This is a genomic window from Myxococcus sp. SDU36 (assembly GCF_030168875.1).
Classification (GTDB): Bacteria; Myxococcota; Myxococcia; order Myxococcales; family Myxococcaceae; genus Myxococcus; species Myxococcus vastator.
The window spans coordinates 3792275-3849945 of sequence record NZ_CP077414.1 but is presented as its reverse complement, the minus strand read 5'-3'; the positions used below and the strand labels follow the sequence as shown (position 1 = coordinate 3849945).

Annotated in this window: 40 protein-coding genes and 2 pseudogenes (1 of these 42 cut by a window edge); 19 read left to right on the top strand and 23 right to left on the bottom strand. The window is 69.4% G+C overall.

What is annotated here, in order from left to right; translation table 11 throughout:
- From KGD87_RS15025 to KGD87_RS15010, 4 genes are all read right to left on the bottom strand, one after another.
- Positions 1-155, bottom strand: the 5' end (the start) of a protein-coding gene (locus KGD87_RS15025) for a 50S ribosomal protein L25/general stress protein Ctc (RefSeq protein WP_284668104.1). 511 nt of this gene lie to the left of the window's left edge; the window shows 155 of its 666 coding nt (coding positions 1-155); the start codon lies at positions 153-155; the stop codon falls past the left edge of the window.
- Between the two features lie 173 nt (positions 156-328).
- Positions 329-1279, bottom strand: coding sequence for a ribose-phosphate pyrophosphokinase (locus tag KGD87_RS15020; RefSeq protein WP_284668103.1), 951 nt, complete (start codon positions 1277-1279; stop codon positions 329-331).
- 47 nt (positions 1280-1326) lie between these two features.
- Entirely contained in the window at positions 1327-1626 is a 300-nt protein-coding gene (gene spoVG / locus KGD87_RS15015) for a septation regulator SpoVG (protein WP_163784678.1), read from the bottom strand.
- A gap of 134 nt (positions 1627-1760) precedes the next feature.
- Positions 1761-2141, bottom strand: coding sequence for a DUF5658 family protein (locus tag KGD87_RS15010; RefSeq protein ID WP_284668101.1), 381 nt, complete (start codon positions 2139-2141; stop codon positions 1761-1763).
- Between the two features lie 194 nt (positions 2142-2335).
- Here KGD87_RS15010 and KGD87_RS15005 point away from each other — a divergent pair, with 194 nt between their 5' ends.
- The 3 genes from KGD87_RS15005 to hpt are packed head-to-tail and all read left to right on the top strand — an operon-like array spanning position 2336 to position 4310.
- The gene (locus KGD87_RS15005) at positions 2336-2935 is read left to right on the top strand and encodes a thymidine kinase (protein WP_163784680.1); all 600 of its coding nucleotides are present in this window, start codon (positions 2336-2338) and stop codon (positions 2933-2935) included.
- 15 nt (positions 2936-2950) lie between these two features.
- Positions 2951-3766 carry a uracil phosphoribosyltransferase gene (locus KGD87_RS15000; RefSeq protein WP_002634163.1) on the top strand — a complete coding sequence of 272 codons (816 nt, stop codon included), beginning with the start codon at positions 2951-2953 and terminating at the stop codon, positions 3764-3766.
- Between the two features lie 10 nt (positions 3767-3776).
- Complete coding sequence (hpt, locus tag KGD87_RS14995) at positions 3777-4310, top strand: hypoxanthine phosphoribosyltransferase (RefSeq protein ID WP_163784681.1); 534 nt, start codon at positions 3777-3779, stop codon at positions 4308-4310.
- Between the two features lie 62 nt (positions 4311-4372).
- Here the strand turns inward: hpt and KGD87_RS14990 are convergent, their stop codons facing one another.
- Positions 4373-4642, bottom strand: a complete 270-nt coding sequence (locus KGD87_RS14990; protein WP_284668100.1) for a hypothetical protein — start codon at positions 4640-4642, stop codon at positions 4373-4375.
- A 234-nt stretch (positions 4643-4876) separates the two neighbouring features.
- Here KGD87_RS14990 and aqpZ point away from each other — a divergent pair, with 234 nt between their 5' ends.
- Together aqpZ and KGD87_RS14980 are read left to right on the top strand one after the other, a co-directional pair.
- Entirely contained in the window at positions 4877-5713 is an 837-nt protein-coding gene (aqpZ, locus tag KGD87_RS14985) for an aquaporin Z (protein WP_284668099.1), read from the top strand.
- A gap of 84 nt (positions 5714-5797) precedes the next feature.
- Positions 5798-6433: a LysE family translocator gene (locus KGD87_RS14980; RefSeq protein ID WP_284668098.1), complete on the top strand. Its 636-nt coding sequence runs from the start codon at positions 5798-5800 to the stop codon at positions 6431-6433.
- 3 nt (positions 6434-6436) lie between these two features.
- Here KGD87_RS14980 and KGD87_RS14975 read toward each other — a convergent pair whose 3' ends face one another.
- Complete coding sequence (locus KGD87_RS14975) at positions 6437-7087, bottom strand: hypothetical protein (protein ID WP_284668097.1); 651 nt, start codon at positions 7085-7087, stop codon at positions 6437-6439.
- Positions 7088-7199: 112 nt separating this feature from the next.
- Here KGD87_RS14975 and KGD87_RS14970 point away from each other — a divergent pair, with 112 nt between their 5' ends.
- Positions 7200-8162: a hypothetical protein gene (locus KGD87_RS14970; RefSeq protein WP_284668096.1), complete on the top strand. Its 963-nt coding sequence runs from the start codon at positions 7200-7202 to the stop codon at positions 8160-8162.
- On the opposite strand, the gene KGD87_RS14965 is transcribed toward KGD87_RS14970, so the two are convergent.
- The 9 genes and pseudogenes from KGD87_RS14965 to KGD87_RS14925 all read right to left on the bottom strand — a co-directional run bounded on the left by KGD87_RS14965 (position 8144) and on the right by KGD87_RS14925 (position 20214).
- Complete coding sequence (locus tag KGD87_RS14965) at positions 8144-8395, bottom strand: hypothetical protein (RefSeq protein ID WP_284668095.1); 252 nt, start codon at positions 8393-8395, stop codon at positions 8144-8146. The two genes, KGD87_RS14970 and KGD87_RS14965, sit on opposite strands and share 19 nt — an antisense overlap.
- The gene (locus KGD87_RS14960) at positions 8392-9729 is read right to left on the bottom strand and encodes an RNA-directed DNA polymerase (protein ID WP_284668094.1); all 1338 of its coding nucleotides are present in this window, start codon (positions 9727-9729) and stop codon (positions 8392-8394) included. Before KGD87_RS14960 ends, KGD87_RS14965 begins: the two co-directional genes overlap by 4 nt.
- A gap of 257 nt (positions 9730-9986) precedes the next feature.
- Positions 9987-11487, bottom strand: a pseudogene (gene tnpC / locus KGD87_RS14955) (IS66 family transposase).
- A gap of 237 nt (positions 11488-11724) precedes the next feature.
- Positions 11725-12681, bottom strand: a complete 957-nt coding sequence (locus tag KGD87_RS14950; RefSeq protein ID WP_284668093.1) for a hypothetical protein — start codon at positions 12679-12681, stop codon at positions 11725-11727.
- A 352-nt stretch (positions 12682-13033) separates the two neighbouring features.
- Positions 13034-13543 (bottom strand): annotated as a pseudogene (locus KGD87_RS14945) (transposase); the annotation flags it as partial.
- A gap of 107 nt (positions 13544-13650) precedes the next feature.
- A complete protein-coding gene (gene tnpC, locus KGD87_RS14940; protein WP_284664471.1) occupies positions 13651-15153 on the bottom strand; it encodes an IS66 family transposase in 1503 nt (500 codons plus the stop codon).
- A 179-nt stretch (positions 15154-15332) separates the two neighbouring features.
- Positions 15333-16343 (bottom strand): ribonucleotide-diphosphate reductase subunit beta, encoded by a 1011-nt coding sequence (locus KGD87_RS14935; RefSeq protein WP_284668092.1) that lies wholly within the window; start codon positions 16341-16343, stop codon positions 15333-15335.
- Positions 16344-16419: 76 nt separating this feature from the next.
- Entirely contained in the window at positions 16420-18936 is a 2517-nt protein-coding gene (locus KGD87_RS14930; protein ID WP_284668091.1) for a ribonucleoside-diphosphate reductase subunit alpha, read from the bottom strand.
- A gap of 438 nt (positions 18937-19374) precedes the next feature.
- Positions 19375-20214 carry an IF-2 protein gene (locus KGD87_RS14925; RefSeq protein ID WP_284668090.1) on the bottom strand — a complete coding sequence of 280 codons (840 nt, stop codon included), beginning with the start codon at positions 20212-20214 and terminating at the stop codon, positions 19375-19377.
- 104 nt (positions 20215-20318) lie between these two features.
- Between KGD87_RS14925 and KGD87_RS14920 the strand changes: the two genes are divergently transcribed.
- From KGD87_RS14920 to KGD87_RS14905, 4 genes are read left to right on the top strand one after another with little or no spacing between them, the layout of a single operon-like run.
- Positions 20319-26366: a methyltransferase domain-containing protein gene (locus KGD87_RS14920; protein ID WP_284668089.1), complete on the top strand. Its 6048-nt coding sequence runs from the start codon at positions 20319-20321 to the stop codon at positions 26364-26366.
- Positions 26367-26390: 24 nt separating this feature from the next.
- The gene (gene dapF, locus KGD87_RS14915) at positions 26391-27242 is read left to right on the top strand and encodes a diaminopimelate epimerase (RefSeq protein WP_284668088.1); all 852 of its coding nucleotides are present in this window, start codon (positions 26391-26393) and stop codon (positions 27240-27242) included.
- A gap of 38 nt (positions 27243-27280) precedes the next feature.
- Positions 27281-29131, top strand: a complete 1851-nt coding sequence (locus KGD87_RS14910; RefSeq protein ID WP_284668087.1) for a GGDEF domain-containing response regulator — start codon at positions 27281-27283, stop codon at positions 29129-29131.
- Positions 29132-29150: 19 nt separating this feature from the next.
- On the top strand, positions 29151-30650 hold the full coding sequence (locus KGD87_RS14905; RefSeq protein WP_284668086.1) for a DUF4388 domain-containing protein: 1500 nt from the start codon (positions 29151-29153) through the stop codon (positions 30648-30650).
- Between the two features lie 25 nt (positions 30651-30675).
- Here KGD87_RS14905 and KGD87_RS14900 read toward each other — a convergent pair whose 3' ends face one another.
- Positions 30676-31068, bottom strand: coding sequence for a DUF3592 domain-containing protein (locus KGD87_RS14900; RefSeq protein WP_284668084.1), 393 nt, complete (start codon positions 31066-31068; stop codon positions 30676-30678).
- Positions 31069-31568: 500 nt separating this feature from the next.
- The gene (locus KGD87_RS14895; protein ID WP_284668083.1) at positions 31569-32342 is read right to left on the bottom strand and encodes an alpha/beta hydrolase; all 774 of its coding nucleotides are present in this window, start codon (positions 32340-32342) and stop codon (positions 31569-31571) included.
- Positions 32343-32510: 168 nt separating this feature from the next.
- Between KGD87_RS14895 and KGD87_RS14890 the strand changes: the two genes are divergently transcribed.
- Both KGD87_RS14890 and KGD87_RS14885 read left to right on the top strand, forming a co-directional pair.
- The gene (locus tag KGD87_RS14890; RefSeq protein ID WP_284668082.1) at positions 32511-34124 is read left to right on the top strand and encodes a sigma 54-interacting transcriptional regulator; all 1614 of its coding nucleotides are present in this window, start codon (positions 32511-32513) and stop codon (positions 34122-34124) included.
- Between the two features lie 184 nt (positions 34125-34308).
- Positions 34309-34656, top strand: a complete 348-nt coding sequence (locus KGD87_RS14885) for a hypothetical protein (RefSeq protein WP_284668081.1) — start codon at positions 34309-34311, stop codon at positions 34654-34656.
- Between the two features lie 13 nt (positions 34657-34669).
- On the opposite strand, the gene KGD87_RS14880 is transcribed toward KGD87_RS14885, so the two are convergent.
- The 3 genes from KGD87_RS14880 to KGD87_RS14870 all read right to left on the bottom strand — a co-directional run bounded on the left by KGD87_RS14880 (position 34670) and on the right by KGD87_RS14870 (position 44415).
- Positions 34670-38341 (bottom strand): serine/threonine-protein kinase, encoded by a 3672-nt coding sequence (locus tag KGD87_RS14880; RefSeq protein WP_284668080.1) that lies wholly within the window; start codon positions 38339-38341, stop codon positions 34670-34672.
- 120 nt (positions 38342-38461) lie between these two features.
- Positions 38462-42553, bottom strand: coding sequence for a DUF4215 domain-containing protein (locus KGD87_RS14875; protein WP_284668079.1), 4092 nt, complete (start codon positions 42551-42553; stop codon positions 38462-38464).
- A 20-nt stretch (positions 42554-42573) separates the two neighbouring features.
- Positions 42574-44415, bottom strand: a complete 1842-nt coding sequence (locus tag KGD87_RS14870; RefSeq protein ID WP_284668078.1) for an OmpA family protein — start codon at positions 44413-44415, stop codon at positions 42574-42576.
- Between the two features lie 357 nt (positions 44416-44772).
- Here KGD87_RS14870 and KGD87_RS14865 point away from each other — a divergent pair, with 357 nt between their 5' ends.
- The 6 genes from KGD87_RS14865 (at position 44773) to omp85 (ending at position 52988) form a co-directional block, all read left to right on the top strand.
- Positions 44773-46908 (top strand): sigma-54-dependent Fis family transcriptional regulator, encoded by a 2136-nt coding sequence (locus KGD87_RS14865; protein ID WP_284668077.1) that lies wholly within the window; start codon positions 44773-44775, stop codon positions 46906-46908.
- 176 nt (positions 46909-47084) lie between these two features.
- Positions 47085-48605 (top strand): aldehyde dehydrogenase, encoded by a 1521-nt coding sequence (adh, locus tag KGD87_RS14860; RefSeq protein ID WP_284668076.1) that lies wholly within the window; start codon positions 47085-47087, stop codon positions 48603-48605.
- Positions 48605-49042 carry a DUF779 domain-containing protein gene (locus KGD87_RS14855; RefSeq protein ID WP_284668075.1) on the top strand — a complete coding sequence of 146 codons (438 nt, stop codon included), beginning with the start codon at positions 48605-48607 and terminating at the stop codon, positions 49040-49042. The genes adh and KGD87_RS14855 overlap by 1 nt, the downstream gene beginning before the upstream one ends.
- A gap of 164 nt (positions 49043-49206) precedes the next feature.
- Positions 49207-50523 (top strand): pyridoxal phosphate-dependent decarboxylase family protein, encoded by a 1317-nt coding sequence (locus KGD87_RS14850; protein WP_284668074.1) that lies wholly within the window; start codon positions 49207-49209, stop codon positions 50521-50523.
- Positions 50520-51650, top strand: a complete 1131-nt coding sequence (locus KGD87_RS14845) for a DUF819 family protein (protein WP_284668073.1) — start codon at positions 50520-50522, stop codon at positions 51648-51650. The genes KGD87_RS14850 and KGD87_RS14845 overlap by 4 nt, the downstream gene beginning before the upstream one ends.
- Before the next feature lie 18 nt (positions 51651-51668).
- Positions 51669-52988 (top strand): Omp85 family outer membrane protein, encoded by a 1320-nt coding sequence (gene omp85 / locus KGD87_RS14840; protein ID WP_284668072.1) that lies wholly within the window; start codon positions 51669-51671, stop codon positions 52986-52988.
- A gap of 3 nt (positions 52989-52991) precedes the next feature.
- Here omp85 and KGD87_RS14835 read toward each other — a convergent pair whose 3' ends face one another.
- On the bottom strand, positions 52992-53336 hold the full coding sequence (locus KGD87_RS14835) for a hypothetical protein (RefSeq protein ID WP_163786591.1): 345 nt from the start codon (positions 53334-53336) through the stop codon (positions 52992-52994).
- A gap of 40 nt (positions 53337-53376) precedes the next feature.
- Between KGD87_RS14835 and KGD87_RS14830 the strand changes: the two genes are divergently transcribed.
- On the top strand, positions 53377-54702 hold the full coding sequence (locus KGD87_RS14830; protein WP_350102249.1) for a tetratricopeptide repeat protein: 1326 nt from the start codon (positions 53377-53379) through the stop codon (positions 54700-54702).
- On the opposite strand, the gene KGD87_RS14825 is transcribed toward KGD87_RS14830, so the two are convergent.
- Complete coding sequence (locus tag KGD87_RS14825; protein WP_284668070.1) at positions 54683-56014, bottom strand: M16 family metallopeptidase; 1332 nt, start codon at positions 56012-56014, stop codon at positions 54683-54685. The two genes, KGD87_RS14830 and KGD87_RS14825, sit on opposite strands and share 20 nt — an antisense overlap.
- The gene (locus KGD87_RS14820; RefSeq protein ID WP_284668069.1) at positions 56011-57552 is read right to left on the bottom strand and encodes a sensor histidine kinase; all 1542 of its coding nucleotides are present in this window, start codon (positions 57550-57552) and stop codon (positions 56011-56013) included. The genes KGD87_RS14825 and KGD87_RS14820 overlap by 4 nt, the downstream gene beginning before the upstream one ends.
- Positions 57553-57671: the final 119 nt, after the last annotated feature.

Genomic DNA, 57671 nt, shown 5'->3' with positions numbered 1-57671 from the left:
ACCGCCTTGGGGTCCACGGAGATGTGGACCGGCTTCTCCAGGTGCTTGCCGTAGACGACGGCCGGAATCAGCCCCTGGGCGCGCAGGCGGCGGGCAAAGCCCTTGCCGGAACCTTCACGCGGCTTGGCCTCGAGGGTGCTCGTATTGGCGGACATGGAATCCTCACGAATGGGACTGCGGGTGCCACCGGCCGCCCTGGCGCCCTCGGCATCCCACCCCAGCGGCGGGCCCCGAAGACGGCGCCTGTGGAGGCCGCCGATGGAAGGGCGTGCACATGCCAGCCGGACGGCCTGGAGTCAAGCCGCCCGGCGGACGGGCTCGCGCCGGCTCAGACGAACAGCGAGCTGAGCGAGTCGGCGCGGTGGATGCGGGCAATGGCCTCGCCGAAGAGGCGGTCGGTGGTGAGCAGGCGGATCTTCGAGCAGGCCAGCGCCGCCGGAGACAGCGGCACGGTGTCCGTGAAGACGACCTCCTCCAGCACCGAGTCCTGGATGCGCTGGATGGCCGGGCCGGAGAGGATGGGGTGGACGGCGTAGGCCACCACGCGCCGTGCGCCCTTGGCCTTCAGCGCCGCGGCGGCCTGGGCCAGCGTGCCGGCGGTGTCCACCATGTCGTCCACCAGCACCGCGTCCTTGCCGTTCACGTCGCCGATGAGGTTCATCACCTCCGACGCGTTGGGGCGGGGGCGGCGCTTGTCGATGATGGCCAGGCCCGTGTTCAGCCGCTTGGAGTACGCGCGGGCGCGCTCCACGCCGCCGGCGTCCGGGGAGACGATGACCAGCTCCTGCGACTCCGGGAAGCGCTTGCGCAGGTCCTCCAGGAACACCGGCGAGCCGTAGAGGTGGTCCGAGGGGATGTTGAAGAAGCCCTGGATCTGCCCGGCGTGCATGTCCATGGACACCACGCGCTGGGCGCCCGCGGACTCCAGCAGGTCCGCGACGAGCTTCGCGGTGATGGGCGTGCGCGGGGCCACCTTCCGGTCCTGGCGGGCATACCCGTAGTACGGGATGACGGCGGTGATGGAGCCGGCGCTGGCCCGCTTGAGCGCGTCGCACATGATGAGCAGCTCCATCAGGTGGTCGTTCGCCGGCGGGCAGGTCGACTGGAGGACGAAGATATCGTGGCCGCGGACGTTCTCGCCGATCTCGACGTGAATCTCCCCGTCCGAGAACCGGCCGACCTCCGCCTTGCCCAGAGGGCGCTTGAGGTACTCACAGATGCGATGCGCCAGGCCGGGATTCGAGTTCCCGGCGAACACCTTGAAGTCACGCGGCTGCATGGTGGGGCCGCTGACTAGCCTGGACGCGGACGGAAGGAAAGAAGTCGTTAGTCCAGGTCCGCTGGTGCCGCGACGAGCATCCCGGCTTGCGCCTGATGAAGGTGTCGCTCGTACTCTATCAAGATGACGCGTTCCATTTGACTCCGCGTATCCGCGTTGAGCGGGTGGGCAATGTCCTTGTACGTCCCATCCTTCCGCTTCTTGGCTGGCATCGCGATGAAGAGCCCGGTCGAGCCGTGAATGACCTTCAAATCGCGAATGACGAAGCAGTGATCCAAGGTGATGGTGACGTACGCCTTGAGCTTGTCCTCTTCGACCGGAAACACCCGGACGTCGGTGATGTTCATGGTCCCCCCCCGAACCCGAAAGGTCGGAGCTGAAGGGAAGCCTGGGACATACTGGGTGTCAAATGCAAGCGCGGGCGCGAGAGAGATTCGCGCCACTGTTCAATGCCCCCACAGTCGGCCGCTGCGAGTGGAGCCTAGTTCAGCATTTGCGGCCAGTGAATGACCAGGTGGGTCAGGAACGCGAGGTGGTACACCACGATGACGGCATACACGGCCGCGCCCAGCCGGATGGCGATGCGGCTGGCGTTGAGGTGCCGGTGGATGCACAGGAGCCACAGGCCCACGTTCACGATGACCAGCTTGGCGAACATGAAGAAGAGCGGGGACTGCTCATAAGCCACCCGCATGATGGGGTTGAGCTCCTCGGCCACCCCCAGCTGGAGGAAGAAGAGCGTGAAGAGCCCATCCAGCAGGTTCAGCATCAACAGCGCCACGGACGCCGGTGACAGGTAGAAAGAAGCCCTGCTGCCCCACGCCCCGCCCTGCATCTGTCCAATCGTCGCCGCCACGCCCATCCCCCTTCGCCAGTCCGTGGCCAGTGCTCTTCAAGAGCCTTGCCAACGCCCGCGAGGCCCGGTGACGGGCAGGCGAGGAAGCGGGCGACAGCGGGGTCCGATTCGGCTATGGGACGGGCATGGCGGGAAGTTGACTCCCCTGGGGTCGTGGCAGACTATCCGCGCCCCTTCCGCCCCCGGCCCGTGAGCGTTCCTTGCATCAATTCCCCAAAGATATCGGGTGGATAGAGGTCATCTGCGGTTCGATGTTCTCCGGCAAGACGGAGGAGCTGATCCGCCGCGTCCAGCGCGCCGTCTACGGCAAGCAGCGGGTGCAGGTCTTCAAGCCGCGCATCGACAACCGCTACGACGAATCCGCGGTGGTGAGCCACTCGCAGCTCAAGGTGACGTCCACCGCCATCGAGCGGGCTGAAGAGATTTTTTACAGGCTGGCCCCCGACACCCAGGTGGTGGGCATCGACGAGGTGCAGTTCTTTGGTTCAGAAGTCGTCGCCGTGGTGGAGGCGCTGGCCAACAAGGGCCTGCGCGTCATCTGCGCGGGGCTGGACCAGGACTACCAGGGGCGCCCCTTCGAACCGATGCCCCAGCTGATGGCGGTGTCGGAGTACGTGACGAAGGAGCTGGCCATCTGCGTGGTGTGTGGGAATCCGGCCAACCGCTCCCAGCGCATCGTGTCCAGTGGTGAGCGGGTGGTGGTGGGCGCGGCGGGCGCGTACGAGCCGCGCTGCCGCAAGTGTCACGTGGCGGAGCCCGCGGAGGGCACGCCGCCGCAGACGCTGGAGCTGTTCGACTGAGCGGGAGCTGAACGGATGCGCGACACCCTGTACTCCAATGTTCCCTTCAAGCTGAACGAGATGACCCACCACTATGGGCCTCACGTCCACCTGGTGGGAAATCCCTTTCTCCTGACCCAGCTGGCCACGCTGTGTTCGAAGGGCGTCATCCAGCCGCAGATCAACCGCCTGGTGGAGACGCTGTACGTCGACCTGGTGAAGACGGTGCTCAACGCGGAGTTCCCGCGGAAGAATGTCAGCCTGCCCACGCGGATGATCGACTCCACCCCGCAGGGCCTCTACCAGGGGGAGGTCATCGACCCGCAGGTGCGGGTGGTGACGGTGAACATCGCCCGGGCGGGCACGCTGCCGTCGCAGGTGACGTACGACTTGATGAACGCCACGCTGGACCCGACGGTGGTGCGCCAGGACCACATCATCATGAGCCGGATGATTGACGCCGCGGAGGCGGTGGTGGGCTCGGAGATTGGCGGCGCGAAGATTGGCGGCGACGTGGACGACGCCTTCGTGCTCTTCCCGGACCCCATGGGGGCCACGGGGGGGAGCCTGTCCACGGCGATTTCGCTCTACAAGAAGAAGGTGCCCGGGACGCCCCGGCGCATCATCACCCTGAACCTCATCGTCACGCCGGAGTACCTGCGGAAGATGACCACGGACCATCCGGACGTCATCATCTACGCGCTCCGGTTGGACCGGGGCCTGTCCCCGCCGGAGGTGTTCGGCACCGAGCCGGGCGCGCTCTGGGAGAAGGAGCGGGGCCTGGATGACCGGCAGTACATCGTCCCTGGCGGCGGCGGCTTCGGGGAGATCATGAACAACGCGTACGTTTAGCGGAGGAATCTTGGCGTTCTACGAGCAGGAAGTCGGTGTCCTGATTTCCGAGGACAAGTTGCAGGCGCGCGTGCGCGAGCTCGCGGCGGAGATTACGCGCGACTACGCGGGCAAGGACCTGACGCTCATCTGCGTGCTGAAGGGCTCGGCGTTCTTCGCCATCGACCTGGCGAAGCACATCGACCTGCCGGTGAAGTTCGAGTTCCTGGGCGTGTCCAGCTACCAGGGAGGCACGGAGTCCACGGGCGAGGTGCGCATCACCACCGATGTCAGCAAGCCGATGGCCGGCAAGCACCTGCTCATCATCGAGGACATCATCGACACCGGGCTCACCATGCAGTTCCTGCTGGAGAACCTGCGCGCCCGGCACCCCGCGTCCCTGAAGGTGTGCTCGCTCTTGGAGAAGCCCGCGCGCGCCCGGACGCAGGTGGACATCGACTACAAGGGCTTCGTCATCGAGGACCTCTTCGTCGTCGGCTACGGGCTCGACTTCGGCGAGGTGTACCGGAACCTCCCCTTCATCGGGGTGATGAAGAACAAGTAGTCCCGGCCGGGTGCTGGCGCCGCGCCTACTGTGCGCGGCGCCGCACCGGCTGGCGCGCGCCGTCACATGAGCGGGCAGAGGTCGGCGAAGTCGCAGCGCACCTCGATGGCGTCGCAGTAGAGCGAGCACGTCGTGTACATCCCGCACGACTGCGTGCCCGAGGGACACCGGATGAAGCTGCCGTTGGGGCACATGTACTTGAGCGTGGTGCAGTTGTTCAGCTCGGTCTCCTGCTGACCCAGGTCGGCTTCAACCTCCGGCGCATCCACCGGACCACAGCCAACCGCGGACAGCAGCGTCGTCACAGCGAGCAGCAGCGTTGCAGCCTTCATGACAAGTCCTTTCGAGGTGGGGGGACGGCCCATCCAGGCTGTCGTCCCCCAGCCTGAAAGTCAAAGCGGGAATGTCTGTGTATGTCAGGGGAGGCGGAGGGCCTTGGGCCGCGCACGGGGGCCGCTCAGCGGCCGTGACGCGGTGCTTCGCGTTGTCGTCTCCCGGTCCATGCACAGCGTGCCTGGAAGAATGCGCTGAGGCGTGGCGTCTGGGCGCGCGAAACGAGGCGGACCATGGATGCAACCACGGACAGGGCCGCGCTGGCTCGGGCGGGCAAGCACCACCAGCACGAAGCCGTCCGGAAGTACGTTGCCGAGTTCATCGGGACGTTCGTCCTGGTGCTGGGCGGCGTCGGGGCGGCCGTGCTGGCGGGGGACCACATCGGCTTCCAGGGTGTGGCGCTCGCCTTTGGCCTGTCGCTGCTGGCCATGGTGTACGTGATTGGGCCCATCTCCGGCTGCCATGTGAATCCGGCGGTGACGCTGGGCCTCTTGCTGACGGGGAAGATGGAGGGCAAGGACGCGGCCGGCTACGTGGTGGCGCAGTGCGCGGGGGCCATCGTCGCGGCGGGCGTGGTGCTGCTGATTGCCCGGGGCATGCCCGGGGGCTACTCGGTGGCGACGCAGGGGCTGGCGACCAATGGCTATGGCGCCGCCTCGCCGGATGGCTTTGGCATGGGGTCGGCCTTCCTCACCGAGGTGGTGCTCACCTTCCTGCTCGTCTTTACGGTGCTGGGGGCCACGGATGCGCGCGCGCCGGTGGGCTTCGCGGGGCTGGCCATTGGCCTGGTGCTGACGCTCATCCACCTGGTGGGGATTCCGGTGACGAACACGTCCGTGAATCCGGCGCGCAGCCTGGGGCCGGCGGTGTTCGCGGGGAGCGTGCCCCTGGGGCAGCTGTGGCTGTTCATCGTGGCGCCGCTCCTGGGAGGCGCCACCGCGGCGGCGGTGTACCGCACGGTGTTCCGTCCGTCCGTGCCCATCAGTGCGGAGGAGGCCGAGCGGGCCCTGCGGCGCGAGCGTGAGTCGCGCATCGCGGACCAGCAGGCCGGAACGCGCGCCCCCGTCTGATGCTGGGCGTCGCTTTTCGCGGGGGGCTCCGGCGGGTACGGTGACCGGGACCAGGGGCCTGTCGAGCCCCCCACTGGAGCCGCCATGTTCTTCGACGCGACGCGCCTCACGGCCTACTTCCTGGCGGTGCTCGCGCTCATCCTGACGCCTGGGCCGGACACGATGTACGTGCTGGCTCGGAGCATGGGGCAGGGGCGCAAGGCGGGCATCGTCTCCGCGCTGGGCATCTTCGTCGGGTGCCTGTTCCACATCGCCGCGGCGGCGTTCGGGTTGTCGGCGTTGCTCGCGACGTCGGCGCTGGCCTTCTCCGTGGTGAAGTGGGGCGGTGCGGCCTACCTCGTGTGGATGGGCGTGCAGATGCTGCGCTCCCAGGACGACGCTCCCGAGGAGGTGCGGGCGCTCCCGGCCCTGGGGCTGCGGCGCATCTTCCGCGACGGCGTCGTCACCAACGTGCTGAACCCGAAGGTGGCCGTGTTCTTCCTGGCGTTCCTGCCGCAGTTCGTGGACGCGTCCGCGGGCTCGACGGGGCTCCAGTTCCTGGGGCTCGGGTTGATGTTCTCCGTCACGGGGACGTCGTGGCTGGTGCTGCTGGCGGCGACGGCCGGGGCCTTCGGGGGCTGGATGCGGCGCAACCCGAGGGTGGCGGCGTGGCAGAAGCGCGTCACTGGCGGCGTCTTCGTGGTGCTGGGGACGCGGCTGGCGTTGCAGCGCCAGGCGTAGGCGTCAGACGAGCGCCTTGATGACCACGTAGAGCACGTAGAGGACCCACGGCACGGCGGCCAGCAGCCCGAGGACTCCGAGCAGGCCGGCCCAGACGGGGTAGCCCTTGCGCCAGGGCAGGAGCAGGAACGTGCCTCCGGCGAGCGCGGGCAGGGGCAGGAGGTTGAGTGCGGCCAGCTTCGCGCTCATCAGGCCCCAGGCGCGCAGCAGGTCGCCGTCCCGGAGGAGCGCGAGGAAGCGCTCCACGCGGCCGGGGAGCAGGGAGGGCTCAAAGGGGATGGCGAAGCCGCTCACGAAGTGGCGCAGGCCCTCCGAGGGGCCCAGGCAGGCCATGGCGATGGCGACCTGGAGGACCCAGGGCAGGAGGATGACGGCGGCGTGCAGGGGCGGGGAGAGCTGGAGCAGGCGGCTCCTGGCGGGGGCGCCCTCGGCGGTGGGCTCGTCGAAGCTCACCGCGCTGCCGAGCGCCAGGGGGCGGAAGGCCCACAGGATGCTGCCCAGGCGGGCGGAGAGCAGGGTGGGTCCGTAGCCGAGGACGATGGACACGGGCCGTGCGCCCACGGTGCTGGCCACGGCGGCTTGCGCCAGCGCCCAGAGGGCGTTGACGGCGAAGAAGAGCATCCAGAGCCAGAGGAGTTGGGACAGGCGGTCCATGCGGTGCGTCCCTGTCTACCATGACCCGGGGTGGCCTCCATGCGCGGGTGGGGCACCAATCACCCTGGAGCGTGGCGCCGCGTCTCTGGTAGGCATCCGGGCCGAGGAACTCATGGCCTACGGCATCGCGAATCACCTCTGGATTCATGGGAGCCCGGACCGGTCCAGGGTCCGTCAATGGATGGACGCCGCACTGGGGACGTCGTTCGGGGAGCAGCCTCGGAGCGACATCGTCGTCGCGGACGTCTTCCAGTTCGGGCCGGCGCTGACGCTCATCGACGTGCAGGTGCTCGGAGCGCCGCGCGTCGTCGAAGGCGAGGCGGAGGCGGCGGAGCAGGACGGCTTTCTGACGCGCGTGGCCAGCCTGGCGAAGGAAGCGGGCTTCAAGTGCACGCGGGTGTGGATGGGCGACGTGGGCACCATGGCGTGGGAGCTGGAGTCCCAGGGCGAGGAGGGCGTGCCCACCGGTGCGAAGCGGGAGGACGAGGCGCTGAGCACGCTGGGGGCGGATGGGTGGTCTGTGGACCCGCTGGCGCCCGTGGTGGCGCGCGAGGTGATTCGGAGCATCGTCAAGCTGCCGCTGGAGGAGGTCCACCACTACATCGACTGGGCGGTGAGTTGCCGCAGCGCGATGGCGGCGGGGACGCCGGTGGAGGGCTTCAACCTGACGCGCGCGTCGAGGCTGATGGCCACGCACTACCTGGTGTGGAAGGGGAAGGTGCTGCCCAAGCCGACGCCGGTGAGCGAGATGGCGCCGAAGCTTGGCCGGGCGCGGAGGATGCGCAGGGCGGCGACGTTGGTGCCCGCGGCGCGCGTCTGGGGACTGGTGCTGCTGGTGGCCTTCGTGGTTCCCGCCGTGCTGTACCACTTTATCTTCGCTCCGCCGGTGGAGAGCCCGGTGACGGGCTTCGTGCTCAGCGGGGTGATGACGCTGGTCTGGGCCCTGTTCGCCCTGGTTCGGTTTGATGACTTCCAGGGCCGGCCGGTGCGGCTACCGTGGCGGGTGGCGCTGTTCGTTGGTGGCCAGTTCGTGGTGGGTGGGCTGATGTGGTGGCTTCACGGGATGCCGCAGTGAGTGCTGGCCGCCACGAGAATGGACTGAACACCGAAGCCATTAACTGTCTTTGGACGATCTCGAAGACCGAATCCTTTTGCAGAGCTCATGAGACAATATTGATTTGCGTGGTTCGTCGAGAGTAATAGATCGGCCTGTTGGCTGAATGTGTGTGCACAGTTGGTGGCTTGTGAAAGCTGCATCAGCGTAAAACTGTTATCTGGAACTGTTTCGTAATGATCGAGTCGGCTCATGAAGAAGATCGAAGCGAACGTATCGCGTCGAGAACGTGCTCTTCTTCATAGTCAAAGGCGGTTCTTAAAAGAGTCTCGTGTTTTATTGTCGTTCCTCGCGCAAGGGCAAAGACCTCTTCAAAATAGGGATCTGAAGTCGATGCGTTACGACTCTGTGTGGAGAAATTAACCAGTGGGGTCTCAGGTGGAGAAGAGGCGTCAGCAGTGAATTGAATCCCATTCATGTTAAGAACCGCCCAGGCCGCCTCAAGTTCCGGCCGCCAAGATGTGACGTTGCACCGCAATGGCTTGGGGTCAGTTGCAAGCAACTGTGCCGCACTCTGCGCGACTGAACTGGAGTATGAAAGTAGCTCTGAGACATCTCCTGTTCTGAGTGACTTGTATATTGCGCTGATGTCCGACATTTCGATGGTACTCTCGATAGCCGCCTCGATTTTAGGTAGCCTGACGGGATCTCCTAAGTAAAGTAGACGAGTTGCTGTGTATCTGATTTTCTGCAACTGGAACTTCCGTAGCATACCTTGTTGTGGCGGTTCCTCTGTAAACCGTTCGAATCGTATTTGAAGCTCGTGTCGAGCTATTTTTGCCAGTTCAAGCAGGTCGTTTGGAGTTTGAGGGAAGGTGTGGTTGCTAAGCCATCGTTCGCGAAACCGCGCAGAAAGGCGCTGGAGATAGGGGATCTCGCCAACGCTGGTTGAGTAGTCGCGAATAGGAATTCGAAATCCGTTGTCAGCCAGGATGCGTCTCAGCACGGGCGCTTGATTGCTGCGAGCAGCCAAGAAGTACTTGATGCCACCAATAAGCTTCGCCCAAAAGTAAGTGCCCGTCTCATTCGGAAACGATTGGGTGATGCGGATCCAGTCGGCTGTGTCGAGCCCGAGTGTTTTGTCTTCATGCAGCCGGAGTCCGAGTGGCAGTGCATGCCGAATGACCTCTGTGGCACGTTCAATCGAACGGGTGTTGAGGACGAGCGCAATGTCATCGACATATCGAAAGTAACTTCCTGGAAAAGTCGCGGAGAGGAAATTGTCAACCTCCCTGAGTATCAAGTTTCCAAGGACGTGGGCGAACATGGGGCCCGCAACCAGACCTGTATTTCCGGGCTTGATTTGCTGGTAATCGGCAATGAGTTTATCTCCCAGTGTTCGCCATTTGTGCGCAAGTTGGCCTGTCTCGCAATGGTTGGCCCATGCTGATGAGGTCAATGTGTGGGGGACGGAGTCGTAGAACTGTCTTATGTCGAAGTACGCAACGAGGCCATTGGGAGTCGACTTGGCTGAGTCTGCTATTGATACCTGCCGTTTTTTCCACCAAATGAAATATGGATCCACCATGCCATGACGTGCTTGGGGTTCGCTGAGTACGTTGCTGTAGACGTTTGGGTGTCGCCTGAATACGTCGCTTGTGCGGGCGCATGCATCCAGTAACGCTGCTTCGGCAAGCATCTCCGTAGGGGCAGGTAGATGAAGTTCCCTGTAGTCAATTGTTTTGGTGTGGTCCTGGGGTCTTGCTCCCTTGTAAACGCGACTGCGTCGATAAGGCAATGAGGTTCTTGTTGTTGTGAGTTCGGGCGTAGTAACCGTTCACCGACTCATGCTGCGTGCGCGGGCTGAGGGACTTCCGCAAGGGGAAGCAGCGAGGGAGGCGGCAGGCTCCGGCGGTGCGTGCGCAGCGTGTCCGTGAGGAAGTCCAGTACGCCCCGCTCTTGCAGTTTGAGCGTGGTGACGGCGGTGAAGATGCGCTCGACGAAGCAGCTGCCCTCGGGGCCTTGCGTCCCGAATGACGTCTTGCGGTACATGACGGCGTGGCGGATGCACTGCTCGCCGAAGTTGTTCGTCGGCTCGATGTCGGGCACGTCGACAAAGGTCCAGAGGCACTCCTCCAGTTTGAGGATTTCTCGTGCCATGCCCGCCGTCTTCTTCTCCGCGCGTACCTCGGCCTCACGCAGCAGTCGGCCCACCGTGCGTCGTACCTTCTTCATCCGCTGCTCGAAGTCTTCTCGAGCCAGCGTCCCATCGCGCACCCGGTGCCACCACTTGAAGAAGCGGTGGCGCTCGCGCATCAACCGCTCGCCAATGCGGCAGCCTTCGCCTCCGCGGTCGATGAAGCCTTGAAAGTCGCGCGTTAAATGGCTCCAGCAGAGTTGGCGCAGGCCCTTGTCATACCAGTCATACCCGGCCCACCTGTCCGTGGTGAGGAAGCCCAGGAAGCCCTCCCCCAGCAGGGCTTGGGCCACCTTGCCGCCACGACTCCGCGCGATGTGGAACACCACCACCAAGGCCGTGGCGACCACCCACAACCAGGCACGATGGCCCCGGCCATCCTTGCGCCCCTCCACCCATCCCGTCTCGTCCGCGTGGGCCTCGTCGGCCGCCTGCACATATGCGAGGGCCTCGGCCACCGCTGGGGCCAATGCGTCCGTCATCTCCCCTTCGAGATTCACCACGCTGCCCACCGACAAGTCCACGCCTACCATGTCCGAGAGGGCATCCTTCACCAGTCGTTTGGACAGCCGGTACTTGCCTACCAGCAGACTGGCCAGCGCCCCAGCCTGTCTCCGAAAGCGCTGCGGGCGTGCGCCGGCACCGGCTGGCGCGTCAGCGTGCCGCACGCGCGGCACTCCAGGGCGTGGCTGCGGTACTCGGTGACGACGGCCGACAACGGCGGCACTTCCACTACCTGGTGGCGGCGCGGCTCGCAGTCTCTGCCCTCCAACCGGTGCCCGCAGCCTTGGCACTCCTTGGGCACCAACTCGACGACGTGCTGCACGGCTTCGGGCGGCAGGAGACTTCGCTCATGTTTCTTGTGCCCTGGCTGACCACCGGGGCGGCGGCCCGTGGGCTTCTTCAGCGGGCGCGGCGTGCCGGGGCGTCCGCGGAGGGGGGCTTCGAGGAGTTGCTCGAATTGAGATTCAGCCGCTCCTTCAACTGCCGGTTCTCCTCGCGCAGCTGCCGGTTCTCCTCGCGCAGCTGCCGGTTCTCCTCGCGCAACCGCCGATTCTCCTCCTCCAGGTGCGCGATGCGCCCCAGCGCCGCTTCCAGCAGCGCCTCCAGCTTCGCAATCCGCGCGTCCCGGGGGTCGAGTTCCGCCACGAGTGGCGGTGTGTCACGCCGCGGCCAACACCGTCGAGCGCCGTCCCGCCCACCGTCCGCTGCCCCGATGTCTCTTCAAGCAGGCACCAGCCGGTGAACGGTTACCGGGCGTAATGTCTGTTGCCCATCGATCTGTTCGTGCGCTTAATGAGCGAAATAGATGTCTCAGAGACAGATAGCTGGTGATGTCTCGGCTGCGATACTCATTCGCTGTTCTCACCGGGAGAATGTCGGGTCTCATGGAGTTCGCTCCTTGTGGTCGAGCATCATGAGTGAGAGTCTAACATTGAACCTCTTGGGCTTGGTGAGAGGGTGCTGCTGCGTACATTCACTTTTGGCGTGTGGTTTGAGTGGGTTTTCGCTCGATGTTGTAAATAGTCTTCGAACGCGTTTGATGGCATTCGCGTAAAGCTCTGAGAGGAATGAGTCGGCTATGTTTGTTTGTGGCTCGATCCATATTGTCTGAGCTGCTCTAGTGCCGGCCCATTGGAAAATGTGATTTAGTTGTGATTGTGCGTTCTTGAGATTGCTGCTTGTGCCAAGGAATCCTGAGAAATTTGCTGCCAGAATGAAGTGCAGTCTTGAATCGTGTCCCTTGTTGAGCCATTTCGATAGAAGATCTACAGTGCTTGCCTCGTCTTTGACATCCCATTTCATGAGTTCGTGATGTAGCGTGATGGCTTGGGTTCTGAGCGCCGGGGTAATTCGAGTCCATAGTGAGTTGGCGATCTGTAGTGCATGTGGGGAGTTGTCACCTCCGAGTAGTCTGACCTCCAGGGGGTGGCATGGAATACAGTCCTGTTCCCGTAGTGTTGCGATTGTTGTCAATAGTGCCGCTGCGCCAGCACCTGTTCCGCAAGGGATGTCCAGCATGGAGACTTTTCCGCCAGAGAGGGCACCAATTATTCGATCAGACGCATCGCGCAGTTCTGATTTTGGATCTAACGCAGCGAGGGCTGTACGACCGCAAGAGCCAGAAAACCTCGTGGCGAAATGCAGTTCTGTTTCTTGGGGCGATATCCCGCCAGTGGGGCCTGTGTCGGGTTCGTTGTTAATTGCCGCGTCGAGCAGATTTCGTGCTTCGATTTCAGTGGCGTATGCCGTGGTTAATTGTGTTGGTAGTCGCAGTAGGGTCTGGGGTGAATCCCAGAGTGATGTTGGGATTTTTTTAGGAGGTAGATAGCGATCGGTCATAAGTAGTGTGAAGGAAGTGGCCGGATGGTGGGGCGATCAGGGGCGATTGCGCGTTAGTCTATCAGGAACATGGTTTGCGCCTGCAAGCTGCCAGTGGAGTTTCCCCCGTTAACAGCTCTTAACGAAAGTCAGGGCTGAGTTGGTCATTGGCAAGGACCATCCCCAGGTTGAGGGGCATGGTTCGAGAACTCGTCCTGGACGCCTTCTGGCGGCGTGAGACCTACTTGTTGCCGCGTAAGGGCCCGCTCACAAACTACATGGCCATGAGAGGCGCTCTCTCCCCCGTAAAATCGGCCTTAGGACCGGTGAGCGTCAAGGTAGATGTCGCGTGAAAGGATTCAACCGATGCGCTTCACTCCTGTACTGCCGGGGGGGGCGGAGAGGGGCCGAGGCGGACGGGGCCCGTGGGCGTCCAGTCGCGCGTGTCGCGGCTCCATCGCTCGGGGTGACGGGCTTTGGCGCGTTGGTACACTTGGCGGCGTCGGGCCAGCAGCGCGCCCTCTCGGCCGAAGTGCCTGTCCTCGGGAGCGACGTAGCGGATGGCGGAGTGGCGGTGCTCGGTGTTGTACCAGGCCACGAAGCGCGTCACCCAGCGGCACGCGTCCTCGACGGACGCGAAGGGGCGATGAGGGAAACTGGGGTGGTACTTCAGCGTGCGGAAGAGGGCCTCGGAAAATGCATTGTCGTCCGAGACGCGGGGCCGACTGAAGGACGGGGTGACGCCCAGCCACTGCAAGGTGGCCAGCAGCGTGGCGCCCTTCATGGGGCCGCCGTTGTCCGAGTGCAGCACGAGCCCCTCGGGACAGCCGGCCTCCTGCCAAGAGCGGCGAATGAGGGCCGCGGCATGCTCGGACGACTCTTCGTCGCAGCTCGCGCCGCTGCGACTCCGCCCATCCAGGCGGTGGAGCAGGGGCGTACCGAGTCTCCGAAACGCCCGTGGTGGAAGTTCTGGTGTAACCGTTCACCGACTCATGCTGCGTGCGCGGGCTGAGGGACTTCCGCAAGGGGAAGCAGCGAGGGAGGCGGCAGGCTCCGGCGGTGCGTGCGCAGCGTGTCCGTGAGGAAGTCCAGTACGCCCCGCTCTTGCAGTTTGAGCGTGGTGACGGCGGTGAAGATGCGCTCGACGAAGCAGCTGCCCTCGGGGCCTTGCGTCCCGAATGACGTCTTGCGGTACATGACGGCGTGGCGGATGCACTGCTCGCCGAAGTTGTTCGTCGGCTCGATGTCGGGCACGTCGACAAAGGTCCAGAGGCACTCCTCCAGTTTGAGGATTTCTCGTGCCATGCCCGCCGTCTTCTTCTCCGCGCGTACCTCGGCCTCACGCAGCAGTCGGCCCACCGTGCGTCGTACCTTCTTCATCCGCTGCTCGAAGTCTTCTCGAGCCAGCGTCCCATCGCGCACCCGGTGCCACCACTTGAAGAAGCGGTGGCGCTCGCGCATCAACCGCTCGCCAATGCGGCAGCCTTCGCCTCCGCGGTCGATGAAGCCTTGAAAGTCGCGCGTTAAATGGCTCCAGCAGAGTTGGCGCAGGCCCTTGTCATACCAGTCATACCCGGCCCACCTGTCCGTGGTGAGGAAGCCCAGGAAGCCCTCCCCCAGCAGGGCTTGGGCCACCTTGCCGCCACGACTCCGCGCGATGTGGAACACCACCACCAAGGCCGTGGCGACCACCCACAACCAGGCACGATGGCCCCGGCCATCCTTGCGCCCCTCCACCCATCCCGTCTCGTCCGCGTGGGCCTCGTCGGCCGCCTGCACATATGCGAGGGCCTCGGCCACCGCTGGGGCCAATGCGTCCGTCATCTCCCCTTCGAGATTCACCACGCTGCCCACCGACAAGTCCACGCCTACCATGTCCGAGAGGGCATCCTTCACCAGTCGTTTGGACAGCCGGTACTTGCCTACCAGCAGACTGGCCAGCGCCCCCAGCCTGTCTCCGAAAGCGCTGCGGGCGTGCGCCGGCACCGGCTGGCGCGTCAGCGTGCCGCACGCGCGGCACTCCAGGGCGTGGCTGCGGTACTCGGTGACGACGGCCGACAACGGCGGCACTTCCACTACCTGGTGGCGGCGCGGCTCGCAGTCTCTGCCCTCCAACCGGTGCCCGCAGCCTTGGCACTCCTTGGGCACCAACTCGACGACGTGCTGCACGGCTTCGGGCGGCAGGAGACTTCGCTCATGTTTCTTGTGCCCTGGCTGACCACCGGGGCGGCGGCCCGTGGGCTTCTTCAGCGGGCGCGGCGTGCCGGGGGCGTCCGCGGAGGGGGGCTTCGAGGAGTTGCTCGAATTGAGATTCAGCCGCTCCTTCAACTGCCGGTTCTCCTCGCGCAGCTGCCGGTTCTCCTCGCGCAGCTGCCGGTTCTCCTCGCGCAACCGCCGATTCTCCTCCTCCAGGTGCGCGATGCGCCCCAGCGCCGCTTCCAGCAGCGCCTCCAGCTTCGCAATCCGCGCGTCCCGGGGGTCGAGTTCCGCCACGAGTGGCGGTGTGTCACGCCGCGGCCAACACCGTCGAGCGCCGTCCCGCCCACCGTCCGCTGCCCCGATGTCTCTTCAAGCAGGCACCAGCCGGTGAACGGTTACGTTCTGGTGAGCCTTACGCATTGCCATCGACCAGGGCGCCTGAAACCGCGCCCCGGGACACAGCGCACAGCGACTCAGAACGCCGCGTCGAGGACTACGTCGGTCGCCGCGCCAACCCCCACGGCCACCTGGTACGACGACACGCGGCGCTCGAAGAAGTTCGTGAGCTCCTGCACGTCCTGCAGGTCCATGAAGTGCAGCGGGTTCTTCGTGCCGAACACCGGCGTCATGCCCAGCATCTGGAGCCGTTGGTCCGCCACGTACTCCAGGTATCCGCGCATGTCCTGCACGGACAGGCCCATGACGCCGCCGCTCAGCAGGTCCTGGGCGAACTGAATCTCGCACTCCACGGCCTCGCGGAGCATCGCCACCACGTCGCGCTCCATCTGCGCGTCGAAGAGGTCCGGCTCCTCCTTGCGCGCCACATGGATGGCCTCGTAAGCAAAGGCCATGTGCGCGCTCTCGTCTCGGAACACCCAGTTGGTGCCCGCCGCCAGGCCGTTCAGCAGGCCCTTGCTGCGCAGGAAGTACACGTAGGCGAAGGCCGCGAAGAAGAAGAGCCCTTCAATGCAGCCCGCGAAGCAGATGAGGTTCAGCAGGAACTGCCGCCGGTCCTGCTTCGTCTGCAGCGTGTCCATCCCCTGGATGCTGTCCATCCACTTCATGCAGAAGCGCGCCTTGCGCTGGATGGAGGGGATGTTGTCGATGGCGGCGAAGGCCCTCGCCCGCTCGGCCTGGTCCGGCACGTAGGTGTCCAGCAGCGTCAGGTAGAACTGGACGTGCAGCGCCTCCTCGTAGAGCTGGCGCGACAGGTACATCCGCGCCTCGGGCGCGTTCAGGTGCTTGTAGAGGTTCAGCACCAGGTTGTTGCCGACGATGCTGTCTCCCGTCGCGAAGAACGCCACCAGCCGGTGGATGAGGTGGCGCTCCGCGTCCGTCATCTTCGAGCGCAGGTCCACCAGGTCCGTGGAGAAGTCCACCTCCTCCACGGTCCAGGTGTTCTTGATGGCGTTCCGGTACATCTCGAAGAACTGCGGATACGCCATCGGGCGCAGCGTGAGATTCAGGCCAGGGTTCAACAGCATTGCTTCCGTGCTCCTCGCGCTGCGGCGCGGTGTCTCAGACGTTCTTCTTCAAGCCAAACCGTCAGCGTCCCCAGGCCTACTGGCAGGCCTCGCACGCCTCGGGGTTCTCCAGCGAGCAGGCCACCGCCTCGGCCTCGGTCGCCTTCGCCACCGGAGCAGGGGTCGCCGACGCCATGCTGGCGCCACCCCCCGTGCCCACCGTGGCCTTGGCGATCCGCGTCGCCGGGCGTGAGCGCAGGTAGTACGTGGTCTTCAGGCCCTTCTGCCACGCGTAGAAGTACATCGAGGACAGCTTCCCGATGTTCGGCGTCTCGACGAAGAGGTTGAGCGACTGGCTCTGGTCGATGAACGCCCCGCGGTCCGCGCCCATGTCCAGCAGCGCGCGCATCGGCAGCTCCCACGCCGTGCGGTACACCGTGCGGAGGTTCTCCGGCAGCTCGGTGATGTCCTGCACGCTGCCTTCCGCCATCTTGATGCGGTTGCGGATGTTCTCGTTCCACAGCCCCAGCGCCTGGAGGTCCCGCACCAGGTAGCGGTTCACCTGGAGGAAGTCACCCGACAGCGTCTCGCGCTTGAACAGGTTCGACACCTGCGGCTCGATGCACTCGTAGCAGCCGACGATGGACGCAATCGTCGCCGTGGGCGCAATCGCAATCATCAGCGAGTTGCGCAGGCCGTGCTTCATGATGCGCTGGCGCAGCGCGTCCCAGCGCGCCGTGTCCTCGGGCACCACGCCCCAGTGGTCGAACTGGAGCTCGCCCTTGGCCGCCCGCGTCTCCGGGAAGGACTCGTGCGCGCCGTACTGCTCGGCCAGCTCGCACGACGTGGTCAGCGCCGCGAAGTAGATCTCCTCCGAAATCTTCTTCGACAGCGCGCGCGCCTCCGCCGAGTCGAAGGCCAGCTTGAGCTGGAAGAAGACGTCCTGCAGGCCCATCAGGCCCAGGCCCACCGGGCGCCAGCGCTTGTTGGACGCCGCCGCCGCGGTGATGGGGTAGTAGTTCAGGTCGATGACGCGGTCGAGCTGCCGCATCGCGAGCTGGGCGTTGACGCGCAGCCGGTCGAAGTCGAACTTCCCGTCCACCAGCATCCGGCTCAGGTTCAGCGAGCCCAGGTTGCACACCGCCGTCTCACCCTGGCTCGTCACCTCCAGGATTTCGGTGCACAGGTTGGACAGGTGGATGACGTTGCCGGCCTTGCCCGTCTGGTTGCTCTTGCGGTTGCTGATGTCCTTGAAGGTCATCCAACCGTTCCCCGTCTGCGCCAGGCACTTCATCATCCGGGCGTAGAGGTCACGCGCCTTCACCTTGCGCATGGCCAGGCCGTCGGCTTCGGCCTTCGCGTAGGCCTGCTCGAAGGCGTCGCCGTACAGGTCCGTGAGGTGGGGGACGCGCTTGGGGTCGAACAGGCTCCAGTCGCCGTCCGCCTCCACGCGCTTCATGAAGAGGTCCGGCACCCAGTTGGCCAGGTTCAGGTTGTGCGTGCGGCGCGCGTCGTCGCCGGTGTTCTCACGCAGCTCCAGGAAGTCCTCGATGTCCGCGTGCCACGTCTCCAGGTACACGCAGCACGCGCCCTTGCGCTTGCCACCCTGGTTCACCGCCGCCACGGAGGCGTCCAGCGTCTTCAGCCAGGGGACGATGCCGTTGGAGTGCCCGTTGGTGGACTTGATGAGCGAGCCGCGCGCGCGCACCCGGTGGTACGCCACGCCGATGCCGCCGGAGAACTTCGACAGCATCGCGATGTCCGAGTACTTCTTGTAGATGGCGTCCAGCTCGTCCGCGGGCGAGTCCAGCAGGAAGCAGCTCGACAACTGCTCGTGGCGCGTCCCCGAGTTGAACAGGGTGGGGGAGCTGGGCAGGTACTCCAGCGAGCTGAACAGCCGGTACAGCTCGATGGCCTCATTCACGTTGTCGCCGCTGAGCGCGCTGGCCACGCGGAGGAAGAACTCCTGCGGCGTCTCCAGCACCTCGCGCGTCTGCGGGTTCTTCAGCAGGTACCTGTCGTAGACGGTGCGCAGGCCGAAGTACTCGAAGAGGTCGTTGCGCGACGGGTCGATGGCCGCGTTGAGCTTGCGCGCGTTGGCCTGGACGAACTGGAGCAGCCGGTCCGCGATGAGGCCGTGCTTGTGGCCCGCCGCGACGGACTGGCTGAAGGAGTGGATGTCCTGGTTGCTGACCTCCTTCTGGATGAAGGTGGCCAGCAGGCGCGCGGAGAGGCGGCCGTACTCGGGCTCCTCCACGATGAGGGCGGCGGCCGTCTGGATGGAGAGGCTGTCCAGCTCGCGCGTCGTCGCGCCGTCATACAGGCCGGAGATGGTCTTGGTGGCCACGCGCATCGCGTCCACGCGGGGCAGGCCCACGCACGAGCGGCCCACGGCGCGGACAATCTTGTTGAGGTCCACCGTCTCCGTGCCGCCGTTGCGCTTGCGCACCCGCATGGAGGTCGCGCTGAAGTCGCCCGCCGTGGGCTCGGAAGCAACCGCGCCCGAGGCAGCGGCGCCCGTCGGCGCTGTCGTCGTCGCCGGCGTGGACGGACCGGAGGAGACGGGCGGGACAGACATGTTGGCGGAAGGCTTCACGGGCGTATCGAAGTTCACGAGCGGCTCACTCCAGACAAAAGCAGGGCGCTTCGGACAGACACGAGGCCTGGCCAGGGAAGCGGGATTCCCCACCACGTTACTGGAAAATTGTTCAGGTGAATCCCGTTCCGGCGGGACGGGACTAGCGGCTGGAATCGACGGCGTGTCTGGGGGGATTTATCGGCCAGACCGATGTTGTAAGCAAGAAACCCACAATCCCTCCTCTTCCCCGCTCCCAGCCACATCGGCTGGTGGGGCGCCATCGACCAGCCACAAGCTATGGGGGGGTATCGGACCTGTCAACGCGAGATCTAGTGCCTGGCCCGGCATGGCCCGTGCAATCTATGATCGATCTCCGAGCCGATCTCGCAGTCGTTCGGTGAACAGTGCGTGACCCCTCCCAGGAACGTGGAGTGTGGGCCTCCTGGAATCCACCGTGGACGGTCAGAAAGGGCCCTACGGAGGGGTTGGAACCACACCACCCGCATCCGTCCCGGTGGGGGCCTGGGGGGCCTCGTCCAGGGCCTCCCCGGTGGCCTCTGGCTGCGCCGCGGGGGCCGGGGGCGGCGCCGCGGTGGGGGCGGGCTGCGGCGCGGCCTGGGGCGGCGTCTGGGGGGCCGCCTGGGGGCCGCTGAGGGTGTGCACGGCGCGCCGCAGCGAGTCCTCCAGCTCCCGGGCCGGCGGGGCCACGGCGGCCATCATCTGGTTGGCGCTGCGCGCGTGGCGGCTCTGGCTCTCCGCGGCCAGCTTGAGCTGGGTGAGGGCCTCGCTGACCAGCCGGCGGGCGTCCTCCAGCTTCTGCCGGGCCTGGTAGTAGGCCACGTCCACCATGTGCTTCTGGAGCGTCAGGCGCTGCTCCTCGGTGATGCCGGAGAGCTTCTCCGCGCGGCGGAGGTAGTAGAGGCCCTGGTCGACCCGGGCCGGCTCGTCCGACGCGATGCGCGGCCGGGCCAGGCCCTCCAGGACGGGGAACAGGGCTTGGTCCAGCTCGTCCCGGTCGGTGAACTTGCGCGTCAGGAGCGCCGAGACGTCCTGGCCTTCGATGGAGACGGGCGCGTAGGCATCCGCCAGCCGCGGGTCCCCGGTCCGATAGGGCACGGCGCCCATGGGGGCGTTGCGGCCCTTCATCACCACCAGCTGCCCGTCATGGAGGGCCAGCGTGAAGGTGCGCGCGTTGAGCTGGGACAGCAGGAAGACGACCACGCCGCCCAGGCCCAGGATGAGAGTGAAGATGATCAGCCGCGTGAAGGTCCGCCGCGCCCGATAGCCGAATCCCTGTTGTGCCGTTTCGTTCATGTCGCCTGCCCTCCTGACGTGCGAGCGCGAGGCCCAGCTCCGGCCCCGGCGCTTAACTTGGGGCACGCTTGCCCGGGGGTATACTCCCACTCCCGAACACACCGATGCACCACACATTCCGCCGCTTGGGGCCCAGCGAGCTGCTGCCCCGCTACATTTTCGCGGAGAGCCTCTTCGCCCGTCGACGGGTTTTGGAAGTCGATGCGGTGGCCTCCACCGGGGGCGAGAGCGCGCGCTTCCTCGTGGAGCGAGGCGCGCGCGCGGTCGTGTCGTGCGACAAGGATGTAGCGGCCGTCGAGGCCGCGCAAAAGGCGCACGGCGGTCCCGCCTTGCGCTACCGGGCCAACGTCTACGACGACTTCGAGTCGGGCAGCTTCGATGTGGTGCTCGTCGCCGACCTGGCGCCCTACGTGAAGGCGCCGGAGCTGCTGGCGGAGCTGGCGCGGCTGGTGACGAAGCAGGGCTTCCTCGTGGGCGGCTTGCGCAACGTCGCGGGGCTCGCGCTGCCCCAGTTGCTGGAGGCCGAGGAGGGCGTGCCGCCCACCTATGGTCAGCTCCTGGACGCCCTGTCGGTTCACTTCGCCCAGGTGGAGGTGGCCACCCAGTCCCCGGTGCTGGGCTACCAGCTCGCCTTCGAGCGCGGTGAAGGGCTCCAGGTGGACGGCACCCTGGTGAATCACAGCGAGGCCGCCTACTTCCTGGTGGTGGCGGGGCAGGACCCGGCGCGCGTGGTGGACCCGACGTGGGTGCAGCTGCCTCCCGAGCCGCTGGCCTTCACGCGCGGCAAGCTGGATGAGGTGGTGGCGCGCGCGAAGTCCTGGGAGGAGCGCAGCGGCCGGTTGAAGGAGGCGCTGACGAAGCTCCGCGCGGAGCTGACGGACCGGGAGGCGGAGGCGGCGTCGCTGCGTCCCTCCTTGGAGACGGCCCGGGATGAGGTGGCCCGGCTCACCGCGCAGTTGGAGCAGGCGCGGGGCAGCCAGGAGGCGCAGCGCGAGCGGGATGATTTGTCCGGCAAGCTGCGCCGCCGCGAGCTGGAGCTCCAGGTGGCGCAGGAGCGGCAGGCCGACGCGGACCGACGGCTGGCGGCGCAGCGGCTGGAGGTGGAGGCCGCGCAGCGCTCCCAGGCGGACGCGGGCGTGCAGGTGCTGGCGGCCCAGGAGTCGCTGCGGCTGGAGCGCGCTCGCCGGGAGGAGACGGCGGCCTCACTGGAGGAGGCTCGCGAGCGGCTGACGCAGGCGTACACGCAGGTGCGGGACCTCCAGGAGGAGCAGTCCACGCTGCGCATCGAGCGTGAGCGGGACCGGCTGTCGGCCGAGCGCGCCGTGGAGCAGTCCGAGGACCGCCGGCGGGCCGCGGAGGCCGCGCGCGAGCGGGAGCTGCGCATCGCGGAGCAGTACTCGGCGGCCCTGGCGGCCGTGGAGCACCTGAAGGCCGAGGCGGCGCGGGCGGCGGAGACGTCCCGGGACGCGGGCGCCGCCGTCTCCGTGAAGGACGCGGAGCTGGCGCGCACGGCTCGGGAGCTGGTGGACGCCCGGCAGCGGACGGCCTCGGCGGAGGGGGCTCGGAAGGACGCGGAGTCGCGGCTGGAGTCGCTTCAGGCGGAGGTCCGGGGCCTGGAGACGGAGCTGGCCGCCGCTCGCGAGTCGCAGTCCCGCCTGGGCCAGGAGGTGGAGGCCCTGACGCACGCGGAGGCCTCCGCGCGCGCCACGGCGCAGAAGTGGGAGGAGTCGCTTCATCAGGCCTCGCAGCGGCTGGAGGCGCTGGAGGCGGAGCGCGCTCGGACCGAGGAGCGTCTGGGGCAGGCGCTGGAGACGGAGCGCGAGCTGGAGGACGCGCGGGCTCGGGCGACGGCGCTGGAGCGGCAGGTCCTCGATGAGGTCTCCGCGAAGGGCGAGGTCGAGGCCCGGCGGCAGGAGCTGGCGGAGGAGCGCGCGGCCCTGGTCCGGCGCGTGGTGGAGCTGGAGGCCGAAGCTTCCTCGCACGCTCGGACGGGGCGGCAGTCCTCGGAGCGCGCGGCGGAGCTGGAGGCCGCGCTTCAGGCCGCTCGCGAGGAGCTGGAGTCCGCGCACCAGGAATGGCAGGTGTCGGAGGCGCAGCTCGGGCGCGCTCGCGGGGAGCTGGACTCGGAGCGTGAGGCCCGGGCCGCGGTGGAAGAGGCGCTGCGGCTGGCGCGTGGGAAGCTGGAGGGCGCGGCGCAGCGGCTGACGGAGGCCGAGGCCACGCTCTCGCGGACCCGTGAGGCGCTGGACGCGGAGGTTGCTCGGCGCGCGGACCTGGAGACCTCCCTGGCGGAGGTCCGGAGCTCGCTGGACTCGGAGCAGGAGGGGCGGGCGCGGGCGTTGGAGGCGCTGCGCGCGCAGCTCGAGGCCGAGCAGGCGCGGCGCGGCGAGGCCGAGGCGACGCTCGTTGAGACTCGTGCTGGGCTGGAGGAGGCTCGCCAGACGCTGACCCAGGTGCGAGCCGCGCTGGCTTCCGAGGAGGAGCGGCGCGCGCGGTGGGAGGCGGCGCTCGGGGATGCGCAGGCGCAGCTTCAAGTGGAGGGGCAGGAGCGCGTCCGGCTGGAGGCGGCGCTCACCGCGGAGGCGGAGCGGCGGGCTCAGGCGGAGGATTCTCTTGTAGGGGTTCAGGCTCGCCTGGATGAGGCGCTGGCGCTGCGCGCACGGGCCGAGGCGGAGCTGGTTTCGGCTCAGGATGCGCTGGCCCGGCACGAGGCTCGGGGCCAGACGGCGCTTGCTTCCGAACGTGAAGAGCGGGAGCGGCTGGCCGCGGAGCTCACCGCGATGCGGGAGCGGGCCTTTGGCGCGGACGAGGTCGTCACCCGGCTTCAGGCCGAGGCGGCTGCGGAGCGGGAAGAGCGTGTCCGGGCGCAGGAGGCGCTCGCCCAGGCTCGCACGGACCTGGACGTCGAACGCCAGGGGCGCGGCGAGGGCGAGGCCGAGCTGGCTCGCATGCAGGGCCTGCTTGGGGTGGAGCAGCAGGCCCGCTCGGGGGCGGAAGCCGCGCTGGCCCAGCTCCGGGCGACGCTCGGGGCGGAACAGCAGTCGCTGGCCGATGCCGAAGCCTCCCTGGCCGAGGCGCGCGCGGCGCTGACGGCGGAACAGCAGACGCGCGCTGAGACGGAAGCCGTGCTGGCGGAGTCGCGCGAGGCGTTCGCGGCGGAGCAGCAGGTTCGGGTGGAGACTTCGTCTGCCCTGGCCCAGGCCCGTGAGGTGCTGGCGGCGGAGCAGCAGGCTCGTTCGGAGACTGAGGCCGTTCTGGCACAGGCTCGCGAGGCGTTCGCGGCGGAGCAGCAGGCTCGCGCCGAGACCGAGGCCATGTTGGCTCAGTCTCGCGAGGCGTTCACGGCGGAGCAGCAGGCTCGCGCCGAGACCGAGGCCCTGTTGGCTCAGTCTCGCGAGGCGTTCGCGACGGAGCAGCAGGCTCGTTCGGAGATCGAGGCCATGTTGGCTCAGTCTCGCGAGGCGTTCACGGCGGAGCAGCAGGCTCGCGCGGAAACTGAATCCATTTTGGCTCAGGCTCGCGCGGCGCTGACGGCGGATCAGCAGGCCCGTGCCGAGCTTGAGACGGCCCTGTCGCAGTCGCGTGAGTCGCTGACGGCGGAACAGCAGACGCTCATCGAGCTTGAGACCGCCCTGGCGCGGTCTCGTGAAACGCTCACCGTGGAGCAGCATGCCCGGAGCGAAGCTGTGTCCGCGCTCACGGCGGAGCAGCAGGCTCGCGCGGCCATCGAGGCAGCCCTGGCCCAGGCCCGTGAGGCGCTGGAGGCGGAGCAGCAGGCTCGCGCCCAGGCCGAGTCTGCTTTGTCGCAGTCTCGTGCGACGCTCGAGGCCGAGCAGCAGACGCGCGCTGATACCGGTGCCGCGCTCGGACAGACTCGCTCGGCACTGGAGTCCGAACAGCAGGGCCGTGCCGAGGCCGAAGCCGCGTTGGTGCAGGCCCGCGCGTTGCTCGAAGCAGAGCAGCGCACGCGAGCCGATGCGGAGTCCGCGCTTCAAGCGCTGCGCACCGAGACGTCCGAGCGCGACCATTCCCGGCAGGAGCGACTGGCCGCCGCCGAACGTGTCATGGCCGAGCAGGAGCGCGCGCTCGAAGCGCAGCGCCTGGCGGCCGAGGCGCGCGAGCAGGAGCTGCGCGATACCGTGACGCGGCTGGAGTCGGAGCGGACGTGGGCGGAGGACACCGCGAAGGAACAGCGCTCGGCGTTGGAGTCCCGGCTCTCGGAGGCTCGCGAGGCGCAGGAGTCGGACGCGGCGCGTGCGGTCGCGTTGACTCAGTCCCTGGCGGACCTGGAGTCGGCCCGAAGCGCGGCGGATGCCCAGCTTGTTGAACGTGCGGGAATCATCGAGGCGCTGGAGACGCAGGTCACCCAACTGCGTGAACAGGTCGCGGAGCGTGAGGCGGAGGCGGGCCGTGCCAGTGAGGCCGCCACCGAGGCTCGCGAGGCGCTGACCCGGCAGGAAGCCGCCGCGCAGGAGCGGCTCTCTTCGGTCGAGCGTGCGCTGGACGACGCGCTTGCTCGGGCGGAGCGGCAACAGGGCGAAATCGAAGCGCTGGCGGCGGAACGAGACCGCGAACGGACGGCCTTGGCCGCCGCTCAGCAGGAGCTGGCGCACCTGGGCGCATCGAGGCAGGAGACCATGCGCCTGGGGGCTCAGCTCCAGCACGCAATGGCGGCCCTGCACGAGCGGGGCATGCACATCGCTCGGCTCGATGCCGAGTTGGTGGATGCACAGGACCGGCTCGCGGCGCAGCGGGAGAACGCCGAGTTGCTCATGGTGCAGCTCGAGACGGCGCGGCGCTTCGCGGGCAAGGCCACCGCGATGGAGAACTCGCTCGAAGCCGAGCGTGCCGCGCTGGAGACGCTGCGGAACGAGCTGGCCCGCGCGACAGAGGCCGCCGCCTCGGAGCAGGCGAGGGCGATTGCGCTGGAGGCCCAGCGCGCCGAACTTGAGGGGAAGCTCGCGGACGCCGTTGCGCGGTCCGACGCTCAGCGTGCAACGCTTGAAGCTCGACTCGCCGACGCTGACGAACGGGCCAACACGCTCCGCGCGGAGAAGGGGCAGCAGCTCGCGGAGGCTGCTGCTCGCACCGAGGCCGAACGCACGGCCCTGGAAGCTCAGTTGGCGGAAGTCACGGCCCACGCAGCAGCGCAGCGTGGCGAACTTGAGGCCCGGCTCGCGGAAACCGTGACCCACGCCGAGGCACAGCGCGTCGAGTCTGAGACCCGGCTGGCCGACCTCGATGCCCGATTCGAAGCACAGCAAGCGGACCTGGAATCGCGGCTCGCCGAGGCCACCGCGAGGTTCAACGCACAACTGGCGGAGGCCAGCGACCGCGCGGCCCAGGTCTCCGACACCGCGGACCGCGCCCAGGCCGACAGGGCCACGTTGGAATCCCACGTCGCCGAGCTCACGTCCCAGCTCGAAGTACTCCGCGCCGACCTGACCGCCGCCACGGCGCGGGCGGCCACGCTTCAGGCCGCCCAGGAGCGCCTCGCCCGCGCGGACTCCGACCGCGAGCGCCTCCAGTCCGACCTGTCCGTCGCCCGCGCCGCCCGGGTCCGCCTCGAGGGCCGCGTCACCGCCCTGGAAGCCGCGTCCACCGACGCCGTCCGAATCCTCGACGCCGAGCGCGCCGAGCGCACCCGCCTGGCCCAGGCGCTCGAAGTGGCCAGGCAGCAGCTCCAGCAGCACGACGGCAGCGCCGCGGGACAGCTCGCGTTGCTCCAGACGGAGCGCTCCCAGCTCGATGAACAGCGCCGGGGCCTCGAAGCCCAGCTCCAGTCCCAGAAGGCCCGCGTGGACGCGCTGGAGGCGGAGCGCACCGAGCTCCTGTCCACCGTGGAGTCCCTCAAGGTGTCCTCCCAGCCCGAGGACGTGCTGGAGCTGGCCGCGGAGCTGGAGCTCCTCCAATCCCTGGTGGAAGACCTCCAGCAGAAGCTCGCGGACCGCGAGGCCGAGCTGGCTTCCGCGCAGCGGCTGGCGGCTCGCGCGGACAGCCTCGCCCCACTGGACGCGCCCGAACCAGCCAGGAACGAGCTCGCCGGGACGGAGCAGGGCGCCAAGGCCCCGGCGCGGCGTCCCCGAGGCGCGGTGCCCGCGCTGGACCTGCCGCCCCAGAAATCTCCCCTGAAGCCGGACGAGCGCGAATAGCCGCTCGCGACTAGGATTGCGCCCGTGGAAGCTCGCGAGCGCATCTTCAAGTATCAGGGCCTGGGCAATGACTTCGTCGTGCTGGACCGGCGCGGCTCCGGCGAGGACATCGACGCCGCCACGTCGCGGTGGATGTGCGACCGGCGCCTGGGCATCGGCGGGGACGGCGTGCTGGCGCTGCTGCCCTCCGAGCGTGGCGTCGCCCGGATGGTCGTGCACAACGCGGACGGCAGCATCGCGGAGATGTGCGGCAACGGCCTGCGCTGCGCGGTGAAGTTCCTGGTGGATGACTCGGGCCAGACGCCGGGCCACCTCGACGTGGAGACCGGGGCCGGCGTGCTCACCTGCTACCCCGCGTATGGGGAAGGCGGCGTGGTGGCCGTGGACATCTCCATGGGCCCCGCCCGGCTGGTCGCCCCCAACCTGCCGTCAGGCGTCACCGGCCAGCCCTTCCTGGATGCCTTGGTGCCGGGCCATCCGCCCCTGCGCGCCTACGCGGTGAGCATGGGCAATCCCCACATGGTCCTCCTGGACCAGCCGCTGGAGAACGCCTCGCGCCTGGGGCCCCTGCTGGAGCAACACCCGTCCTTCCCGGACCGCACCAACGTGGAGTTCGTCCGTGTGGACTCGGACGGCCTCACCGTGGTGGTCTGGGAGCGAGGCTGCGGCCTCACCCAGGCCTGTGGGACGGGCGCCTGCGCGTCCGCCGTGGCCGCCGTGCTGGCCAACCGGCTCCCGGCCGAGGCCTGGCTGCGCGTCACCCTCCCAGGGGGGGACCTGCGCATCCGCGTCCCCGCCGACCTGTCCGACATCCGCCTCCGTGGACCGGTGGCCTTCGTCTTCGAGGGCGTTGTCGCGGTTCCCTCGGGCCGGTAACCTCCCGCGTTCCTCTCGCCCCCAGGTCAGAACGCGCCGTGGCCGGACCCATCCTCGTCGTCGACGACGACCTGTTCTTCCGTCAGCTCGCCAGCGACTTGCTCACGCATAGCGGGCATCGCGTGGTGGCCGTGGAGAACGCAACGCTCGCGCTCGAAGAGGCGGCCCGCACCTCGTTCGACCTGGTCATCACCGATGTGGTGATGCCGGGCGTGGACGGCTTCGCCCTCACCGCGCGCCTGCGCGAGCGGGACCCCGACCAGGAGGTCATCCTCGTCAGCCAGCGCACCGACATCCGCGGCTCGGAGGTGGCGCTGCGCTCGGGCGCGGCGGACTGCCTCACCAAGCCGGTGGACGCCAATGACATGTTGCTGGCCGTGGACCGGGCCCTGGAGCGCGCATCCCTGCGCCGCGAGCGGACGCAGCTTCGCGACGAGAACCTGGAGTTCGCCCGCTTCCACAACCTGCACCAGCGCTGCCTGGAGCTGCTGTCCCATCCCGACTTGGAGTGGCTCCAGGAGCGGCTCACCTCGGAGCTGGCGGCCATCTGCGACGCGCAGAGCGCCGCGCTGTGGGTGGTGGACGACCGGGGAGACCTGGTGCTGCGCGCCTACCGCGGGCTGTTGGACAGGCAGTTCCTCGCGGAGAAGATGAGCCCGGAGGGGCCGCTGTCCGGGCGGCTGCGGGAGGCCCAGCCGTGGATGGCCCGCGATGAGCGCTCGGCGGTGATGTACGTGCCCCTGGTGGCGTCGGGGGAAGTCGTCGGACTGGCGCAGCTCTCCGACCCGCTGTCGGGGGACTTCCGGCCCGAGCACACGCGCGATGCCCGCGTGCTGGGTGACTTCGCGGCGGTGGGCCTGAAGAACGGCCGGAAGATGCTCGCGCTCCAGCGCCTGGGCCTGAGGGACCGCGAGACGGCGGCGTACAACCTCAGCTACTTCACCGACTACGCGTCCAAGGAAATCTACAAGGCCCGGCGCTACGGGCGGACGTTCTCCCTGCTGACCTTCTCCATCGACAACCTGCCGCTGGTGCGCGTGCGCCAGGGCGCGGCGGACGCGAAGAAGGCAGTGCGCGGCATCATCAAGGCGCTCAGCAAAATCATCCGCGACTCGGACGTCATCGCGAAGGCGAGCGACCAGGAGTTCTACCTCCTGCTGCCGGAGACGGACTTCTTCGGGGCGCTGATGTTCGTGCGCCGCGCGGTGGCCGCCGTGCGCGAGGAGCCCGAGGCCATGGAGGTGGACCAGCGCCTCCCGCTGGCGCTGGTGGGCGGGGCCAGCACCTTCCCCAAGGACGGGGAGGACTTCGACGAGCTGGTGCACCGCTGCCGCCGCCGCATGGACGAGCGGCGCGCGTCGTTGCATCGCCGGCTGATGCTGGACGGGCTGCCCTTCTGGGACGAGGTGGACCTGCTGCTGGGCACGCCGAACAGCCCCCGGCTGCCGGTGGACGAGCGCTCCGAGCCGAGCCGCCGAGGCAAGGTGTCCGACGTCCTCTTCGACGAGCTCCAGGCGGAGATTGCCCGGGAGATGATGCGAGACCCGGGCTCGCGGGGCCTGCTGTACGTGGGCGGGCCGGAGATTCGCACGGACCTGAACATCGCCGCCGGGCTGGAGTCCGCGCCGCCCGACCTGTCGTCGCGCATCTACCTGCTGGGCCGCCGCGTCGACCTGGAGTCACACCCCGCGCTGACGCCCGTGTTCCTGGAAGGCGACGACCGCATCGCGCGGCACGAGTTCATCCTCTGGCTCTCCGAGAACGCGGCCTACGCGCTCATCCAGCGGCGGGGCCACGGCGCGACGTGGGGGTTCCACACCTCGGACACCGCGGTGGTGGACGGGCTCATCTCCAAGCTGCAGGCCGAATACGACCTGCAGCCCTACTGACACGAAGCGGAGCGCCACCGTGGCCCTGGTCCGGAAGATCCTCATCGCCGACCCCGACCTGGAGTCCGTGCGCTCGCTGTCACGCGCGCTGCGCACCAAGGGCTACCAGGTGCACTACGCGCCGGACGGCTCGCGGGCGCTGGAGGTGGCCGTGCTGCGCCACCCGGACCTCACGCTGTTCGACGAGGGCTGCCGGCTGCTGGACGCGCGCACCTTCATCCAGATTCTGCGCACCAACCCGCGCACCGAGGACATCCCGGTGGTGCTCACCACCTCGAGCTTCGAGTCGGACCGGCTGCGCGGCCTGCGGGACGGCTACCTGCGCAAGCCCTTCAACCTGGACGAGGTGCTCAGCCGCATCGAGCACATCTTCCGGCGCAGCGAGGCGGCGAAGGACCTCAAGAGCGAGCAGCAGGAAATCGAAGGCTCGCTCAGCCAGCTCAGCATCCCGGACTTGATGCAGCTGCTGGGCATGAACCGGCGCAGCGGCCGGCTGACGCTGGAGCGCGGCAACGACCGGGGTGAGATTTCCGTCGTCGAAGGCCGCCCGGTGAATGCGAAGCTGGGGCGCGTGGAAGGGGAGAAGGCCCTGTTCCGCCTGCTGGCGTGGGTGGATGGGACGTTCACCTTCTCTCCCGGCGGGAACACGGCGCGTCCGCGCATCAACCGCGGCATGGATGACTCGCTGCTGGAGGGCATGCGCCAGTCGGACGAGGTGAACCGGCTGATGCCCGGCCTGCCGCCGCGCCACACGCGGCTGATGCTGTCGCCGGACGCGGACCTGCAGGGAGACCAGCACCCGGTGACGCAGCAGGTGGTGGACCTGCTCCGCCAGCCACGCGCGCTGGGCGAGGTGCTGGACCTGGCGCCTGCCACGGATTTGGAGGTGCTCAACGTCCTCTCCACGCTCATGCAGCGGGGCGTGGCGAGGGCCGCGGACGGGGACGGCGTGGAGGCCGCGTCCGGTGAGCTGCTGGGCGCGGCGGAGGTGCACGCGCTGCGAGGCCGGATTCTCCGCACGCGGGCCCCCGCGAAGGTGGCCACCGCGAAGATCTTCGTGTGCGGCAGTGGCGCGAGCGCCGCCCGGCGCATCCTCGCCCGCATGCCCGGCATGGAGGCGCTGTCCGCCGAGCCCTCCGCCGTGAAGAGTGGTTTCGGCACGCTGGGGCGCCTGGTGCTCAGCGAGGTGCTGCGCCTGGACTTCTGCGTGCTGCCCCCCGCGGAGGCGGCGCGTCCGCTGTGGCGTCCCTTCACGGCGGGCGCCATGGGCGCGCTGCTGATGGACGTGGCCGAGCCCTCGGTGCGGCTCGCGCACTACCTGGCCTGGGAGGTCCGGATGCCGGTGGTGGTGGTGGGCGCGGAGGTCCCCGCCGCGTTGCAGGGGGCTCCCGCGGGGGCCCTGGGCGCGGCGGATGACCTGGCGGACGCGCTGCGCTCGCTGCTGGTCCAGGCGCTCAACCCGGCGCCCACGCTGCCCGGCGTGCCCCAGGTGCAGCGGGCCGCCGCGTCCATCGTATAGCGCGAGGCCGCGGCGGCGCGGAGGCTCACCCGTTCCACGATTTGAGGGGCCCCACGACGGCGATTCGCTGGGGGTTGTCCGGATCGACGCGCACTTCGAGCTGCAGGCCGCGCTTCACGGCGCCGGTGTTCCAATCATGCGTCCGGCTCATGAGCCGCACCGGGTACGGGCCATTGAATGGAATCTTCACGTCCAGCTCGAGCAGATAGAAGGAGCTCCCTTCGTAACTCAGCGCCGTGTGCGTCACGGTGATGATGGTGGCCTCCGCAACGAGGCCCGTGTGCCGGAGGTGGGCTCTCTTCGCTTCGGCCTGGACGAGGTAGTGGATGACGCCGAAATACGCGAGGAGCATCACCCCGGCGATGCCGCCGATCACCACGTATTCAATCCGGAGGAACTGCAGGAGCCCTTCGTCCACGAATCACCTCGGTGCGAGTGCCGCCGCTACGGGAAAGCGTCTTTTTAAGCGTCCACCGCGGTGGACGACAGGAAAGGACCTGTCAGGTGAGGCGTCGTGCGCACCGGGGAAGCGAAGTCCCCCAACCCATGGGATGCTCACGTCGTTTCCTCGGTGGATGAACCCAGCGCTCGGGCGTCCGCGGTCCTGGCCTCGGAGAAGCCAGTGGCTCCCGCGAGGAGGGCTTGGATGCTGTGGGGCCGCTGCTGCTCGACAGGCTCCAGGATGAAGGCCTTCCAATCATGCGCCCGGCTGCGGTGCTGCCGCCTGTAGGTGGGGCGGCCCGGCACCTTGAACTCCAGCAGGAAGTCGTAGACGCAACTTCTGTTGATCCGCGCATCGACGTGCGCTCCATCCGGAGGATGGTGGCCTCGCCGGCGGTTCCGTGCTCGCGGAGGCGCTGCGTCTGCACGTGCGAATAGAAGAAGTACCCCGCCACACACACCGGGTTGCCCGGCGTGTCACCCCAGCAGCCAGCGCATGGCCTCCGGCAGGCGCCGCTGCCAGTCCCGCTCGTGGTGCTCGCCGCCGGGGTCCAGCACCAGGCGCAGCTCGTGGTCCGCGTAGCCCAATGCCTGGAGGTGGCGGTGGAAGTCCCGCGTCGCCTCTCCGTAGCACATGACGTAGCCCACCGGGTCCACCGTCTCCGTGGCGCCCGCGTCCAGATAGATGCGCGTCCACCGCCGCGTGTGCGCCGACCATTCGGAGAACATCCGGTTCCAGCTCCACATCACGGACGGGGACAACGCGCCGATGCGGCCGAACAGCCCCGGATGTCGCTGCCCCAGGTGCAGGGAGATGAGGCCGCCCAGCGAGGCGCCCATCACCGCCGTCCACTCGGCGCCCTGGCGGACGCGGTACGTGCGTTCGATGTACGGCTTCAGCGTTTCAATGACGAAGCGCACATAGGGCTCGGCCCGGGCCGCCACGTTGCTTCGGGGCTCGTCCCACGGCGAGTACTCGGAGAGCCTGTCGTGCGTGGAGTCCACCGCGACGATGAGCCACGGCTCCACCTGGTGCTCCGCCACCAGCCGCTCCAGCGTGAGGTTGGCGCACCAGGTGTCGAAGAGCGCGGACTCCGGATGGGCGAACACGTTCTGCCCGTCCTGCATGTAGACGACGGGGAAGGACCTGTCAGGTGAGGCGTCATACGCATCGGGTGTGTAGATGCGGACGATGCGTGAGCGTCCCTCGTGCGGGGAAGCAAAGTCTCGGAGGATGTGGACGTGTCCCATGGGGTCCGGAAGTGGGCGGCTGCGAGGGGAGGATAGGTCGCGGCCCTGGCACCGGCCAGTTCCCCCAACCCATGGGATTCTCACGTCGTTTCCCCGGTGGATGAACCCAGCGCTCGGGCGTCCGGAGGTGTAGGCTCAACGGGTATCCCAGGACTCACACGAATACCCATGCAGCAGAAACTCGCCGCAGACATGTCGACCACCGCGGGCCGCGCGCAGGCCGGGCAGAGCCCGGTGGCGCTCTCCGTGCCCGCCCTGACGATTGTGTCCCATCCCCAGCCGCAGCGCATTGGCGAGCGGCTGCTCCTGGAGGTGCTCGCGTCCCAGGGGCGCACGGCGGCCCTGTCTCGCAACGCGCCGGACTTCTCCCGGCCCGGGGGGCTCATGGCCCTGCCGTTGGGAGACCCGTTCCTCAGCCGCAAGCCGGTGGAGTTCGAGCCCGGCCCGCGAGGGGGCCTCCGGATGCTGGTGCCAGAGGACGGCACCCAGGTGCGCGTGGCGAACGAGCCCGTCGTGGGCGGCCGGGAGTTCTCCCGCGAGGAGCTGTCCGCCGGGGTGCCGCTGGTGCTGGCCGACCGCGTGGTGCTGCTGCTCCACCTGGCCTCGTCCTTCCGTCAGCCGGGCGTGCTGGACCTGGGCATCGTCGGCCACGGTGAGGGCACCTACCGCGTGCGAGAGGACATCATCCGGGTGGCGGACCTCACCGTGCCGGTGCTCATCCGAGGCGAAACGGGCACGGGCAAGGAGCTGGTGGCGCGCGCCATCCACGCCAGTGGCCCCCGCCGCGCCGGGCCCTTCGTCAGCGTCAACCTGGGGGCGCTCTCCAAGGAACTGGTCGCCGCGGAGCTCTTCGGCGCGCAGCGCGGGGCCTATACGGGCGCCAGCCGGGACCGGGAGGGCTACTTCCGCGCCGCCGAGGGCGGGACGCTCTTCCTCGATGAGGTCGGCGAGGCGCCGCCCGAGGTCCAGGCCGCGCTGCTCCGCGTGCTGGAGACGGGCGAAATCTATCCGGTGGGAGGCCACACGCCGGTGCCCGTCGACGTCCGGCTGGTCTCCGCCACGGACGCGCATCTGGAGGCCCGCATCCAGGAGCGCACCTTCAAGGCCCCGCTGCTGCACCGGCTGGCCGGCTTCGAAATCCTGGTGCCTCCGCTGCGCGAGCGCCGCGAGGACGTGGGCCTGCTCTTCCACCACTTCGCTCGACAGGAGCTGGAGGCCATGGGGGAGGGCAGTCAGCTGACGTCCTCGGACGCGCGCGCCGAGCCCTGGCTGCCCGCGGCCCTGGCCGTCCGGCTGGTGCGCCATGCGTGGTCCGGCAACATCCGCCAGCTGCGCAACGTCACCCGTCAGCTCGTCATCGGTAGCCGGGGCACGCCGGGGCTGCGCGCCGATGCGCGGCTGGAGCAGGTGCTGGACGCGGACGCGCAGCCCGTCCCCGGGCGTCCGTTGACCGTGCGCACGGGAGACGAGGAGGGGGACGGCGCCAAGGCCCCGCGGCGCAAGCCCGCGGACGTGGGCGAGCAGGAGTTGCTGGAGGCCCTCCGCGCCTGCTCCTGGGACCTCAAGGCCACCGCGGACTGGCTGGGCATTCCCCGGCCGTCCGTCTACGTCCTCATCGACAAGAGCTCGCTGCTGCGCACCGCGCGGGACTTGAGTCCGGAGGAAATCACCCGCTGCTTCCACGAGTGCGAGGGTGACCTCGACCGGATGGTGCAGCGGCTGGAGGTCTCCAAGCGCGCGCTCCAACGACGGGTGCGGGAGCTGGGCCTCAGTGGTGGGTAGGGCTGGCTGACACGTCAACCCGAACCTGGTGGGTTCGGCTGACGCGTCCAGGTGCCTCCGGAAGATGTCACCCGACGCGTTCCTTCGAGCGCGCCCCGCGCCCGACCTGTTTGGTACGGTGCCTGCAGTTCAGTCACGACAGCAGTTCATCACCCGCCCCAGTGGGGCACAGGAGCCACGGCCCATGGCCATCGTCACCGTTGTCATCAAGAAGTCGGGGAACCTGAGCTACATCCCCAGCAACAAGGTCCGGCACGGGGATACCGTCCGCTTCTGGATCGACACGTCGAGTGGTGTCACCAGCGCGGTGGTGCAGCCTCCCACGTGCCTCGACGACACGGCCTCTATCTCCTTGGACAACTCCTCCAGCCTGCAGGAGACGAAGGACGACCCGGTCTCTGAGTCGGCCGCGGTCGGCACGTATCCGTTCACGGTGGAGGTCTCGCCCTCATCCGGGTCGTCGCGCCTGGGCAGCGAACTGGAGACGAAGAACGGCAACCTCGACGTGACGACGGACCCGCCGAAGCTCTAATCCCAGGCCCGCTTTAGGGTGTTGGAGGGCCGGCCAGCGGCTCGCGGGCTGCGACGAGCCGGCTCCTCCATTCGGGCTCGAGCAGGGGATTGCGGGCCAGGGCCTGCCGCAAGGCCTCCTGACCTTCGGTGCGCCACGCCTGCCGCTGTGCCAGGGCGGCGGGCGTGTCCGCCAGCGCCGTCAGCACGCCGCCACGCAGCGCCAGGGCGCGGGCCCAGCCGGGCCGGGCCTTCAGGACCTCGTCCACAAGCGTCAGGCCTCGGGACAGCAGGGGCCTCGGGTCCGCGCCAGCGCGTTGCCGCCACTCGGCCCAGGTGAGCTGAAAGCGCGCGGCCGCCAGCCGGTAGTCGTGGCGCCGGGGCTCCAGGGACAGGGCCTGCTGGAACGCCTCGGCCGCGGCTTCGAAGTCCGTTTCCCGTGCGGTGTTCCTCCGCGCCAGCCAGCGGGCCTTGAGGGCCCGGACCTCGCCCTTGTTGCGCCAGGTGTGGCCCAGGCGCGAGTTCAGCGAGGTGGCGCGCGTCAATGACTCCTCGGCCCGGGCCAGCTCCTGGCGTGGGTCGCCGCCGCTCTCCAGGCTCCAGGTGGCCAGCAGCGTCTGGACGCGGCCCAGGTTGGCCCAGAGGTCGGCGTCTCCTTCCTGCAGCGCGAGCGCCTGCCGGTAAGCCTCCACGGCGGCCTGGCCGCTGGGGCGCGGGTCCTCCCGGCGCGCGGCCTGGAAGGTGGCCCGCCGCGTCCACACCTCACCCAGGTTGTTGTGGGCGTAGACCTGCTTGGGGGCCAGCGTCCGGGCTTCCTCGAAGGCCGCCTGGGCCTGCTGGAGCAAGGGCTCGGTGTCGCCGCCTTCTTCCCACCGCTGCCCGGCCTGCCACAGCAGCGCCGCGCCCAGCCCGTTGTGCAGTGGGGGCAGCTTCGCGTTGATGCCCAGGCCCTGGCGGAACAGCGCCAGCGCCTGCTCCAGGTCGGCTTCGTGGGGCTCGCCGTGGCTCCAGCGCCAGCGCGCCAGCTGCTCGGAGATCTCCGCGCCGCGGAAGCACGCCACGACGTTGCCGGGGTTGAGGGCCAGCGCCTTCGCCAGCGCGTCACGGGCCCGCGTCAAATCCCCCGCGGCGTCGGTGGCGCGTGGATTGGAGGCCCGGCGGCGCAGGGCGTTGCCCAGGTTGATCCACGCGTCCGCCTGGCCCTCCCGCACGCGGATGGCCTCGAGGTACGCGTCAATCGCCTTGCCCTGGTGCTCCAGCGGATCCACGCCGCGCTCGGCTTCCGCGTCCGCCCACACCTGGTAGGTCAGGCCCAGGTTGGCGTGGAAGGCATAGTCACGCTCCTCGGGGCGCAGGCGCTCGAAGGCCTCGATGGACAGGCGGAGCTGCTCGCTCGGGTCCTGCCCGCGCTCCTGGCGGTAGCGGGCCCACAGCCGGTGGGTGATGGCCAGCTCCAGGGCGACGCGGTCGCTGGGCGGCGCCAGGGCCAGGGCCTCGCGCGCGGCGCGGATGGACTTCTCCAGCAGCGGCTCGGCGTCCTCGCGTCCCTGTCCGGCGCGCTGCTCCGCGAGCCGGCGGTGCAGGCGGGAGAGGACGACGAGCGAGCGGTGGTGGTCCGGCGCGGCGGTGAGCGCGCGCGTCGCCGCCGCCACGCCGCGCTCGTAATGGGGCAGCACGTTGCCTTCGCCGTACAGCTCCATCACCAGCGCGGCCAGCTCCAGGCGCGCCAGGACGTAGTGGCCCGTCGGCTGGCTCTCCGCGGTGGCGACGGCGGCGGCGTAGGCGCGGCGGCCCGCGTCCAGGTCCTCCTGCGAGCCGGCCTTGTCGCCCTGGTGCCAGCGCTGCGTGGCCCGCGCCAGGAGCACGTCCCCTTGCAGCAGGGGCGCTTCGTAGAACCAGGGCTGCGCGCGGCCCATGGCCTCCAGGTGAGCCAGGGCCTCTTCATGGCGGCCCTCGTAGAAGGCGAACAGCGCCTTGACGTAAAGCGGCGGGACGGGGACGTCGGGGCCTTCGGCCTGGCGCAGGTAGGCCAGGGCGGGGTCGCGGTAGTGCTGCTCCAGCTCCTTGCGGCGGACCTCGCGCTGCTCGGGGCTGCGGCGCTCCACGTCCAGCAACAGCCGCTCCTGGTAGAGGTCACCCAGCACCTGCGCCAGCGCCCAGGCCACGCGGGGCTCGCGGTAGCCCTGGGCCCACGCGGCCTCCAGGCGCCTCCTCGCGGCGTCCCGCTCATCCAACACCAGCGACGCGCGGCCCAGGGCGTACTGGCCGGGGCCCAGCGCGTGGGGACCCGCCTCGCGCACCTCGGCCTCCAGCGTGGCCATGCTGGCGCGCAGCTCACGCCGGTCCTCGCGGGTGTCGTGCAGGCGGGACAGGGCGGAGTAGCGCGCCGAGGCTTCGATGCGCTCCACCCGTTCGGTGAAGCGGCGCGTGAGGCGCTCGCGCTCGGCCACCTCGCCGCGGGCGATGGCCGCTTGCACGAGCGCCAGCAACACCACCGTCAAGGCCGCGGTGCCCAGCGTCAGCGCCACCCGGTGCTTGCGGGCCTTGCGGCGCAGGCGGTAGCCCAGGCCCTGGCGCGCGAGGACGGGCTCGCCTTCGAGGAACCGCTCCAGGTCCTCCGCCAGCGCCCGCGCCGAGTCGTAGCGGGCGGGCCGCTGCTTCTCCAGGCACTTGAGGACGATGGCTTCCAGGTCCGACGGGATGTCGGCGTCGAGCGCGCGCGGCGGGGCCGGCTCCTCGTGCTGGAGCCGGGTGATGACCTCCGCCTCGGTGGCGCCGGTGAAGGGCGGCCGGCCGGTGAGGAGTGAATAGAGCGTGGCGCCCAGCGCGTAGATGTCCGCGCGCCGGTCCAGGCGGGACACCTCGCCGCGCGCCTGCTCCGGGGCCATGTAGTGAGGGGTGCCCTGCACGGCGTTGGGCGAGGCGCCTTCCTCGCGCCAGTCGCGCGCCAGACCGAAGTCCATGACGAAGGGGGCCAGCCCGCCGTCCTCGGTGCGCTCCACCAGGATGTTGCCGGGCTTGATGTCGCGGTGGATGAGGCCCGCGCCGTGGGCGGCGTGCACGCCTTCGGCGGCCTGGCGCAGCACCAGCACCTTCTGCTCCAGCGTGAGCGAGCGCGACAGCTGCCCCAGCGGCTGGCCGTCCACGAAGCGCATGGCGATGTAGCCCCGGCCGCGCACCTCGCCGACCTCGTACACTTCGCACACCCGCTCGTGCCGGACGCGGGCCTGCGCGCGGGCCTCGGAGAGGAAGCGCCGGGCCAGCTCGGGGTCGTCCCCGCGCACGAACTTCAGCGCCACGTTGCGGCGGAGCATGGGGTCATACGCCAGGAACACCCGGCCCATGCCGCCCTGGCCCAGGAAGCGCACGGGCTGGTAGCGGTCCCAGTCCGGCACCGGGAAGGTGGGGCCGCCCGGCTCCACGGCGGAGGGCGGGGCCACGCCCGGGGTGACGGGCGTCAGCGTGGCGGCCTCGAGCGGACGGCCGGCGCCCGGGTCCGTGCTCTCGGAGGCGAGCTCGCCACGAAGCGCCACCAGGGAGTCTTCCGACAGCCTGCCTCGCTCCCGCAGCAGCTCCAGGGGACCACGCCGCAGGCGGAGCGCCTCCTCACGCAGGACCGCCACCTCCTCGCCGGAGAGCAGTCCTTCGTCCATCGCGAGGAGGAGCTCCTCCTCGTACGTCTCACTCAATCGCCCCGCCGCGTGCACGGCCCCAGCATACGGGCTGGCGCGTGGCGGGGGAAAATCCGCCAGGAGGTCCACGAGGCAGGCGGGGGGGCCTCTGGGGGAGATGTGGACCTCCCGGCGGAAAGGTGTCGCGCTCAGCCCTTAGCCGCGCTTCCTCCGGCGGAGGCCCAGCAGGCCCAGGAGCGCCAGCCAGGACGTAGCGGGCGCCGCGCTGCAGCCGCCACCGGCGAAGGCCCGGGTGAGCTCCACCGTCCACGAGTACGCCGCGGGCGTGCTGTCCACGTTGCCCGCGCGGTCCGTGGCCCGCACGCGCAGGGTGTGTTGGCCCTCGCCCACGTCATAGCTGTCCCGGCAGGGCTCGAAGGGGCCCCCGTTCAAGCTGCACGCGTAGGTGACGTCGTCCTCGGAGGCGTCGTACTCGAAGGTCGCCGTCCGGTCGCCGCCGCGCGCAGGAGGCGTGCGCGGAAGGAACGTGTCGGGCTCCTGGGTGTCGATGATGAACTCGCTGGGCGCGGAGGGCTCGCTGGTGCGGCCCTGGTCGTCGGTGGCGGTGGCCGTCACCGTGTGCGGGCCCTCCTCCAGCGGCTGGGTCGGCGTGCAGCTCCACGCGCCCACGTCGTTGGTGGTGGTGGTGCAGAGCACCGTGTCGCCCTCGTACACCGTCACCACCGTGCCCGGAACCGACGTGCCGCTCAGGGGCGGCGTGGACGTGTTGAGCACCGCGCCGTCGGCGGGCCCGGTGATGACCGGCGGCTCCGTCGTGGACAGGGTGATGGTGAAGGTGACGGGCGTGGAGGTGGGGCCAGGGCTGCCACCCGGAGGCGTGCCGGTGGCCGTCACCGTGTGCGGGCCTTCGGCCATGGGCGTGGTGGGCGTGCAGCTCCAGTTGCCCGCCGCATCGGCCGTGGCGGTGCAGAGGACGGTGCCGCCCTCGTACACCGTCACCTCGTCACCCGGCATCGCCGTACCGCTCAGCACGGGCGTCTGTGTGTCCAGCACCGCGCCGTCGGCGGGCCCGGTGATGACCGGAGGCGCGGACGGTGAGTCGTCGATGATGAAGTCCACCGTCGTGGACGTCTGCGGCGCGCCCGGGAAGTTGGAGGTGACGACGGCGGTGTGCGGCCCTTCCTCCAGGTCCGGCGGCAGCGTGCAGCTCCAGTTCCCTTCCGCGTCGGCGACGACGGTACACACCGGGGTGGGGTCGCCGTCCAGGTACACGTCCACGGTGGCTCCCGGCGTGGCGGTGCCCTCCAGCTCCTCACCGGCGGTGCCGCCCGGCGTCGGGGACGTGACGACAGGGGCCGTCTGGCAGATGGACAGCGCGTCCACGCGGTACGTCACCGCCGTGTCGGAGTTGTTGGCCAGGTCGCAGTCGGTGTCGACCAGCGCGATGCGCACGTCCCCCGTGGCCGCCGTGAAGTCGCGGGACAGGGGGAAGCCCAGGGGCATGGCCTCGGCGCGCGTGGCCGAGCCCGGACCGCCAGTCGGTGTGCGGCCCAGCGAGAAGCCCTGCACCTGCGTGCCCGCGTTGGCGTTGACGCCGATGACGCCGGGGTACCAGTTGGCGCCACCCGAGTAGCTCACCGCGCCGGACACGTACCGGATGCGGTAGCGGCCCGGCACGCCCAGCCCGGCCTGGATGGCCGCGTCGGGCAGCACGGGGGCGTCGATGTCCGACACCTGCGTGCAGCTCGCGTTGCCCTGGCGGGTGAGGAACACGCGGACGTCCGCCGTCTGGCACGCGGCGCCGCTCTCCACGGTGCACGTGGCCGAGCAGCCGTCCCCAGGGGTGGTGTTGCCGTCATCGCAGGCCTCGCTGTCCGCCGTGATGCCGTCACCACACGTCACGGCGCACACCGACGGGATGCCGGTGCAGCCGAACCCGTCCTCGATGGCGCAGGTGGCGTTGCAGCCGTCGCCCGCCGTGGTGTTGCCGTCGTCGCACAGCTCCCCCTCGTCGAGGACGCCGTTGCCGCAGGCGTTGGGGCTGGTGCAGGTGTTGGTGGTGGGGTTGCAGATGCCGCCTTCGCAGACGCCAGACGCATTGCAGGGCTGGCCGTCCTCCAGGAGGCAGCGCGAGGAGCAGCCGTCGCCGTTGTTGAGGTTGCCGTCGTCACACACCTCGGCGCCGGCGCGGACGCCATCGCCACAGGTGGTGGCGCAGGCGCTGGGCGCGCCGCTGCACGAATAGCCATCCTCCACGCGGCAGCTTCCGCTGCAGCCGTCGCCGCTGTCGAAGTTGCCGTCGTCGCACGCCTCGCCGCTGTCCACCGTGCCATTGCCGCAGGTGAAGAAGCACTGGTTGCCAGCGCCAGGGCAGCTCCAGCCCGGCTCCACCGAGCAGGTGGCGTTGCAGCCGTCGCCCGCCGTGGTGTTGCCGTCGTCACACGCCTCGGCGCCCGCGCGGATGCCGTCGCCGCAGAGGGTGGCGCAGGTGCTGGGCGCGCCGCTGCACGTGTAGCCCGTCTCCACGCGGCAGGCCGTCGAGCAGCCGTCACCGTTGGTGGCGTTGCCGTCGTCACACGTCTCGTTCACGTCCAGGGCGCCATTGCCGCAGCTGGCGACGCAGACGGACGGGCCGGTGGAGGGCGTGCTGCAGGCGTAGCCATCCTCCACGCGGCACTCGGTGCCGCAGCCGTCCTGCGGGTCCAGGTTGCCGTCGTCGCACTGCTCGCCCGGGTCCACGTCGCCGTTGCCGCAGCTGAGCACGCAGGCCTGGCCCGGGGTGGGGCAGGCGTAGCCCAGCTCCAGGGTGCAGGCGTTGGAGCAGCCATCACCCAGGGTGGTGTTGCCGTCGTCGCACAGCTCACCCGCGTCCATCCGGCCATTGCCGCACAGGGGCGCGCAGGTGGACGGAGCGCCCTGGCACTCGTAGCCGCGCTCGATGCGGCACGCCGAGGAGCAACCATCCGAGTCGTAGGCATTGCCGTCATCACACTGCTCGCCCGGGTCGATGTCGCCGTCGCCACACGTCATCAAGCAGGCCTGGCCCGGGGTGGGGCAGGCGTAGCCAGACTCCACGCGGCAGCTCGCGTTGCAGCCGTCGCCCGCCGTGGCGTTGCCGTCGTCGCACTGCTCGCCCGGGTTCAGCGTGCCGTTGCCACACGTCTGGGCGCAGGTGCTGGGCTGGCCGGTGCAGCCGTAGCCCGGCTCGATGCCGCAGGAGACGGAGCAGCCGTCACCGTCGGCGGTGTTGCCGTCGTCACACTCCTCGCGCAGGGACACGGCGCCGTCGCCGCAGCGGTCGTCGTACGCGTCCACGAACAGGTAGCGGAACGCGTTGGGCTCGGTGGCGGCGTTCTCGTTGCAGAGCTCGATGCGGTTGAGGCCCGCGCGCCACGGCGCGTTGGCGCCGAACTCGCGGAAGATGTTCTTCTGCCAGGGCTGGCCCGCCGGCTCGTTGACGACGGTGGGTGTGAAGTCCTGCCCGTTCACTCGCGCGCTGTCGAACTGGTTGTCGTTGAAGGTGGCCAGCCGCAGGCGGAACTGCGAGACGTTGGTCGTCGAGGGCACCAGGAAGTCCTGGTACACGCAGACAGGCGCTCCCAGGGGCGCCGCCATGAAGCGGGCCGTCTGGATTTCCTGGGGCCAGTCGTTGGCGGACCGCGAACCGGTGGCCGCGCCCGTGTTGTTGCTCGTGTAGAACCAGTGCGGATCCGGGCCGACCTCCAGCCGGCGGTTGTTCTCGTCGACGCCGGTGTTGAAGACCGTCACGCCCGCGCGCACGCACCGACTGGGGCTGCCGGCGCAGGCGAAGCCAGGCTCCACCTCGCACAGGCGGCTGCAGCCGTCGCCCTCGAAGCGGTTGCCGTCGTCGCAGACCTCCTGCGCGTAGGACGGGTGGGCGCGGTTGTCGAACACGCCGTTGCCGCACAGGGACAGGTCGCAGGTGGCGGTGCAGTCGGAGCCGTCGCTGTCGCAGGCCTCGCCGGAGTTGACGACGTTGTTGCCGCACAGGCTCGCCAGCGAGCAGGGGCGCCCGGGCACGTGGCACAGGTAGCCTGCTTCGAGGGTGCCGGTGGCGGAGCAGCCGTCGCCGCTGGTGGTGTTGCCGTCGTCACATTCCTCGCCGGGCTCGAGCCGGCCGTCTCCGACGAGGGAGGCGGACCGGTTCACGAGCACGGGCTCGGTGGGGGCCGAGGCTGTGCGGGCGCCGCCCGAGTCACAGCCGGTCAGGGATGAGAGCAGCGCGAGACAGAGCGCCGCCGTCTTGAAGAGGACACGCGTTTTCATGGGGATGTCTGCCTCGGTTCTCAGTGGGTGTCGGGAGAGGGCTCGCCCTGCTGCGTCTGCACGCCCTCTGCGTCGCCGACGATTCTGAACTCCACGCGACGGTTCTTCGCGCGGCCCTGGGTGGTGTCGTTGTCGGCGATGGGCTGGGACGGACCGAAGCCCTTGGACTCCAGCCGCTCCCGGGCCACGCCCTTGCTCACCAGGTAGTGCACGACGGCGTCGGCGCGGCGCTGGGACAGGTCCAGGTTGTAGTCAGGGTTGCCGCGGCTGTCGGTGTGGCCCTCGACGCGCACCTTCTCCACTTCCGGGTGGGCGATGAGGATGTTGGCCACCGTGTCGAGCAGCTTGTTGCTGCGCGCGATGATGACGTCCTTGTTGTTCTCGAAGTAGACGGCCTCGAGCAGCTGGATGCGGTTCTCTCCAATCTGCGCGAGCTGCTTCTCCTTGCAGCCGTGGTTCTTCGCCGGGCCGGGCACGGTGGGGCAGTTGTCCAGCCGGTCGACGATGCCGTCACCGTCGGTGTCCTTGTCGGGGCAGCCGCGGTTCTCCTTGGGGCCGGCCTCGTTGGGGCAGCGGTCGGCGGTGTCGAGCACGCCGTCGTTGTCGTTGTCCGGGTCGGGGCAGCCGTCCTCGTCCTGGAAGCCGTCCTTGTCCTCGGCCTGGTCGGGGCACCGGTCCTTGGCGTCGGAGATGCCGTCCCCATCGGTGTCCGGGTCATCCGGGCAGCCGTCGTGGTCCTCGAAGCCGTTGAAGTTCTCCGCCTCCTTCGGGCAGCGGTCCGCCAGGTTGGGCAGGCCGTCGCCGTCGTCGTCCCCGTCCGGGCAGCCATACAGCTCCGGCAGGCCCTCGACGGTGGGGCAGCGGTCGGCGGCGTTCTTGATGCCGTCACCGTCCAGGTCGAAGTCCGGACAGCGGGCGGGGTCATGCGGCTGACCCTCCACACAGGCGTTGGGCGTGGAGGCGGGGGTGCCGAAGGTGAGGCCGGCGAGCACCCGGAATGACGGCGTGCCCGGCGTGCTGCCGAAGCCAGGGCCACCCATGGCGTAGATTTCCGTGCCCGCGGGCATGGGGACGCGCACGCCCAGCAGCACTTCCATGGACTCCGGCGCGTTCGCGACGGGCAGGGTGCCGCGCACCACCAGCTCCTGCCGGAAGCCGGCCAGTCCCGCGGACAGGTTGACGCCGCCGTTCAGCTCCGTGCCCAGCTCGTCGAGGTGCGGCTGCGTGTTGGGGGTCAGCGCATACGTCTGGGTCCGCACCAGCGCGCCCAGGTCGGCGCCCACGCGCCACGTGCCGCCCAGCTGCTTGCCCAGGCCGAGCCGAGGCGAGAAGACGAAGCCCTGGTCCCGGGTGAGCGTCTCCGTGCTGCCAATGGGCAGGGCCGCGCCGAGGTGCAGGCCCAGATCCATCAGCCCGCCGCGCTGCTCGGAGAGGATTCCCGCGCGCGCCTGGACCCACGGCGTGCCAAGCGCGCTCGTGGAGGGCGTGGCGACGCCCAGCGCCGCGGTGTCCGGTCCCCACTGGGACACGATGGGCACCTGCGCGCCGAGCTCCAGCCAGTCGGTGAGGGCATAGGCTCCACTGAGGTGGACCGTCACGCGATTGGAGACGATGACGCCTTGCTGCGCTCCACCGGAGACGAGCACCAAGGGCTCCTTCTCATAGTGTCCGGTGAAGCCGAGGCGGTACTCGCCTCGGGACATGAGGTCGCCGGTGGACAGCACCAGGCTGTCGCGTGCACCGGGATTGAGTTGCAGCCGCTCCAGCTCGATGCCGGGGATGCGCTGCGCCTGGGCCTGGGCCGTGACCGCCCAGAGGACGGCCAGACCTCCAAGCCATGGGTGATACGGATGTGAAGACAAGAGTTCCTCCCCCTCAACGTGTCGCCGGAAAAGCGCACGCGGGCGTCCGCCATACTTGAGACAGAGAGTGTTTGCACGCAACGCGCCACGTTTGATGCGGGGGGGGACCTCAGAGGTGTGTGTGGGGGACCTGGGAAGTGGGTTGGGTCCGGACGCGGGCGGTTGACGTGTCAGCGCGTGTGTCGCGCCGCCGCTGGACGCGTCAATGACGTGTCAGGCGAGGTCCCGGCCCCGGACGCCGAAGGTAGGGGAGGGGGCCACCCGAGCCGCATGGCGCACTGCGTCAGGTTGGGACAGAAACATTGCGGCGTTCCCAGGTTGTTGTCCCCAGCGGGATTCAACCAAGATTCCAGGTCCTTGGGGACGCTGACGCTCAGCGCATCACCGCTCCTGTGGGAGCAGTTCCTCGTGGGGGCGCTCGACGGGGAGGCGGGGTTGCGCCCGGAGTTGCGCTCCATCCTCCCCCGCTGGCAGCGCTCGCGGTTGCTGGGCGCCCCGAGCACCGGGCAGCCGGACGAAGGTCCCAGCGTGGGCAGTCTGGCGCTCATCGAGCGCCGCGCCCGGCTGGAACCGGTGTGGCACGAGCTGGGCGGCATGCTGGAGCTGTTGTCGGCGGCACCCCTTCCGTCAGGTCGGGTGGCGCTGCTCGCGGACCGCGAGGGCGTCATCCTGGCGACGCGCAGCTCGGGCGGGGACTTCACCCACCACGCGGACTACGTGCGCCTGGTGGAGGGGGCCTGCTGGGATGAGACGTCTCGCGGGACGAACGCCATTGGCACCGCCCTGGCGGAGTCCTCCGCCGTCGCGGTGGTGGGGCCGGCGCACTACGCGCAGCGGCACCATGGGCTCGTCTGCTACGCGGCGCCGGTCCATGACCCCTTTGGGGAGCTGGTGGCCGTGCTGGACGTCACGGGGCCGGCTGGCGCGGCGGATCCGCTGGTGCTGGTGGCGGTGGCCAGCGTGGCCCATGCCGCCGAGGCGCGGCTGCGCGAAGTCGCCTGGGCCCGGGTGGCCGCGGTGGCGCGGGGTGGGCTGGAGTCGCGCCTGTCGCGTGAGGATGGCCCGGTGCTCGTCGTCGAGCCGATGGGGCGCGTGAGCCGCTGCAACGCGGCCGCGCGCGAGTTGCTCGGTGGGCAGGGGCCCGTGGCCGTGGAGGCGGCGCTGGGTGTCTCGTGGCGGGTGCTCACGGACGCCGCGTTGCGAGGCGTGGCGCTGGAGACGCGTCTTGCTTCGCGGGGCTCGGCCTGGCGCATCCATGCGGAGGCGGTGGGGACGGGGGATGGGAGCTCGGCGCTCGCGGTGCTGGTGCGGCTGGAGTCCGCGGGTGTCCAGTCCCTGCGCGCACCGCGAGAAGCGTCGCCGTCCGGTGGTGAGCCCCCGGGGCGCACGGATTCACGCCTCGCCGTGTCGGAGCCTTCCTCCGTGGGCCGTGCGCCGCGGGCACTGTCCCGGGCGCCGTGGGGGGCGGACACAGTCGTTCCACCTGGACCGTGGGCGGCGCTCAAGGGGAGCGACCCGCAGCACCGCGCCACGTTGCGAGAAGCGGAGCGGTTCGCGCCGACGAGCCTGCCGGTGCTCCTGCTGTCGGAGACAGGCACGGGCAAGGAGCTCCTCGCCCGCGCATTGCACGCGGCCAGCACGGTCGCCACGGGGCCCTTCGTGGCGGTGAACTGCGGCGCGCTGTCGCCCGCGTTGCTGGAGAGTGAGCTGTTCGGCCATGCGCCCGGCGCCTTCACCGGCGCGCGTGTCGGCGGCGCGGAGGGAAAGCTGGCGGCGGCGGACGGCGGAACGCTCTTCCTCGACGAGCTGGCGGAGATGCCGCCCGCGCTCCAGGTGTTGCTGCTGCGGGTGCTGGAGGACGGCGCCTATTCGCGCGTGGGCGAGTCCCGCGTGCGACGCTCGCGCTTCCGCCTGGTGGGCGCGACCTGCAGGGACCTGGACGCGGCCGTGCGCAGCGGCACGTTCCGCTCCGACCTCTACTTCCGCCTCCAGGGCGCGGTGCTGCGGCTGCCTCCCCTGCGCGAGCGCACCGACCTGCCTGAGCTGGCCCACGCACTCCTCAAGCGCCTGTCCGCGGAAGAAGGCCTGTCCCCGCCAGGTCTCTCCGCCGCAGCGCTCACGCGGCTCGCCGCCCACCCCTGGCCCGGCAACGTGCGTGAGCTGAAGACGGTGCTGCGGTTGTCGTTGGTGCGTGCGGCCGGCGCCCCCGTGCTGGACGAGGAATTCCTGCCGCAAGGCCTGGGAAGCCCGCACTCGCCCGAGGCCCAGGGAGCGCCCCTGACCGCCGCGCCGCTCGCTCCCAGTGCGCCGCGCCAGCCAGCCGCGGGTGCCGCCGCCGGCCCGCTGCGCGAGCTGGAGGCCCGCGCCATCCAAGAGGCCTTGGCGCTCAGCGGCGGCAACGTGGCGCAGGCCGCGCGGCGCCTGGGCATCGCGCGAAGCACGCTCTACCGGATGGCGGAGCGCTTCGGCATCACGCTGCCCTCTCGCGCCTGAGCGTTCACTGGAGGACGGTGTCCATCGCGCGACGGACCTGTCGCGCTCCGCGCCATGCGTGTCCGGACAGGTGTCGCGGAGCGGGACACGACGCGCCGCGCCGTCGACGGACGCGGGCACTGGCACGCGCGCTGCTCTGGGGTGTCCCGTTCACCCAACCACCCAAGGAGAGCGCAGTGATCTACGCCGCCCCCAATCAGCCCGGCTCCAAGGTGCAGTTCAAGCCCCGCTACCAGAACTTCATTGGCGGGCGTTGGGTCGAACCCACGCGCGGCCAGTACTTCGAGAACATCAGCCCCGTGACGGGCAAGCCCTTCTGTGAAGTGGCCCGCTCCACGGCCGAGGACATCGAAAAGGCGCTGGATGCGGCCCACGCGGCCCGGCTCTCCTGGGGCCGTACCTCGCCGACCGTCCGAGCGAACATCCTCAACAAGATCGCCGACCGGATGGAGCAGAACCTGGAGCTGCTCGCGGTCGCCGAGACGTGGGACAACGGCAAGCCCGTGCGCGAGACGTTGGCCGCGGACATCCCGCTGGCCATCGACCACTTCCGCTACTTCGCCGGATGTATCCGCGCGCAGGAAGGCGGCGTGAGCGAGCTGGACCACGACACCGTCGCCTACCACTTCCACGAGCCGCTGGGCGTCGTGGGGCAAATCATCCCCTGGAACTTCCCGCTGCTGATGGCGGCCTGGAAGCTGGCCCCGGCGCTGGCGGCGGGCAACTGCGTGGTCCTCAAGCCCGCGGAGCAGACGCCCTCCAGCATCCTGCTGTGGACCGAGCTCATCCAGGACCTGCTGCCCGAAGGTGTGCTCAACGTCGTCAACGGCTTCGGCGTGGAGGCGGGCAAGCCGCTCGCCAGCAGCCCGCGCATCGCCAAGGTGGCCTTCACCGGCGAGACGAGCACGGGCCGGCTCATCATGCAGTACGCCAGTGAGAACCTCATCCCCGTCACGCTGGAGCTGGGAGGCAAGAGCCCCAACATCTTCTTCGAGGATGTGATGGCGCGGGACGACGACTTCTTCGACAAGTCGTTGGAAGGCTTCGCCATGTTCGCGCTCAACCAGGGCGAGGTCTGCACCTGCCCGTCGCGCTCCCTCATCAGCGAGCGCATCTACAGCCAGTTCATGGAGAAGGCGCTCGACCGCGTCCGCAAGGTGTCGCCGGGCAACCCGCTGGACACCGACACCAAGGTCGGCGCCCAGGCGTCCAACGACCAGCTGGAGAAGATTCTCAGCTACATCGACATCGGCAAGAAGGAGGGCGCCAAGGTCCTCATCGGCGGCGAGCGCGTGGCGCTGCCGGGCGGCCTGAAGGACGGCTACTACGTGGCGCCCACCGTGTTCCAGGGCCACAATCGCATGCGCGTCTTCCAGGAGGAGATCTTCGGCCCCGTGGTGAGCGTGGCGACCTTCAAGGACTTCGACGACGCCATCCGCCAGGCCAACGACACGCTGTACGGCCTGGGCGCCGGCGTGTGGACGCGTGACGGGAACACCGCCTACCGCGCGGGGCGCGCCATCGAGGCGGGCCGCGTGTGGACCAACTGCTACCACATCTACCCCGCGCACGCGGCGTTCGGCGGCTACAAGCAGTCCGGCATCGGGCGGGAGAATCACCGGAAGATGCTGGACCACTACCAGCAGACGAAGAACCTGCTGGTCAGCTACAGCCCCAAGGCCATGGGCTTCTTCTGATGCGTGACGCCGGTGCCGGCCCCGGCACGGGCGGACAGGACGGCGCCACGGCGGTGGCCCGGGTGGATGTGACGCCCGAGGCCGCCGCCGTCATCCGCCAGCTCCGCGCCACGCACGGGCCCTTGATGTTCCATCAGTCGGGCGGCTGCTGCGACGGCAGCGCGCCCATGTGCTACCCCGTGGGGGACTTCCGCGTGGGCCAGCGAGACGTCTTCCTGGGCGAGGTGGAGGGCTGCCCCGTCTACATCGGCGGCGCGCAGTTCGAGTACTGGCAGCACACGCACCTCACCCTGGACGTGGTGAAGGGGCGGGGCGCGGGCTTCAGCCTGGAGTCCCCGCTGGGCGTGCGCTTCCTCACCCGCAGCCGCGTCTTCACGGACGAGGAATACGAACGGATAAACCACGCGCCGCCGCCCCGGCGCGGACCTCCGGAGTAGCGGCTCCGCCACGGCCCTGCGTTGGACCGGCCCCGCTGACGCGCGCAGCGGGCCGCCGCGTACGTCTTTCTCGGGGCCCGGTGGCTGAGAGGGGTTTACTTCGACGCTGAGTAGGCGACGCTCTGTTGTCCGGGCCACTCCAGGACCCCACAACAGGAGCCGTGATGCCGAAGACGCCCCGTCTGACCTCTCAGGGAATGAGCCACCAGGACGTGCTCGCGAAGATGCGCGAGCTGCGAGCGGAGGACGCCAACTGGAAGGAAGGCCGGACGTGGAGCCTGGTGTACAACGCGGGCGAGGACATCCGCCGGCTGCTCGCGGACGCCTACACGGAGTTCATGTCGGAGAACGGCCTGAGCCCGCTGGCGTTCCCCAGCCTGCGCACCTTCGAAGCGGAGGTGCTGGCCATCGCCGCGGAGCTGTTCCAGGGAGAGACGGCCGCGGGGACGATGACGTCGGGTGGCACCGAGTCCATCCTCATGGCCGTCAAGACGGCGCGTGACTTCGCGCGCGCGGAGAAGGGCATCACCGCGCCGGAGATGGTGCTGCCGGCCTCCGTCCACCCCGCCTTCCAGAAGGCCGCGCACTACTTCGGCGTCAAGCCCGTCAACGTGCCCATCGCCGCGGACTTCCGCGCGGACGTGGAGGCCATGCGCGCCGCGGTGGGCCCCAACACGGTGCTGGTGGTGGGCTCTGCCCCCGCCTATCCGCACGGCGTGGTGGACCCGATTCCGGAGCTGGCCGCCATGGCGCAGGAGCAGGGCGTCCTCTTCCACGTGGACGCCTGTCTCGGGGGCTTCCTGCTGCCCTTCGCCCGAAGGCTGGGCCATGACGTTCCGCCGTTCGACTTCACCGTGCCGGGCGTCACCAGCCTGTCGGCGGACCTGCACAAGTATGGCTACGCGGCCAAGGGTGCGTCGCTGGTGCTGTACCGGACGCCGGAGCTGCGCCGCCATCAGTTCTTCACCTACGCGGACTGGTGCGGCGGCATCTACGCCTCTCCGTCCATGGCGGGCACGCGGCCCGGAGGTGCCATCGCGGCGGCGTGGGCCATCCTCAAGTACCTGGGCGAGGACGGCTACCTGAAGCTGGCGGGCACGGTGCTGGACACCGCGCGCACGCTGCGCGAGGGCATCGCCGCGGTGCCTGGACTGAAGCTGCTGGGCGCACCGAAGCTCAGCGTCTTCGCCTTCTCGTCCGACTCGCTGGACGTGTACGCGCTGGGCGACGCCATGGAGGCGCGGGGCTGGAAGCTGGACCGGCAGATGGGGCCTCCCGCGCTGCACCTGATGGTGACGCCCGCGCACGCGAAGGTGGCGGAGCCGTTCCTCGCGGACCTGCGCGCGTGCGCGGGCAGCCTCGCCAACGGCGAACCCGCGCCGGAGGGAAGCGCGGCCATGTACGGCATGCTGGGCGCGATGCCCGACCGCCGCGAGGCCGCTGACTTCATCCGCCAGTTCATGGACGCGATTTACGAATGACGCCGCTCATCCAGGTGCTGCTCCTGGTGGGCATTCCCGGCCTCGCCCTGGTGGCTTCGCGCCACGTGAAGCCCGTGGCCTGGGTGGGGCCGGTGGTGGCGTGCTACGCGGCGGGCATCCTGCTGGCCAACGTGCCGGGGCTGGGGCTCACGGCCGGGGTGAGCTTGTCGGTGAGCGAGGCCGCCGTGCCGCTGGCCATCCCGCTGCTGCTCTTCACCACCGACGTGCCCCGGTGGATGCGGCTGGCGCGCACCACGCTGCTGTCCTTCGTGTTGGCCTGCGTCTCCGCCATGGTGAGCGCCGTGGTGGTGGGGTCCGCCGTCGCGAGCCGCTCGGACGAGTGGTGGAAGATGGCGGGCATGTTGACGGGCGTCTACACGGGCGGCACCGCCAACATGAACGCGGTGGGGCTGGCGCTGGGCGTGCGCGAGGAGACCTTCGTGCTCTTCAACACGGCGGACATCGTCCTGGGCGCGGTGTACCTGCTCTTCCTGATGACGGTGGCGCAGCGGCTGGCGCTCCTGTTCCTGCCGCGCTTCCAGAACCCCTCAAGCTGGGAGGACGCGGCGGAGCGGGTGGAGGGCGCGTCCCTCCGGCCCACCTGGGCCCAGGTGCGCGGCGGCGTGTTGTCACTGCTGCTCGCGGTGGCGGTGGTGGGGCTGGCCGCGGGCGTGTCGCTGGGGCTGCTGGGGCGCCTGGACGCGATGGTGGTGTTGCTGCTCATCACCACGCTCGCGCTGGCGGCCTCGTTCCGGTCCGCCATCCGCACGCTGCCGGGCAGCTACGCGCTGGGGGACTATGCGCTGCTGGTGTTCTGCGTCGCGGTGGGGACGCTGGCCGACGCGAGCCGGCTTCGGGAGGCGGGGCTGTTCGTCTTCGCCTTCTGCGCGGCCGTCATGGTGCTGGCCGTGGTGCTTCACTTCGGGCTGGCCGCCTTGTTTCGCATCGACGCGGATACCGTCTTGATTACCTCCACGGCGACCATCTTCGGGCCGGCCTTCATCGGACCGGTGGCGCGTGCGTTGCGTAACCGGGAGTTGATGGTGTCTGGTGTGACAACCGGCATCATGGGGTTCGCGTTGGGAACGTATCTCGGCCTGGCCGTGGCCTGGCTCCTTCGCCCCTGAGACGCCCCGGAGACAGGCATGTACTCGATTCGGACAACGTGGGCCGTGGTGCTGACAGTGGTGTTGAGTGGGGCCTCCGCGTGGGCACGGGGCGCGGGGCCCGAACCTGAAACACCCAGGCCGCCGCCACCGCGCACCGGGTGGCGCGTCCAGGGGCTGCCGCTGCTCAACTTCAACAGCGATGAAGGCCTGGGCTTTGGCGCGCGAGTGATGTTGGTGGACGCGGGGGATGGCACGCAGGCGCCCTACCGGCACGCTGTCATCGCGCAGTTCTTCCAGACGACGCGCGGCAACGCGGTGCACCGGCTCATGCTGGACGCGCCCACGTTCCTGGACTCGCAGTGGCGCGTGGGCCTGGACTTGAGCCTGCTCAATGACCGTTTCTCGCCGTACTACGGCCTGGGCTCCGGAGCGGCCTTCAACCAGGACTTCTCGGCGTGTGATGACCGGAGCGCGCTGGAGGACGCGCCGGATGTCTGTCCGGGCAACCCGGCGTTTCGCGGCCTGCGCTACTACAACTTCGAGCAGCGCACGCTGCCGAGCGTGGTGCTGAACACGCGCCGCCGGGTCAGCGGCCCCTGGCAGGTGTCCGTGGGCTACCGCTTCCGCCTGACGCGGGTGGACACGCGCTATGACGCGGAGGACCTGGGCCAGCCGGGAGCCTCCCGGGTGGAGGAGGATGCGCAGGCGGGCCTGCTCAACAGCGGTGGCCCGGTGACCGGGACGTTTCGCACGGCGGAGCTGACGGCCGGCCTGCTGCTGGACTTGCGAGACAACGAGCCCGCGCCCATCCGCGGCATGTTTCACGAGCTGGCGGTGCGCGGCGCGGCGGGGGCGACGGGCAGCGCCTTCAACTACTGGGGCGCGACGGCGAACTTCCGTTTCTACCACCCGCTGGGAAGTGACCGGCTGGTGGCGGCGCTGCGCCTCATGGGTGATGTGATGGGCGGGGACGTCCCCTTCTTCCTGCTCAGCTCGTTCGGCGGCGTGGAGTGGCGGGATGGCTGGGGCGGGGTGGGGGGTGTCTTCACCGCGCGCGGCATCCTGAAACACCGGCTGCAGGGCGAGGTGAAGGCCCTGCTCAACGGAGAGCTGCGGTGGCAGTTCCTCTCCGCGATGCCGTTGAACCAGCGCCTGGACTTCACGTTGGTGGCCTTCCTGGACGCCGGCAGGACGTGGACGGACCTGTCCTTCCATGACAGCGGCATGGGCCGCTACGCCGGTGGCGGCGGCCTGCGCGTCGCCTGGGAGAAGAACTTCATCGTCCGCATGGACTACGGCGTCAGCCCCCAGGATGGAACGACGGGCTTCTACCTGGACTTCAACCACCTGTTCTGAGGGCTACGCCGCCTCGTCGAACACTTCCAGCGCGTCACGCACGCCGGGCAGCGCGGCGAGCAGCTCGAATTCGTCGGACTGGAGCATGGAGACGCGGCGGCCGGAGAGGCGCTCCATGAGGAGCTCGATGCGGTGTTCGCCCTTCCCCGTCGCGTGGCGGAAGATGCGCGCGCGGAAGCCCTCCGCGTGGCACGCGAGGATGTCCTTCTGGAGGCTGCGCAGCCGCCGGACCACCTTCAGCGCCGCTCGCCCCTCGGGGGTCTCGAACGTGTGGAAGTGCCGGTTGCGCGACAGCGGCTTGCTGGGGTCATGGAGCCTCTCCACGAGGCGCCGAACGAATGGGTCCATCGACGAAGGAGGATAACATCCGGTACCCTGGGCCTCAGCGATGCACCGTCATTTTCGAATCAGACCGTGGACCCTGGCGCTCCTTCCGCTGCTTGCTTGCAAAGAGCCGGAGGTTGCCGCCGCGGAGAACCAGGCCAGGCGGGCTCAGGTCGCATTGACCGAAGCCCGCGGCCACCTGTCCGGCGGACAGGCCAACGCCGCGCTTGCCGCACTGCGCAGGGCGGCCACCGCGGCGCCTGACAGTCCGGAGCCGCACCTGCTCATGGCGCAAGCCCACCGCATGGCGGGCAACGAGGGCGCCGCCATCCTGGCGCTGAAGCAGGCCGCCGCCATGTCGCCGGGCTCGGACCCCACCATCCAGCGCCAACTGGCCGACATCTACCTCCAGCAGGGCCTCACCCAGGACGCGCTCGCGGCGCTCATCACCATGCGCGACGCGGGCAACCTGCCGGACGCGGACGTCCTGCGGCTGGCCCGCATCCAGGCGCGCGAGGGGCAGATTGATGCCGCCTTCAAGACGCTGGAGAACCTCCTGCGGGAGAACCCCGACGACGCCGAGGCCAAGTCCGTCGAGGCCGAGGTGCTCTGGCTCAAGGGCGACGAGCTCCTGGCCGCAAACCTCATGGACCGGCTCCTCAACCAGGACCCGGGGCTGGCCTCCGCGCGGCTCTTGCGCGCGCGCTACTTCCTGGTCAGCGGCTTCCCGGACCTGGCCGAGTCCGACCTGAACGCCGTGAAGGGGGCTGACGCGGAGCGGCCGGAGGTGGTGACGCTGCGCGCGCGGGTGCTGCTGGCCCAGAGCCGGGCCGCGGACGCGGAGGAGGCCCTGCGCAAGCTGGTGGAGGCGCAGCCGCAGAACGCCGACGCGCTGGCGTGGCTGGCGGAGACGGTGCGCATTCAGGGCCGACGCGCGGATGCGCAGGCCCTGGTGGACCAGGCGCTCCAGCTCAACCCCCGGCTGGCCCGGGCGCAGTACGTGCGCGGGCGCTCCCTGGAGGAGCAAGGGGACCTCCGCGGCGCGGAGGAGGCCTACCGCTTCGCGCTGTCCGCGGAGCCCCGCTTCGCGCCCGTGCACGCCCGGATGTGGCGCATCCACCTGAAGGCGGACCGCGTCACGGACGCGGAGACGTCGCTGGAGCTGCTGCTGAGCATGAGCGAGGCCACCCTCGAGGAGAAGGCCCAGCTCGCCGCCCTCTATGCGCGGATGCAGACGAAGGTGACGCGGGGCCTCGAGCTCATCGACGAGGCCCTGAAGCGGGATTCAGAGAACCCGGGCTACCTCCGCACCCAGAAGGCGCTGAAGGCGCTGCTGCCCAAGCCCAAGAAGAAGTCCTCGGGCCCGGTCATCATCCGCGGCCGCCGCTGACCACCGCCAGCGGCGCGGCCTCCGGCGCGGGAAGGCCGGGGGCTTCCGCCACCACGCGCTCCAGGGCCTTGAGGCCCTTGCGCTGGCCCACCGCCACCACCGTGAGGTTCTCCCGGTTGAAGTAGCGCCGGGCCACCTCACGCACGCGGGCGGCGGACTGCGAGTCCACCAGGTCGGCGCGGTGGCCAAACGACTCCGGCGTGCGGAACAGCTCCGTGCCGCCGAACCAGCCGGCCAGCTCTCCCGGCGAGTCCTGGGAGAACTCCAGCAGCATGCGGTGCCGGCGCTTGGCGCGCATCAGCTCCTCTTCACCCACCTCGTTCTCACAGAGCGTGGCCAGCACGCGGAAGGCCTCGGTGATGACCGTCGCGGCCTTCTCCGGGGCGCTGGCGGCTTCAATCTCGAGGAGCCCCGCGTCGTGGTAGCCGTCCAGCGACGCGCTCACGGAGTACGCCAGCCCGCGCTTCTCCACGATTTCGTAAGGCAGCCGCGAGGACAGGCCGTCATCCAACACGCGGCGGATGATTTGCAGCGCGGGGTAGTCCTCATGCTGCTCGGGGACGCCGCGGAAGTTGAGGCGGAACTCCGTCTGCGACTCGTCATGGCTGACGAAGTGCAGGCGCGGACCGGCGGGCGTGAGGGGCGGCGGCGCCTCCACGCTGGACGGGCCGCGTGGGAGGCGGGCGAAGGCGCGCTCGGTCATCTCCAGGACCTCCGAGTGCTTCACCCGGCCGGCGGCGGTGACGACGATGTTCCCCGCGACGTAGTGCTGGGCGAAGTGCTCCAGGATTTGCGGGTGCGTCAGGCGGGTGACGGACTCACGCGTACCGGCGATCTTCAGGGCCAGCGGGTGACCGGGGAAGAGCAGGTGCTTGGACAGGTTGTCCAGGTCGATGTCCCGGCCCTTCTCGTCCACCTCGTCGAGCATCTCCTCGAGGATGATCTGCCGCTCCACCTCCATGTCGGTGAGGCGGGGGCGGGTGAGCATGTCGCCGATGATGTCCAGGCCCACGCGCAGGTGCGCGGGGTGGATGGGCGTGTAGTAGTACCCGTGGTCCCGGGTGGTGACGCCGTTGAGGTTGCCGCCGACCTCCTCCACGGCCGCGTTCATCTTCACCGTGTCCGGCCAGCCTTCGCTGCCTCGGAAGAAGAGGTGCTCCAGGTAGTGGCTGACGCCATTGCTGAGGAGCGTCTCGTGACGGCTGCCCGTCCGCACGTAGACGGCGAGCAGGGCGGTGTGGAGGTGGGGCGTCTCGACAGTGACGACGCGCAGCCCGGAGGGCAGCACGTCCCGGTACGTAGTGAAGCTCATGCGCGAGGAAGCCTTAACACGAAGGCCGTCCCCTGGCCGGGAATACTCTGGCAGGAGAGCGAGCCACCGTGCGCTTGGAGGATTTGCTGACTGACGGCCAGGCCCAGGCCGGTGCCCCCCTCCTTGGTGGTGAAGAAGGGCTCGAAGAGGTGCTGGCGGACCTCCTCCGTCATGCCCTGTCCGGTATCCCTCACCGTGACTTCCACGGCGTCCTCCGCTGGACGGGTGATGATGGTGAGGCGGCCGCCGGAGGGCATGGCCTCGCGGCTGTTGCGCAGCAGGTTGAGGAAGACCTGCCGCAGCTGGCCCTCGTCCGCGAGCACGTGCGGGGTATCCAGGGCGAAGTCGCGCACCACGTCCACGCCGGCGCGCTCCAGCTCCTCGCGGGTGAAGTCGAGCACGGTGTCCAGCACGGCGGTGACGTCGCGTGGGTCCAGGTCGGGCCGGGGCGGGCGGGCCATGCGCAGGTACTGCTCGGTGACGTCCGCCAGGCGGTCCACCTCCTGGGTGACGGCGCCGATGAGGTCCTTCACCTCGGCGGCGTCCTCGGGGGTGGCGAAGCGGGCGGCTTCAAAGCCGTCCTGGAGCAGCTCCACGTTGAGGCCAATGGAGGACAGGGGGTTGCGCACCTCGTGGACGATTTGGGCGGAGATGCGGCCGACGGCGGCCAGCTGCTCGGCGCGCATGAGGGCCTCGGCCTGGGCCTTGAGCTGGGCCTCGCGGGCCTGGAGGGAGCGGGCCATCTGGTCGAACTCCCGGGCCAGGACGGCCACCTCGTCGTCGCCGCGCACGCCGAGCTGGGCGTTGTAGTCACCGCGGCCGATGCGGGACACGCCGCGGATGAGGTCGCGCATGGGGCGCAGAGTGCGTGCGGACCAGGCGGTGGCGCCCACGCCCACGGCGATGGCGGCCACGGAGAAGCCGATGATGAAGAGGCCGGTGGTGCGCTCGCGCTCCTCGGCGCCGTCCACGCGCTCGCGGATGCGGTTGGACAGGGCGGCGCGCAGCACGCGAATCTCGCGGCCGATGGCGTTCTCCTCTTGCCTCAGTCTGGCGGTGGCGACGGCGACTTGCTCCCGGTCCGGGTTCTCCGTGGCCAGGGCGGTGAAGACGGCCTCGGCGGCGCGGCCGTAGTCGCGGTAGCGGACCTGGAGCTCTCCGAAGCGGTCCTCCAGGCCCCGGATGAAGGGCCCCTCGCTGTCAGGGGCGGAGGCCAGCACCTCGTGCGCCTTGGCCTGGGCGGCGGCGAGCCGCTGCGTCATGAGGGGCGAATTGTAGGTCCGGGCCAGTCGGATGAAGGCGCGGCGGATTTCGACGTTGCCCTCTTGAATGAGGCGCTCGGTGTCCTTCTCCTGGGTGGCGTGGAAGGTCTCCAGCTCCGCGGCGTCCTGGGAGAGCTGGAGGTAGCCCTGGCTCACCAGCCGTATCTCCAGCCGGTTGCGGTGGAGCTCCGTCACGCTGAACAGGGACACCAGCCCGAAGGTGCCGAGCACCACGGCGTAGCCCAGGAAGATGCGTGTCGCGAGGGAGAGCTTCACGGGCCTTCCTCGCTACGTGGCGGGCCGTCCAACCGCAAGTCTCGTCTCCAGGGGGCGCGGGCGCCCGCTCGGGGGCCGCCGGGGGGAGGGGCTACCTCCAGTGGGTTTCAGCGTACCCC

What these genes read in the sequence shown, in the direction of transcription:
- KGD87_RS14990 (WP_284668100.1), bottom strand. Translation starts at nt 4,642, where the DNA reads ATGAAGGCTGCAACGCTGCTGCTCGCTGTGACGACGCTGCTGTCCGCG.
- KGD87_RS14925 (WP_284668090.1), bottom strand. Translation starts at nt 20,214, where the DNA reads ATGAACGAAACGGCACAACAGGGATTCGGCTATCGGGCGCGGCGGACC.
- aqpZ (WP_284668099.1), top strand. Translation starts at nt 4,877, where the DNA reads ATGGATGCAACCACGGACAGGGCCGCGCTGGCTCGGGCGGGCAAGCAC.
- KGD87_RS15020 (WP_284668103.1), bottom strand. Translation starts at nt 1,279, where the DNA reads ATGCAGCCGCGTGACTTCAAGGTGTTCGCCGGGAACTCGAATCCCGGC.
- KGD87_RS15010 (WP_284668101.1), bottom strand. Translation starts at nt 2,141, where the DNA reads ATGGGCGTGGCGGCGACGATTGGACAGATGCAGGGCGGGGCGTGGGGC.
- KGD87_RS14855 (WP_284668075.1), top strand. Translation starts at nt 48,605, where the DNA reads ATGCGTGACGCCGGTGCCGGCCCCGGCACGGGCGGACAGGACGGCGCC.
- KGD87_RS14890 (WP_284668082.1), top strand. Translation starts at nt 32,511, where the DNA reads ATGCAGCAGAAACTCGCCGCAGACATGTCGACCACCGCGGGCCGCGCG.
- KGD87_RS14965 (WP_284668095.1), bottom strand. Translation starts at nt 8,395, where the DNA reads ATGAGCCGACTCGATCATTACGAAACAGTTCCAGATAACAGTTTTACG.
- KGD87_RS14980 (WP_284668098.1), top strand. Translation starts at nt 5,798, where the DNA reads ATGTTCTTCGACGCGACGCGCCTCACGGCCTACTTCCTGGCGGTGCTC.
- KGD87_RS14850 (WP_284668074.1), top strand. Translation starts at nt 49,207, where the DNA reads ATGCCGAAGACGCCCCGTCTGACCTCTCAGGGAATGAGCCACCAGGAC.
- KGD87_RS14895 (WP_284668083.1), bottom strand. Translation starts at nt 32,342, where the DNA reads ATGGGACACGTCCACATCCTCCGAGACTTTGCTTCCCCGCACGAGGGA.
- omp85 (WP_284668072.1), top strand. Translation starts at nt 51,669, where the DNA reads ATGTACTCGATTCGGACAACGTGGGCCGTGGTGCTGACAGTGGTGTTG.
- KGD87_RS14830 (WP_350102249.1), top strand. Translation starts at nt 53,377, where the DNA reads ATGCACCGTCATTTTCGAATCAGACCGTGGACCCTGGCGCTCCTTCCG.
- KGD87_RS14970 (WP_284668096.1), top strand. Translation starts at nt 7,200, where the DNA reads ATGGCCTACGGCATCGCGAATCACCTCTGGATTCATGGGAGCCCGGAC.
- KGD87_RS14975 (WP_284668097.1), bottom strand. Translation starts at nt 7,087, where the DNA reads ATGGACCGCCTGTCCCAACTCCTCTGGCTCTGGATGCTCTTCTTCGCC.
- KGD87_RS14845 (WP_284668073.1), top strand. Translation starts at nt 50,520, where the DNA reads ATGACGCCGCTCATCCAGGTGCTGCTCCTGGTGGGCATTCCCGGCCTC.
- KGD87_RS14950 (WP_284668093.1), bottom strand. Translation starts at nt 12,681, where the DNA reads ATGACCGATCGCTATCTACCTCCTAAAAAAATCCCAACATCACTCTGG.
- spoVG (WP_163784678.1), bottom strand. Translation starts at nt 1,626, where the DNA reads ATGAACATCACCGACGTCCGGGTGTTTCCGGTCGAAGAGGACAAGCTC.
- KGD87_RS14875 (WP_284668079.1), bottom strand. Translation starts at nt 42,553, where the DNA reads ATGAAAACGCGTGTCCTCTTCAAGACGGCGGCGCTCTGTCTCGCGCTG.
- KGD87_RS14825 (WP_284668070.1), bottom strand. Translation starts at nt 56,014, where the DNA reads ATGAGCTTCACTACGTACCGGGACGTGCTGCCCTCCGGGCTGCGCGTC.
- KGD87_RS15000 (WP_002634163.1), top strand. Translation starts at nt 2,951, where the DNA reads ATGCGCGACACCCTGTACTCCAATGTTCCCTTCAAGCTGAACGAGATG.
- KGD87_RS14920 (WP_284668089.1), top strand. Translation starts at nt 20,319, where the DNA reads ATGCACCACACATTCCGCCGCTTGGGGCCCAGCGAGCTGCTGCCCCGC.
- KGD87_RS14960 (WP_284668094.1), bottom strand. Translation starts at nt 9,729, where the DNA reads ATGGTGGATCCATATTTCATTTGGTGGAAAAAACGGCAGGTATCAATA.
- KGD87_RS14885 (WP_284668081.1), top strand. Translation starts at nt 34,309, where the DNA reads ATGGCCATCGTCACCGTTGTCATCAAGAAGTCGGGGAACCTGAGCTAC.
- KGD87_RS14835 (WP_163786591.1), bottom strand. Translation starts at nt 53,336, where the DNA reads ATGGACCCATTCGTTCGGCGCCTCGTGGAGAGGCTCCATGACCCCAGC.
- KGD87_RS14935 (WP_284668092.1), bottom strand. Translation starts at nt 16,343, where the DNA reads ATGCTGTTGAACCCTGGCCTGAATCTCACGCTGCGCCCGATGGCGTAT.